The organism is Deinococcus sp. JMULE3 (genome assembly GCF_013337115.1).
Lineage (GTDB): Bacteria > Deinococcota > Deinococci > Deinococcales > Deinococcaceae > Deinococcus.
Genome location: NZ_SGWE01000004.1, coordinates 733,579 through 789,099, shown reverse-complemented (window position 1 = coordinate 789,099; position 55,521 = coordinate 733,579). Strand labels below are relative to the sequence as shown.

Sequence of the window (55,521 nt, the reverse complement as noted above, 5' to 3'; positions counted from 1 at the left end):
CCGCGCGCACCTGAGCGCCCTGCTGCCCGAACGGACCCCCGAGACGGTGCCCCTGGCGCAGGCGTACGGCCGCACCCTGGCCCACGACGTGCCCGCGCTGGTCAGTCACCCCAGCGCCACCGAGAGTGCCCTGGACGGCATCGCCGCCCGCGAGGCCGACACGCTGGGCGCGACGCCGGACGCCCCGGTGCGCCTGCGCGTGATCGGCGAGAGCCGCGCCGGGGCGGCGTTCACCGGGACGGTCGGCGCGGGCGAGTGCGTGCGGATCTACACCGGCGCGCCCCTCCCGGCGGGCGCGGACGCCATCTGCCCGGTCGAGCAGTTGACCGACGACGGCCCTGAAGGCGTGCTCCTGCGCCGCGCGGCCAGTCCCGCCGACGTTCGCCATGAAGGCGGGGACTTCCGTGCGGGCGAGGTCGTCCTGCACGCCGGGCAGGTCCTCACGGCGCCCCGGCTGGCACTCGCGGCGGCCCTGGGGCACGCGCAGCTGAGCGTGCAGCGCCGCCTGCGGGTCGCGCTGCTCTCCACCGGGGACGAGGTCGTCCCGCCCGGGCAGCCCCTGACCGCGGGGCAGGTGTACGACAGCAACAGCGTCGGCCTGCACGCCATGCTGCTGGAAGCCGGGTGCGAGGTCCTCCCGCTCGGGCACGCGCCCGACAGCCCCCTGGCCCTCCAGTCGGCCATTGACGCGGCAGGCGGCGCGGACGTCCTGCTGACCAGCGGCGGCGTCAGCATGGGCAAATACGACTTCATGCGCGACCTGCTGGTCGAGCAGGGCCGCGTGAGCTTCTGGAAGGTCCGCATGCGCCCCGGCGGACCCGCCATCCTGGGCGGCTGGAACGGCCTGCCCGTCTTCGGCCTGCCCGGTAACCCCGTCAGCAGCCTCGTGGTGTTCCACGTGATCGTCCGGCCCGCCCTGACCGGCCAGCCCCCGCAGACGCTGCGCCTGCGTGCCGCCACCCCATTCCGCGCCCTGCCGGACAAGACCGCCTTCTGGCGCGGCGTGATCGACGGCGGCACGGTCCACGACTACGGCCAGCAGGGCAGCGGCATCCTCCGGTCCCTGAGTGACGCGGGCGCCCTGGTCATCGTCCCCGAAGGTCAGGCCGTGCAGCCCGGCGACGACGTGGACGTGATTCTGCTGTAACGGTTGTGGGACGTGGGGTGTGGGTTGTGGGAACACCGGATGCATTCCCTACAACCCACAGCCGACAACCTACAACCCCAGGGGCACCAGCACCATCGCGCCGCGCGCGGGGACGCTGAGGGGCGTGTCGCCGGTCAGGTGCACGGTGCGGCCCGTGATGACGTCGCGGTAGTCGCCGGGCGTGACGCCCGTGAAGGGCAGGTGGGCGTCCTCGCGGCCCGCGTTCAGGCCGATCAGCGCCGTGCCGCTCGCGTGACGGCGGGCGTACACGAGCTGCTCGCCCTGCGCGTGCGTCACGTGGAAGTCCCCGCGCTGCAGGGCCGGGCTGGCGTGACGGGCCGCCGTGAGTTTGCGGGTCAGGGCCAGCGTCTCCTGATTCCAGGCCCCCTCGTCCCAGGGGAACGCGCGGCGGCAGTCGGGGTCCGGACCGCCGGGCAGGCCGACCTCGTCCCCGTAGTAGATGCAGGGCGTGCCCACGTACGTCATCTGGAACACCGTCGCCAGCCGGAACGCCGAGTGGTCGCCGCCCACGGCGGTCAGGAAGCGCGCGGTGTCGTGCGAGTCGAGCAGGTTGAGCTGCACGCGCACCACGTCCGGGTGGTACATCTGCGTGACCTCGGTCATGCGGTGCGCGAACGAGGCGGCGTCCATGGCGTCAATGCGCCCCGTGCCGCTGCGTTCGTTCATGGGGTGATCCAGCGTGTGCGCCCCGAAGAACGCCAGGCAGGGCCGCGTGAAGTGGTAGTTCATGACCGCATCGAACTGGTCGCCCTGCAACCAGCGGTGCGCGTCGCCCCAGATCTCCCCGACGATGTACGCGTCCGGGTTGATGGCCTTCACGCGCCGCCGGAACTCCTGCCAGAACGAATCGTCGTCGATCTCGTTCGGGACGTCCAGCCGCCAGCCGTCCACCCCGAAACGGATCCAGTGCTCCGCGACGTCCCACAGGAACGCCCGCACCGCGCGGTTGTCCGTGTTGAACTTCGGCAGCGCGCGGTTCCCCCACCACGCCGCGTAGTTCGCGGGCCGCGCGTCGTCGTACGGGTGCAGCGGCCAGCCGTCCACGTGGAACCAGTCCCGGTACGCGCTCGCCTCACCCTGCTCCAGCAGATCGTTGAACTGGAAGAACCCCCGGCTGGCGTGATTGAACACGCCGTCCAGCACCACGCGCATACCGCGCGCGTGCGCCTCGTCGATCAGGTGCCGCAGCGCCTCGTTCCCGCCCAGCATGGGGTCCACCTGGTAGTAGTCGTGCGTGTGGTAACGGTGGTTGCTGGCCGACTGGAACACCGGGCAGAAGTAGATGGCATTCACGCCCAGACTCTGGATGTAATCCAGTTTCGCCGCCACGCCCCACAGGTCCCCGCCCATGTAGCGGTTGAAGTGCGGCGTGTCCCCCCACTCCTGCAGGTTCAGGCCCCGCACGCGGCCCGACCGGGCGAAGCGGTCGGGGAAGATCTGGTAGAACACCGCGTCCGTCACCCACTGCGGCGTGACGGGGCGGGCATCGAGGGTACGGTCGGGGTGGAGCGCGTTCATGACCGGGCCAGGATAGCCCCCCCGGACTGTCGGAATGCTGACGGCCCCCGGACCCGGCTAGTTTGCGGCGTTCCAGGCGCGCAGGAACGCGCGGGCCTCGTCAGGGGTGGTCACCTCGCCCAGGGCTGCCGCCTCGGCCAGCGCGCGGGTCGCCTCGCCCACGCGGGGGCCCGGCGGCACGCCCAGCAGGGCCATGATCTCCTCGCCGCGCAGCAGCGGGGGCGGGGCGCTGGGTTGCTCCTCCAGCGCCGCCAGGACCCGCTCGATGCCGCGCGCGTACGCCCGGCGGGACGCCTCGCTGCTCAGCGGGCCGCGCGCCGCCTCGCGGTCCGCCAGCATGACCGCCAGCAGGTCCGGCAGCAGCGCGCGGCGGCGGTGTACGAAACGCCGCGCCTCCCGCTCGCTGGCGGGCAGCGGGACCATGTGCGCCCCGACCAGCGCCGCCGCGTGCCGCACCTCCTCGCCCGGAAGTTTCAGGCGCGTCAGCACCTGCGCCGTGAGGGCCGCCCCGACCTTGTCATGCCCGTGGAACGACGCCCGCCCGGTCAGCTCGTCCCGCGCCAGCGTGCGGGGTTTGCCCACGTCATGCAGCAGCGCCGCCCAGCGCAGCGGCACCGGGGCGTCCGGGAAGCGCCCGATCAGCTGATGCAGCGCCTCCACCCCATGCGCGAACACGTCCAGGTGATGAAAGCCACCCTGCGTCACGCCCAGCCCCTCGCGCAACTCCGGCACGGTCAGGGTCAGCAGGCCCAGCTCCTCCAGCCGCCCCACGCCCCGCGCCGCGTCCGCCGAGCGCAGCAGCGCGTGCACCTCATCCCGCACCCGCTCCCACGCGGGCAGCGGCAGGCGACCCGCCGCCAGATCCGACGCGACCTCCCGCACCGCCGCCTCCGTCAGTGGCTCCAGCCGGAACCCCAGCGTCAGCTCGAACCGCGCCGCCCGCCACGCCCGCAGCGGATCCGCGCGCAGATTCTCCCGCGACACCATCCGCAGCCTCCGCGCACGCAGGTCCGCCTGCCCGCCCACCACGTCCAGCACCCGCCCACCCGGCAGCACCCCCAGCGCATTCACCGTGAAATCCCGCCGCCGCAGGTCCTCCGCCACGTCCGCCGGGCGCGGCACCAGATCATGCTGCACCCCACCCGCCGCCGACACCCGCCAGTACCCCCGTTCGGCGTCTAGCTCGAACGCCGACCCACCCAGCGCGCCCGCCAGCCCCCGCGCCGCCCCGGCCGGGTCTGGCACCATCCAGTCGAAATCCTTCGCCGCCACCCCACGCAACCAATCACGCGCCGCGCCCCCCACCAGCACCCCACCCGGCGGAAACGGTGGCAGAGGAAGGCGGCGACGGAACATGCCCGCCACTCTATCCGCCCCCGATCCGGGCAGCCTCCGCCGCACGGCCTACGCCACCCCCCCTTGCCAGAACCGCACTCCTCTGATACATTGCCGGGCGCTGAGGGGGCTTAGCTCAGCGGGAGAGCATCCGCTTTGCAAGCGGAGGGTCTGGGGTTCGAATCCCCAAGCCTCCACCAAAAAAGAGTCGTCCCGGACGACTTGAACACGAAGAAGCCAGGGTCCAAAAACCCTGGCTTCTCGCGTTGTGTGTCATCCGGTGTGTAATGGGTGGCGAGAGGAAAAACCCCGCCGGAGGGGCGGGGTCGGGAATGGTGCGGTTACTTGCAGTGTTTGATCATCCGCATCCCGTCCTTGAAGCCCTTCGTGGAGAAGGTGTAGTCCAGGGCGCTGGCGCCGTTGCGGAGGATGCGGATCGTGATCTTCTGCTGGGCGTTCGTGAGGGCCGCGAGCATGATCTGCGTGCGGGCCTCGTCGAAGCCGAGGGTGGTGTAGTCGGGCTCGTCGTTGTTGGTGGTGACGACGGTGGGAATGGTCTTGGCCTGCTGGGCGTCCACGCGGTACATGATGTTCGGCGCGCGTTCCAGGTCGTAGTCGTCGGCGCTGAGCAGGTCGTTCTTGGTGTTCAGGTAGATTTCCACGTTGCCGCCCCGGCAGATGAGATCCAGGGTGGTTTCGGCGGTGGTGTCGTTGATCTCTGCGATGACGACGAAGCTCTGGTTGGCGTCCGTCATGGCGTCGGTCCTGTAGTTGTAGTAGGTGTCGGTGCCGGGGACTCTTTTGACCTCGGCAGCGGCGGTGGGCAGAAGAAGGGCGAGGGCCAGGGCAAGGGTGCGTTTCATGGGTACGACCCTAAGCGGGTGACTGTCGGCGCGTTGCCTCATGTGACCGCCGCAGCGGTTTGATTGGGGTTCGGTGAAGCGCCCACAGCTCCTCCGCTGGGGCTGACGGACAGTGCGGCTGAGGAGTGCTGGCAGGGGAGCGCTCGACTGATACGGACTCCGGTTGAAAGGCTGTACAGATCGTTCAATCGGTGTCCGTATGATACGGATTCCGTTTGTTTCGCCAACAATCCGGAACTTCACCGGATTGCCGGCTCCACGTCCGGAACCCGTGTTGCTCCCACTCGCTTCGCTCGGATTGAACGGGCTTTGCAGCCCATTCAATCCGAGTCCGTATGACTCGTTATTCGCCGCGCGCGGCCTGATTGAGTTTCTTGCTGGCCTGCAGGGCCATGCCCTTGGCTTTCTTGATTTCCAAGCCGAGTTCCGGCGCGACGTCCTCGACCTTGCGGCCCTCGCCGCGCGTGGCGGTCACGAGGCGGCGTTCAGGGTCGCTCAGGACGCCCAGGTGGGGTTGCAGGTCCGCCCAGGTGAAGGTGGCTTTGGCGGGTGCGGCCTTCGCGGCGGGCTTCTTCGCCGCAGGTTTCTTGGCGGTCGACTTGGCGGCTGGTTTCTTCGCCCCGGCCTTCGCGGTGGTCTTGGTCGCACCGGGCTTGGGCGCGGCCTTCTTCGTCGCCCCGGTCTTGCCAGGTTTCTTCTTGGGTTCCTTGCCGCGTTCCTCCAGGATTTCCAGGGCGCGTTCGGCGGTCAGGTTCTCCGGCGTTTCACCCTTGCGCAGGGTCGCGTTGCGTTCGCCGTCGGTCAGGTACGGTCCGAAACGGCCGTCCTTGAGCTGGATGGCGGCGCGGCCCGGGAACTCGAAGGTCCGCAGCGGTCCGGCGGCGGCGGCGCGTGCCCGGAAGCGCGGTTGCAGGAACAGCGCCTCCGCCTCGGGGAGCGTCACCGTGAACAGCTGCTCGTGCGTGGCGAGGCTGCGGCTGTCGTTCCCGCGTTTCAGGTACGGGCCGTACTTGCCGTTGAACGCCCACACTTCCTCGCCGTCGCTGCTGCCGACCAGTCGGGGCAGGGTCAGGAGTTGCAGGGCGCGCTCCAGGCTCAGGGTGCCCAGGTCGTCGCCGGGGAAGAGGCTGGCGCTGCGTGCCGGCGGGTTCGTGTCGCCCAGCGTCACGTAGGGCCCGTAGCGTCCGGCGCGGGCCACGACGGGCATCCCGGTGTCCGGGTCGGTGCCCAGGGGCCGGTCGCCGCTGGGCCGCGCGAGAATCTCCTCGGCCTTCTCGGCGGTCAGTTCGTCCGGCGCGAGGTCCTCGGGCAGGTTCGCCTTCTGCTCGCCGCGTTCCATGTACGGCCCGAAACGGCCCACGCGGACCTCCACGCCGCTGCCCTCCAGTTTCGGCACGCGGATGGTGGCGATGCCGCGCGCGTCAATCTCGCCCATCTGCCGCTCGATGGTGGGTTTCAGCGCCATGCCCTGCCCCTGGTCCCCCAGGTAGAAGCGTTTCAGGTACGGCACGCGGCTCTCGCGGCCCCCGGCGATCTCGTCGAGGTCCTCTTCCATCTTCGCGGTGAAGTCGTAGTCCACCAGCGTCCCGAAGTGGTGCTCCAGCAGGGCGCTCGTGGCGAACGCCGTCCAGGACGGAATCAGCGCCTGACCCTTCTTCGTGGCGTACCCGCGGTCCTGAATGGTGCCCAGGATGCTCGCGTACGTGCTGGGACGCCCGATCCCGGCGGCCTCCAGCGACTGCACCAGGCTGGCCTCCGTGAAGCGGGCGGGCGGCTGCGTCTCGTGCCCCTCGGGTTTGGCGCTGTCCGCCGTCACGCGCTGCCCCTCGCTCAGGGGGGGCAGGGGCGTCTCGCGGTCCTCCAGCGCGGCGCTGGGGTCGTCGCTGCCCTCCACGTACGCGCGCAGGAAACCGGGGAAGTCGATGGTGCGGCCCGACGCGCTCAGGGCCACCTCCTCACCCCCCTTCGCCCTGCCGCCCAGGCGAACGCGCAGGCCGCGACCACGCGCGTCCGCCATCTGGCAGGCGACCGTGCGCTTCCAGATCAGGTCGTACAGGCGCCACTCGTCCCCGGACAGTTCGGTCTTCAGGCTGTCGGGCGTGCGGAAGCTGCTCCCGGCGGGGCGGATCGCCTCGTGGGCCTCCTGCGCGTTCTTCGCCTTCTTCGTGTACACGCGCGGCTGCGGCGAGAGGTAGTTCGCGCCGTACATCTGCGCCACCTGCGACCGCGCCGCCTTCACGGCCTCCTCGGAGAGGTTCGTGGAGTCCGTGCGCATATAGGTGATGTACCCCTGCTCGTACAGGCGCTGCGCGGCGCGCATCGTGCGGGTCGCGGCGAAGCCCAGCTTGCGGCTCCCCTCCTGCTGCAGCGTGGACGTGATGAACGGCGGGTACGGCCGCTGCGTGAACGGCTTTTCCTCCGCGCTCGTGACGGTCAGCGGCTGCCCGGCCAGACCCTCGGCCAGCGCGCGCGCCTCGGCCTCGGTCAGCAGGCGGGCGGCCACGCCGTCCTTCAGTCGCCCGGTCAGCGGGTCGAAATCACGGCCCAGCGCCAGCTTCTGCCCCGCCAGATCGGTCAGGCGGGCCGGGAAGCTCTGCCCGTCCGCCGTCTTCGCCGTGACCAGCAGGTCCCACCACGTCGCGCTGACAAAGCGCATCCGCTCGCGTTCACGCTGCACCAGCATGCGCGTCGCCACCGACTGCACCCGCCCCGCCGACAGTTTCGGCGCGACCTTCTTCCACAGCACCGGACTGACCTCGTACCCGTACAGGCGGTCCAGCGCCCGGCGGGCCTCCTGCGCCTCCACGAGGTTCGTGTCGATCTGACGCGGCGCGGCAATCGCCGCCTGGATCGCTTCCTTGGTGATCTCGTGGAACACCATGCGCCGCACCGGCACCTTCGGCTTCAGTTCCTGGAACAGGTGCCACGCGATGCTCTCGCCCTCGCGGTCATCGTCGGTCGCGAGAATGATCTCGTCGGCGTCCTGCGCCAGTTTGCGCAGCTTCGCCACGTGCGCGCGCTTCTCGGGCGAGACCACGTACAGCGGCTGGAAGTCGTTCTCGACGTCCAGGCCCAGGCGCGCCCAGGCCTTGCCCTTGTACTTCTCGGGAATGTCCGCCGCACTTTTCGGCAGGTCGCGGATGTGCCCGATGGACGACTCCACCGTGTACCCCTTTCCGAGGTACTTCTCGATGGTGCGGGCCTTGGCAGGCGACTCGACGATAACCAGCGTGTGGGCAGAGGATCTGGGCATAAGCAAGGGTGCTCCCCTAAAGAAGTCAGGGGTGAGCGTAGCACGCCCCCGCAGAAGCTTCCGGAAGAAGCGGACCAAGACCCCCTCATGAACGGACCCCGACCCTCCCGACCCGGACGGCCCGGCCCCACGCGAGAAAGTCCTCAGGATTCAGATTTTCTTCATGCTACGCTGCCCGCATGCGAGCCCGGGGCGCCACGCTCTCCATCATTCCCCTCGCGGTCACCGCCCTCCTCCTGACGGGCTTCCTGACCGCGCCCCCCCTTCAACTCCCCAACTCCGCACCCAACCCCACCCTGATCGTCCTCGGCGCCGCGCAGTACGACGGACGACCCAGCCCCGCCTTCCAGCGCCGCCTCGACCACGCCCTCAGCCTCTACCGCCAGGGCCACGTCCAGCGCGTCGTCGTCACCGGCGGCCGCCAGCCCGGCGACCGCTTCACCGAAGGGCAGGTCGGTACCACCTACCTGCACGCCCGCGGCGTCCCCAGCGGCGCCCTGATCGCCGAGGAACGCAGCCGCACCACCGTCCAGAACCTCGAGAACGCCCGCGCCCAGCTGCCCGGCGGCACCCCCGTCACCCTCGTCACCGACGCCGCCCACGCCCCCCGCGCCCTCGCCCTGGCCCGCGCCATGAACATGAACGCCAACGTCAGCGCCAGCCCCCTGAGCCCCCACACCAGCCGCCAGTACGTCCTGCGCGAAAAATTCGCCCTACTGGGCTACGCGCTGCTGGGTATCCGGCTGTAGGGGGTTGTAGGACGTGGGGTGTGGGTTGTAGGGGTTTTCTCCCACGACCCACACCCCACTGCCCACAACCCGATTACCGCTTCAGTCGGCGGGTCACCGCCGCGACTTCCGGCAGGCGCAGGGCGAGTGCGCCGCCCAGGTACACGGCGAGGCCCGCCCCGCCCGCCAGGGCCAGTACGGGAATGCTGGTCAGGATGAAGCCCGGCTGGATCGGCAGCGCGCGGGCGATCAGCCACGCGGCGCCCCCCGAGACGGCTGCCAGCGGCACGACGCGCAGCAGGTGCCCCGTGACCTCGCGCGCGGGGAAGCCCACCGCGCGGCGGTACAGATAGGTCAGGGCCGCTGTCATCAGCAAGCCGCTGATGGTGGTGCTCAGCCCGAAGCCGATCAATCCCAGCGGTGGTACCAGCAGGCGGTACAGGCCGACCTCCAGCACGAAGCCGATGGCGCTGATCGTCACGGCCTCCCGCGTCCGTTCCCGCGCGTAGAAGGTGCGCAGCAGCACCGTCACGAGCGCCCACGGCACCAGGGCCAGGGACCAGCTGCTCAGGATGCCTGCCCCGGCCAGGAATTTCACGGTTTCCTCGGCGGTGCGGGGCGCGTGGGTGTTGATGATGCTGATCACGTAGGGAGCCAGCGCGATGATCAGGGCGCTCATGGGAGCCGCCAGGAACGTGGTCGTGCGGATGGTGCTGGCCGTCAGCGCGCGGAACTGCGCCCAGTTCTTCTCGGCGGCCGCCTGCGAGAAACGCGGGAAGACAGCCAGGACGGGCGACACGACGAACAGGCCGTTCACGGTAGTGAACAGCGCCTGCGCGTTGAAGTACCCGGCCTGCGTGCCGGAATCGAACAGCCGCGCGTCGGACAGCAGGCGCAGCACGTACACGTTCAGGAACTGCCGCGCCCCGGCGGTCAGCGTGAACGGCGCCATCTGACGCAGCACGCGGCGCACCGCCGGGTGGCCCATCAGGGCCGGGGTGGGCAGCAGCCCGAAACGGTTCAGGGCAGGGAGCTGCACCACGAGTTGCGCCACGCCCCCGAGCAGCCACCCGAACGCCAGCCATTCGGCCTGTTTGGGCAGCAGCACCAGCGCCGCGATGCTGGCGATGTTGAACGCCACGGGCGCGAAACTGCTCTCACGGAAGTGCTCGTCGGCGTTCAGCAGCCCCATGGCGATGGCGGACAGGCTGATCAGCATCAGGAACGGCATGACCATGCGCGTCATGAACAGCGCCAGCTCCCGGTCGATGTTCGACTGCCCGGCCAGCAGCAGGTCCACGAGGTACGGCGCGGCCAGGATGCCCGCCGCCATCAGCAGGAGGTTCACGGCAATCAGCACGCCGCTGAACGCCTGCGCCAGTCGCCGGCGCTCGGCGGCGTCCAGCGTCTTGTACACCGGGATGAACGAGTTCACCAGGGCGCCCTCGGCCAGCAGTTCCCGCAGCAGGTTCGGGATGGTGACGGCCGTGTTGAACGCTTCGACCAGCGTCACGCTGAACAGGTTGTTCAGGGCCATCTGGCGCAGGATGCCGCTCAGGCGGGAGCCGAGCGTGCCGAGCATCACGATGATCGTGTTCGCCCGCAGGGACTTCCTCGGGCGGGCGGGCGGGGGCGTTTCGGGCGGCCCGGCGTCCTCGAAGGTCATGTTCAGTTCGGGTGGGGCGGGCGGCTGGCCCAGCGGGGACTTGCTCACCGGGCCACTGTAGCGCCGCCCACGCTGCGGGGCGTGGGGCGGGTCAGTCCGTCAGGACTTCGGCGGTCCCGTCCGGCCGGATGAACAGCCGCGCGGCCCCCAGCGCCACCGGCAGGCGCAGCGTCCCCAGGTACGCCTGGAGGTGCGCCGGAAAGGCGTCCAGCGTGATGGGCGTGCGCGGCGCGGCCACCAGCCGGTATACGCCAGCCTCGCCGGGCACGTGGTCGTACACGAACGCCCCCCGGCGCTGTGGGGCGCACAGGTGCTCGTCGAACCCCCCGGCGGGCGCGCTGGTCTCCTCGGTCTCGGGGCGGGTATCCAGCCAGACGTGCGTGGCCTCCAGCAGTTCCTCGGACGCCAGCGCGGCGGCGGGCACGGTGTCGTCCCCGGCTGCGAGGAACTGCGCCACGAACCCGCTCGGGTCGGTGGCGAACCAGTCGAATTCCACGCCCGTGATCTCCTCACGGGTCAGGGGCGTGTGGGTGGGCGCCTTCATCAGTGGTTCAGCAGGGACTGGATGGCCGGGGTCTGCGCGGGGAACTTCACGGCGACGTTCACGGTCGTCCCGGCGGGCGTGGCGGGGTCCACGTTGATCCAGTGGCTGGCCAGCACCGGCGGGTTCGGCTGCGGGTCGATGGCGCGTACGAGCACGCGGCCCTGCGGCGGCACGAACGCGCACCAGCCCTCGGCGGTCGCGGGGAACGCGCGGACGGGCAGGACGCTCTGCAGGGTCAGGTCGTCCGGGGTCGCCCAGTACTCGATCAGGAGGCTGGCCTGATCACGGTGCAGGTCCTCGGCGGCCACGTCCAGCTGGATCTCGATCCCGTCGGGTTTGCCGGGCACGAGGTTCATCCAGCCGGGCACGACGAGGCGACCGCTGCGGGCACTCTTGAACTGCTGTGGGACGGGCTGAGTCATCCTGCCCAGCGTAGCGCACCGCTCTTCCCGGAATCTTTCAGCCTGCCGTCAGACGGATTCCGTTCGTCTCGTTGACAGATCGGGACACCACCGAGCTATCGACTTCACGCGCGGAACCCGCTTTTCTCCTGCTCGCTCTGCTCCGCAGCTCTCGGAGTCTGCTCGGGTTGAAGGTTTTGGCAATCCTTGCAACCGAAGTCCGGATCAGTTGCGGATGGTGCGCAGCAGCGCGCGGATCATCACGAAGCCCACGGCGAAGAACAGCAGCGGCGTGAGATTCACGGTCACTTCCGCGTCCTTCTCGGGTTCCAGGGGGTTCTGTTTGCGGTACTTGATCATGCGTCCCAGCCTACGCCGGGGCGCGCGCGGGGGCGCACACGTTTCATTAAGCCTGCCCGGGGCCCGGGTGGCGTCCAGTCCACGCGACCCGGCCCGTTGCGCCCCGGGCCGCGCGGGGGTAGAACTGCCCCCGTGACCCACGACCCCGCCACCCCGACCCCCGGCGCGACCCTGCCGGACACCATGCGCGCCCTGAGCAAACAACATGCCCAGGAAGGCATCTGGATGACCGAGGCGCCGGTGCCCACGCCCGGTCCGAACGACATCCTGATCAAGGTCCGCAAGGGCAGCATCTGCGGCACGGACGTGCACATCTACAAGTGGGACGCCTGGGCGCAGAAGACCATCCCGGTGCCCATGATCGTCGGGCACGAGTACGTGGGCACCGTCGCCGCGATCGGCAGCGAGGTCCGTGGCTTCCAGATCGGGGACCGTGTCAGCGGCGAGGGTCACGTCACCTGCGGCCACTGCCGCAACTGCCGCGCCGGGCGCCGCCACCTGTGCCGCAACACCCTGGGCGTCGGCGTGAACCGCCCCGGTTCCTTCGCGGAGTACCTCGTGCTGCCCGCCTTCAACGCCTTCAAACTCCCCGACGACATCCCGGACGACATCGCCGCGATCTTCGACCCCTTCGGGAACGCCGTCCACACCGCCCTGAGCTTCGATCTGGTCGGCGAGGACGTCCTGATCACCGGCGCCGGTCCCATCGGCGTGATGGCCGCCGCCGTCGCCAAACACGTCGGCGCGCGAAACGTCGTCATCACGGACATCAACGACTACCGCCTGGACCTCGCCCGGAAGATGGGCGTCACCCGCGCCGTGAACGTCGCCCACGAGGACCTCCGCACCATCATGACCGAACTCGGCATGACTGAGGGCTTCGACGTCGGCCTGGAAATGAGCGGCTCCGGCCCCGCCTTCGCGCAGATGGTCGACGTCATGAACAACGGCGGCAAGATCGCCCTGCTCGGCATCCCCGCCGGACGCGTCGACATCGACTGGAACGGCGTCATCTTCAAGATGCTGACCATCAAGGGCATCTACGGCCGCGAGATGTTTGAAACCTGGTACAAGATGGCCGCCCTCATCCAGTCCGGCCTCGACCTGACCCCCATCATCACCCACCACTACCCCATCAACGAGTACCAGCAGGGCTTCGACGCCATGCTCGGCGGTCAGAGCGGCAAGGTCATCCTGAACTGGGAATAAGAGGCGCGGAGCGCCGGAAGTGGGGAGCGCCGGAAGTGGGGAGTAGTGAGTGGAAAGTGGAGGTGCTCGACGACGGTACCGACGCTGGTGCCCTTCTCTTGTCCCACTTCCTACTGCCCACTCCCCACTTCCCCCCCTCGCCATCTGGCGGATGCCTTCCTTCGCTTCCCTGCGGCATGCTGCGGCGCATGAGCGTTCTCGTGCAGGTGTGGTGGCCCGGTGATCCGGGTGCCTTCGCCTGTTGACGTTCATCGTCGCGCCGCGCCCGGATTCAGTGTCCGGGCGCGGCTTTTTTCATGTCTTGGAGGTTAGATGATGTTGGAAACAGGAACTGGAATGGGGGAGAGGCCGCGCGTGCTGACGGGGGACCGCCCGACGGGCCGGTTGCACCTGGGGCACCTGGCGGGGTCGTTGCGGTCGCGGGTGGCGTTGCAGGACTCGCATGAGGTCTTCGTGCTGGTGGCGGACGTGCAGGGCCTAACCGATCATTTCGACCGGCCCGACGTGCTGCGCCGGAACGTCCCGGAGGTGATGCTGGACTACCTGGGCGTGGGCCTGGACCCGGCGCGGGTGACGTTCGTGCAGCAGTCGGGCGTGCCGGAACTGACCGAACTGACCGTGTACCTGCTGAACCTCGTGACCGTGTCGAAGCTGCGGCAGAACCCGACCGTGAAGACCGAGATCGCGCAGAAGGGCTTCGGGGACGCGGTCCCGGCAGGGTTCTTCATCTACCCGGCGGCGCAGGTGGCGGACATCACGGCGTTCGGCGCGCAGGTCGTCCCGGTCGGCGAGGATCAGCTGCCCATGCTGGAACTGACGCGCGAGGTCGTCCGGCGCTTCAACGGGCTGTACGGGCCAGCCGCCGACGGCACGGACGTGCTGCACGAACCGCAGGCGCTCCTGTCCGCGTCGCCGCGCCTGCCGGGCCTGGACGGGCACGCGAAGATGGGCAAGAGTCTCGGCAACGCCGCGTACCTGAGCGACCCGCCCGACGAACTGCGCCGCAAGGTGATGGGCATGTTCACCGACCCAGGCCACCTGCGCGCGGCGGACCCCGGACAGGTCGAGGGGAACCCGGTGTTCACGTATCTGGACGCCTTCGACCCGGACCCCGCCCGCGTGCAGGCCCTGAAGGACCACTACCGCGCCGGAGGCCTGGGCGACGTGACCGTCAAACGCCACCTGCTGGACGTCCTCGACGCCGAGTTGACCCCCATCCGCGAGCGCCGCGCCGCCCACGCGCAGGATCCGCAGGCGGTCATGACCCTCCTCCGCGATGGCACACAGCGGGGCCGCGAGATCGCCGCGCAGACGCTGGCACAGGTGCGGGCCGCGCTGTTCTGAACTGGGTGCGGAAGGCGGTGCGCGGGAAGCAGGGAGTGGGCAGTGGGTCGAATGCCGGAGGACCCCCGAGCTCAGATGAGGCGAGGTTGATCGCACAACCGACCTAATCTGAAGGCGATGCGATTCCTGGCAGTGTTGTTTACCCTCTGCGGCTCTGTGGCGTTGGCACAGGTCACTCCACCAACGGCTGTTTCCCCTGCCCAGTCGGGGGCCATCCCCGTCCCTACACTGACGGAAGGGCAGGTCTGGCACCTGACGGTCGTGCCCGCTTCCGGAACGGGCAAAGAACAGCCACTCGAAGCGGATATTGTCCTGTCCGCCATCGTGCAGATTGCCCCCAATGTTCAGGGCTCGCGGATTCAACTCTCCAGAACGGCACCGATCACCAATGAGATCTTCTCCTACACCCGGGAGGCGGGGCAGACGCCCTATTTCCTGCTGATGCGCATGGGAGCCAGGAACGGTACGGTCTACGCGCAGTTCTGCGCTGTCTCCAGTCCCCACGACCGACTGAATGAACCTCAGACGGGGGTCTGGGGTGAGGGTCTGGAACTCAGAGGCTACGAACCTATCGGGAAATTCCTAACGTCCAGAGTCATCGGTGAACAGCGAACCTGTACGTTGACCCGCACCCGGTGAGGCGCACCGCGCCTTGAGGGTGGCCTGCCGTCCACAACCCATGTCCCCCTCTGCCCACTTTTCCTGAGTGTGGTCGTGTTAACCTGTGGCCGGAGGTCGGGCCTCGCCCGGCGAGACACGACATATGGATTACTACGAACTGCTGGGCGTCGCGAAGACCGCGAGTGCCGATGAAATCAAGTCCGCTTACCGTAAACTCGCGCTGAAGTACCACCCGGACCGGAACAAGGAAGCCGGGGCGGCCGAGAAGTTCACGCAGATCAACGAGGCGTACGCCGTCCTCAGCGACGCCGAGAAACGCGCGCATTACGACCGCTTCGGCAGTGCGCCGGGCGCGGGCATGCCGGGCGGCGACCCGTTCGGTGGGATGGGCGGCGCGGGCTTCGACCCGATGGACATCTTCGAGCAGCTGTTCGGCGGCGCGATGGGTGGCCGTGGTGGGCGGCGCGGCCCGGCGCGCGGGGACGACCTGGAAACAGAGGCGTTCGTGACGCTCGCGCAGGCCCGCGCGGGCGAGGAGATCGAGGTCACGGTGGACCGCCTGACCACCTGCGAACACTGCGACGGCACGAAGACCGAACCCGGCGGCAAACCGCCCAAGACCTGCACGACCTGCGGCGGGGCGGGCGCGGTGCGTGCGCAAGCCCGCACGATCTTCGGCGTGGTGGAGACGCAGCAGGCCTGCCCCACCTGCCGCGGCGAGGGTCAGATCGTGCAGGACCCCTGCGTGGTGTGCAAGGGCCGGGGCCGCACCCTGAAGGCTGAGACCGTGAAGGTCAAGCTGCCCAAAGGGATCGACGAGGGGTACCGCATCCGCGTGAGCGGCGCGGGGAACGAGGGTCCGGGCGGGAACGGCGACCTGTACGTGCACATCGAGATGGAGAAGCACCCCGAACTGCGCCGCGAGCAGGAACACCTGATCCACACGGCGAAGATCGGCTTCGCGAAGGCGGCGCTGGGCGGGCAGATCACGGTGCCCACCCTGGACGGCCCGCAGACGGTCGAGGTGAAGGCCGGGACGCAGCACGGCGAACTGCACCGCCTGCGCGGGCAGGGCATGCCGCGCCTGCAGGGGTCCGGGAGTGGTGACCTGATCGTCGAGTACGACGTCATCGTGCCCAAACCGGGGCAGCTGAACCCCGAGGCGCGCGAGGCGCTGCTCGCCTACGCCCGCGCGGTGGGCGACGAGGTGAACGAGAAGCACGAGGGGTTCTTCGACCGGGTCGGCAAAATCTTCAGGGGCGAGTGATGCGCCGCGCTTCGCTGTGGACGGGGGCGGCCCTGCTGGGCGTCACGCTGACCGCGTGCGCCGCCGATCAGGTCGTCACGCCGGACGAGTACACGCGCCTGATGCCCGGCATGACGCTGGTGCAGGCGCAGCAGGTCGTGGGGGATCAGGGGCAGCCGGTGCAGGCCATTGCCGGGCAGGTTCACCGCTGGCAGAACGAGGACGGCAGCTTCGCGCAGGGGACGTTCCTGGCGGGCCGCGCCGTGGACTTCGATCAGGAGGGCCTGATGGGCAGCGTGTCCAAGTCGAAAAGCAAATCCAAGAAGTCCCGCCGCCGCTGAACCCGCTGGCTTTCGACGGCTCCCGGTGTGATCCTGGGGGCCGCCGGTCTGTCAGGGGGCGCGCAGCCTGAATTCGTCGTGCAGGGCGGCCTGCGCGGCGTGGTAGCCGCTCATGCCGTGGATGCCGCCGCCGGGCGGGGTGGCGCTGGAGCAGAGATACATGCCCTTCACCGGGGTGCGGTACGGGGTGGGGGTGGGCAGCGGGCGGGCCAGCAGGCCCCACAGGTCGCCGCGCCCACCGTTCACGTCCCCGCCCCGGAAGACCGGACTGAACGCCTGTAACTCGGGGGCGGTGGTGCGCCGCCGGGCGAGGATCAGGTCGCGCCAGCCGGGTGCGAAGCGGTCGATCTGCGCCCCCATCGGCCCGCTGGCGTCGCCCGCGAAGCCGCGCGGCACGTGCGAGTACGCCCAGAAGGTGTGCCCACCGGCAGGTGCGCGGCTGGGGTCGAAGAGGGTGTGCTGCGCAGCGAGCACGTAGGGCCGCGCGGGCACCTGCCGCCCCGCCACCCGTTCGGACAAGGTGACCTCCGCTGCGAGGCCGCCCAGGTGTACGGTCGCGGCGCGGGCCACGCGCGGGTCCGCCCAGGGCATGGGGCCGGACAGGGCGTAGTCGAGTTTCTGGAGGCCCGGCCCATAGCGGTAGCCCTCCAGCGCGGCGCGGTACCAGCCCGGCGCGCGGTCGCCCAGCAGCTCCAGCAGCACGCGGGGGCTGCTGTCCACCAGGGTCACGCGGGCGGGCGGCAGATCCCGCGCGGACCTCACCGTCACGCCGGTCAGGACCTCGCCGCCCAGGAATTCCAGGTACGCGCGCAGGGCGTCCGCCAGCGCCTGCGCCCCCCCGCGCGGGAACGGCCAGCCGACCGCGTGCGCCAGTAGCGCCAGCACCAGCGTTACGGCGGCCGTGCCGGGCGTGGACAGGGGCAGGTTGCTGTGCGCCGCCAGACCCGCCCACAGCGCGCGGCCCTCCGGCGTGCGGAAGAGGGTGTCGCCCAAGAGCTGCGCGCTCGGCAGGCCCCGCAGCCCGAACCTCACCAGGGACAGCGGATGACCGGGGAGGTGCGGCAGGGGCCGCAGCAGGTCGTCCAGCAGCCCCTCCCAGTCGTGCAGGAGGGGGCCCATCAGGCGCACCCAGGCGGGACCGTCCCGGCCCAGCGCGGCGGCGGTCGCGTGCAGGTCCCGCTCCAGCGTCACGCTCCGCCCGCCCGGCAGCGGGTGCGCGACCGGCGCGTCCGGCTGCACCCAGTCCAGCCCGAACGCATGCAGCGGCCACGCCCGGAACGCCGGACTGGCCACCGCCAGCGGATGAATCGCCGAGCCCACGTCATGCGTGAAGCCCGGCAGCGTCAGGGGGGCGCTGCCCAGACCCCCGCCCACCCGGTCATGCGCCTCGAGGACCTGCACGCGCAACCCGGCCCGGGCCAGCGTCACGGCCGCCGACAGGCCGTTCGGCCCGGCCCCCACCACCACGGCGTCCAGCGTCATGCCTCCCACCCTAGCGCCCCCGCCCCCGCGTCCCCCTTGAGCGGACATTCACCGGCCGTGTTCCCCGCCCGGGCACGCCCCCCCGGTATGACAGTCCCGTCACGAGACAGGTATGCTGCTGGGCGGTCAACAGTCGCGCCCCCCGGCGCGTATCAACCCCCGCCCCACCCTCACCTCCCGGAGGATTCCCCGTGTCCGTCCCCCACCGCGCCCCCGCCGAACTGCTCAACAGCCGCCGCTCACCCCTGCTGGTGTTCGCCGGGCAGAGCAACCGACCCCTCGCCCAGGCCATCTGCGACCACCTGGGGGTGCCGCTGGGCCGCAGCAAGACCGAGAAGTTCACGAACGACAACATCATCGTGCACTACGAGGAATCCTTACGCGAAGGGGACGTGTTCATCGTCCAGACCTTCAGCAACCCCGTCAGCGACTCGATCATGGAACTCATGCTCATGATCGACGCCGCCAAGAGCGCCAGCGCCGGACGCGTCACCGCCGTCATCCCGTACTACTCCTACGCCCGCAGCGATAAGAAGGACAGCCCCCGCATCAGCATCGCCGGGCGCCTGATCGCCGACCTGCTGCAGGAAGCCGGCGCCGACCGCATCCTGACCATGACCCTGCATGCCCCGCAGGTCCACGGCTTCTTCAAGGTCCCCGTCGACCACCTCTCCGCCGACCTCGTGCTCAGCGACCACTTCAAGAAGTGCGTCCCGAACGCCCACGAAGGCGTCGTCCTCGCCCCAGACGCGGGCAGCATCAAACGCGCCTCGCAGATCGCGCGCCGCCTCGACAGCGGCCTCGCCATGATCGACAAGGAACGCCTGTCGGACACCGAGGTGCGCCCCCGCGCCCTGATCGGCGACGTGGACGGCCGGACCGTGTTCATCGTCGACGACGAGATCAGCACCGCCGGGAGCCTCGTCGAGACCGTGAACATCGCCCGCAGCATGGGCGCCAAGGACGTGTACGTCGCCGTCACGCACGGCGTGTACTCCGGCCCCGCCATCCAGCGCATCGCGGCCCTGGACGTCACGCAGGTCGCCAGCACGAACACCGTGCTCGTGCCCGACTCGAAGATTCAGGCGTCCAACGGCAGGCTGGCCGTGCTGGACGTCGCGCCGCTGTTCGCGAACGCCATCACGAACATCCACACCGGCGCCAGCGTCAGCACCCTGTTCACCTGATCCGGACTCCGATCGAATGGTTTGTCCAAACCGTTCGATCCGAGCAGACTCGAAGAGCTGCGCAGCAGAGCGAGTAGGAGCCCAGAGGATTCCGGGCGTGGAGTTGGCCACCCAGCGGTGTCCTGGGTGGTCAACGCAACAGACGGAATCCGGCTGAGTGCGAACAAGAAGGTGGGGAGGTGATCGCGAGATCCCTCCCCATCTTCTTTGGGGGTGGGGAGGGATGACCGGTGGGGGGGCGGTTGTTCAGCGCAACAGACGGAAGCCGACTGGAGATGGGGGAGAGGTTGTGGGGGGTGTTGCTCCCCGGAGTACGCCACTCATGCATTTCGTGAAGCGTCCCTCTTTGGTTGCAGGGATCGGTGCGCGGCACGATGGAGCATGACGCTCCTCGACCTGCCCGTCCGGCCCCTGGCCCCGCTGCTGGAGATGCACCTGGGCGCGGGCATCCGCGCGGCGCAGCGGCTGCATGGCGGGGATATCAGCGACACGTTCCGGCTGGACACCACGCGCGGCCCGGTCGTCCTGAAGACCTCCCCGCAGAAGGCAGGTGGCCGCCTGCCGGACGGGTTCTACGCCGCCGAGGCGCACGGCCTGGGCCTGCTGCGCCCGGGGCCGCTGGTCACCCCGGACGTCATCGCGCATGGCAGCGGCCCCGCCGGGCAGCCGTACCTGCTGCTGTCGTGGCTGCCGCCCGGCGAGGACACGCCCGCCGCGCAGGACGCCCTGGGGCGCGGCCTCGCGGCGCTGCACGCCCGTCCGGCTCCGGGCTTCGGAGGGCTGCCGGACAATTACTTCGCTTCCCTGCCGCAGCGCAACCCGCCCGCCGCGAGTGCCGCCGGGTTCTTCTGGACGGCGCGGCTGGAGCCGCTGCTGACCCGCGAACGGCTGCACCTGACGCCCCGCGACCGGGCGGGCTTCGACACGCTGCGGGAGCGGCTGCCGGCCCTGATCCCGCCCGAACCGCCCGTGCTGGTGCATGGCGACCTGTGGCACGGGAACGTGCACTACACGCCGCGCGGTCCGGCCCTGATCGACCCGGCGGTGGGCCACAGTCACCGCGAGGTGGACGTGGCGGCCCTGCGGCTGTTCGGCGGCGTGCCCCGGCGGGTGTTCCAGGCGTACCACGAGGCGTACCCGCTGGCGGACGGCTGGGAGGCGCGAGTGCCCCTGTGGAATCTGTACCCGCTGCTGGCGCACCTGCTGCTGTTCGGGGAGGGGTACCTGGGCCGCACACGCGAGGCGCTGCAAGCGGCCCTCGACCCCCGATAGGTTGGTTTTGCAAACCGGTTGATTTATCAAAGTATAAGGGGCACACTGGATGCATGACCACCACCTCCGTCCTGCCCGCCAGCACCCACGTCGGCCCGGTCCACCTGAACGTCCGCGACCTGAACGGCACCGCCGCGTTCTACGCCACCCTGCTGGGCCTGAGTGCCACCACCCGCACCGAGACGGACGTCACCCTGGCCGCGCAGGGCACGCCGCTGCTGCACCTGCACGCTGCGCCGGACCTGCCCCGCGCGCCCGTCAGCCGACCCGGCCTGTACCACACCGCCTTCCTGCTCCCCACCCGCGCCGACCTGGGCCGCTGGCTGGCGCACGCCGCGCGGCTGGGCCACCGCATCGGCAGCGGCGACCACCTCGTCAGCGAGGCCTTCTACCTGAATGACCCCGAAGGAAATGGCATCGAGGTCTACGCCGACCGCCCGCGCGACACCTGGACGTGGCGCGGCGGACAGGTGCAGATGGACACCAAGGCCGTGGACGCCGCCGCTGTCCTCGAAGCCGCCGGGATCGACCCCGCCACGCTGGACGGCGCTGTGGCCTTCACCGCGCCGCAGGGCACCACCGTCGGGCACGTTCACCTGAAAGTCGGGAGCGCCGCGCAGGCCGCCCAGTGGTACCGGGACACCCTCGGTCTGGACGTTGTCGCCGACCTGGGCAGCGCCGCGTTCCTCTCGTGGGGCGGGTACCACCACCACGTCGGCCTGAACGAATGGCACAGCGCCGGGCACCCCGCCCCCACCACGCCCGCCGCCGGACTGGACGGCGTGACCTTCCACACCCCCGACCTCGGTCCCCTGCGCGCCCACCTGTCGGGCCGCGCGGACGTGCAGGACGCGGGCGACCACCTGACCCTGCGCGACCCCTGGGGCAACCGCGTGACCGTCGCCCAGCGCTGATTCTGTACGCTGGGGCATGCGCGCCCACCACCGAACCCTGCTCCTGGCTGGCCTGCTGACCCTGACCCCTGGCACGGCGCGGGCCGCCGCGCCCGCCGGACTGCACCCCGTCCTCGCCACGCTGCCCGGAAGCGGTGGCACGTACCTGCTGGGCGGCTGGCAGGACGGACGCTGGCTGACCGACGCCCAGGCCCGCACACGCTTGACCACCGGAGCGACCTACACCCGCCTCGCCCCCGGCGCGGCGCCCGTCCGCGTGCAGGGAGGCCGACCCGCCTCGCTGGGCGAACCGTGCGAGGCGACCTTCGAGGTGAAGGTCACGCCCGCCCGCGCGGGACTGGCCGTCCTCACCTCGGCCCGGCTGAACGCCCAGCCGCGCCCCGTCACCGCGCTGCCCACCCGCAACGCCACCTACGAGGCCGCCGTCCGGGCCGAACTGAAGCGACTGGGCCTGCCGAACTCACAGGTGACCCTCACCCGCCTGATCCGCACCGATCTGGACGGCAACGGCACGCAGGAAGTCATCATCGAGGCCAGCCGCTTTCAGGAACGCAACGGGGACTTCCCGCCGCCCACCGGGCAGCCCGGCGACTACAGCCTCCTGCTGCTGCGCGCCGTGGTGAACGGCAAGGTCGTGACCACCGTCCTCGGCGAACACATCGCGCCCCAGACCCCCTGGGACCCCGGCAGCAGCGACCCGATGCCCATGGCGACGTGGCACCGGCTGGCGGGCGTGGCCGACCTGAACGACGACGGGCGCATGGAACTCGTCCTGTACGGCGCGTACTACGAAGGCTCGGGCTTCAGCGTGCAGCAGTGGACGCCCGCCGGACTCAAGGGCACGCCGCTGGAAAGTGGCTGCGGCGTGTAACCAATGGTCCGGACACTGTTCAGGCACCAGCAGGGACAAGCATGGAAAACGTCTTCCGTGACGCCGTTCCTGCTCACCCCCTCCCAGCCTCCCCCCTCAAGGGGGAGGGGTCAACACGGCGTGTTCATCGTTGGTCTGCCCTGAAGTGATGAACCTGTCCGCACCATTGGCCATACGGATTCCATCTGTTTCGTTGACAACCCGGAACGGCACCGGATAGCCAGCTCCACGTTCGGAGGGGCGTCCCGCTCCCACTCGCTCTGCTCGGATTGAACGGGTTTTGCAACCCATTTAATCGGAGCCCGTACAAAGCCCGCGCGGGCAGGCGCTACACTCGCGCCTGATGAGCGACACGCCCGCCCGCACCCTCGTCGGCCCCACCGCCTCCCTGCCCGACGGCCAGCAGACCGCCGTGGACGTCGGTGGAATCAGCGTGGTCGTCGTGAACCATGAGGGGCAGTTCTACGCCCTGCGCAACAACTGCACCCACAAGGACTTCCCGCTGCTGGGCGGGGACGTCAGCATGGGCCGCATCACCTGCGAGAAACACGGCGCGAAATTCGAACTCGCGACTGGGAAGGCCAGGACGCTGCCCGCCGTGAAACCCGTGAAGCTCTACCGCACGCAGGTCGAGGACGGCCAGCTGTACGTCTCCGAGCTGTAACCACACAGCAGGAGGGGGACGCCGTGACGGTCACGGCGTCCCCCTCCGTATTCAGTTCAGAAGCCGCGTTCCGTGTCGCCGTGCACCTGACTCTGCAGTTCCGGCGTTTCACCCTCGGGCAGGTCACCGGGGCGCTGGCTGACGTGGGGCGGACCCTGCTCGCTGGGGGGCGTGTACCCGGGATTCGGGTCGACGGCCCGCTGGTGGGATTCCAGCGCCATCGTCGTGGACGCGTTGATGCCCACGCCCGCCGTCGGGATGATCGTGTCGAGGTTCTCGCCACCCAGCCCGGCGACCGTCTGCGCCCCGGCGAACTCGGCGTCCTGCGGCGCGTGCTCCATGGCGACCACGTCACGCGTGGCGAGGTGATCGAACACGCCGGTCACGTCCTTCGCGCCGTGCGGCTGGGCCGATGTGCCCAGGCCCTGATCGGCGGCCCCCACGCGGTCCCCGGCGGGCGTCGTCGTGTAGGCCTCCTGGTGGTCGTCCTTGCGGTCGGGCGTGTCGAAGCCCGTCTGCGCGCCGTGCTCGCCCGTCACGGGCGGGTTGCGGTCATCGTGATTGGTCATGCCGCCAGTCTGCCCCCACCCCACCTGCGCTGCCTTCCGGCTTTCTTCAGACGGCCGAACGGAACCGTTCAGGAAGGCTGAGCCGCAGCGCTGATCACGTCGGGAGCGGCCCCTCCAGCGAGTCGGCCAGCACTGCGTGACCCTCCTCGCGCGCGAAGTCCGCGGCGCGGCGACCGTCCGCCGTGCGGGCGTCCGCATCCGCGCCGCGCTGACGCAGGAACAGTACCAGTCCCGCGTCGCCGTTCTGCGCGGCGGCCATCAGCGGCGTGAACTCGTCCTGCTGCGTGGCGTTCACGTCCGCGCCCGCCATGACCAGCGCCCGCGCCAGCCCCCCGTGCCCGCCCGCCACCGCCGAGTGCAGCGGCTGCACCCGCATCGCATTGCGGCTGACCGCGTTCACGTCCGCGCCGCGCGACAGCAGCGCCTCCGCGACCCCCGCGTGCCCGAAGAACGCCGCGAGACCCAGCGGACTGAACCCGTCCCCACTCACGCCATGCACCAGCGCCGGGTCGGCGTCCAGTTCGCGCGTCAGGGCCGCCTCGTCGCCCAGGGCCGCCGCCTCGAACACGTTCAGCGGCGCGCCCAGCTCCACCAGCACGCGCGCCATGTCCGCCCGGCCGTAGTACACCGCGAACAGCACCGGACTCACACCCATCGGGCTGGGCAGGGTCAACAGCCCCGCGTCCCCGTTCACCAGGGCGCGCAGCAGCGCCTCGTCCCGCGTCTTGATCGCCAGGAAGAACGCCGCCTCGCGGTCCCCCACCACCTCACCAGCTCCGTCACTCATGCGCCCAGGGTAGAGGGTCGCGCACTCAGCGTGTGGCCCTCGCCGTAGTGCGGGGCGCACAACCCCACCGTCAGGGACGCGTCGGGCGCGGGCCAGCGCACCTCCCAGCGGGCACCGTCCTCGATCAGCAGCAGCGTCAGGGCCAGCGTCCCGTCGGCCTGCCAGCCCGCCCGGACGGTCAGGGCGACGGTGGTGCCCCAGGTGCCCAGCGTCTGCTCCTCCCAGGCGTTCAGCGTGAACCGGACCGTGTTCGGGGTCGGCCCGTCAAGGGCGAGTGTGCCGCGTTCGCCCATGACGGTCAGGGTCGCACTCTCCCAGCCCTCGTCGTTCGGGTCGAAGGTGAAGTGCGCCTGCACGTCCCGCAGCGGGGGCGGATCGAGGATCTCCGGCACGTCCAGCGTGAGGCCCGCACAGCGCACCCGCAGCGCCTCCGTGTCCGCACCGGGCGGCAGGGGAGACTCCTGCGCGTTCCCCAGCAGGTGCGTCCAGGTGTGATCCAGCACCCGCCCCATGTCCCTCACGCCCGCCGTGACGGCCAGCACCATGTCCTGCCCCGGCAGGACCACGCAGAACTGCCCGAATGCGCCGTCCGCCCGGTACGCGCCGTGACGGCAGCGCCACAGCTGGTACCCGTACCCCTGTGCCCAGTCGCTGTGCTCGTCGCCAGGGTTCGTGCCGGGCGGGACGTGCGTGGCAGTCATGGCGTCCACCCACGCCGGGGCCAGCAGCGTCCGTCCCTCCCACTCGCCGCGATCCAGCAGGAGCTGCCCGAACCTCGCCACGTCCCCCGTCCGCAGGTGCAGACCCCACCCGCCCAGATTCACGCCCCCCGCATTGCTGACCCAGCGTGCCCCCCGGAACCCCAGCGGCTCCAGCAGGCGCGGCGTCAGGAACGCCCGCAGCGTCTCCCCGGTCACGCGCTGCACCAGCGCCGACAGCAGGAACGACGCGCCGCTGTTGTACACGAAACGCGTCCCCGGCCTGAACGCCACCGGCTGCGCCAGGAACGCCGCCGCCCAGTCGCCGTCCCCCGTCGCCACCAGCGCGTCCGTCACGTCCGCCGCGTGCCCCGTCCGCATCGTCAGCAGGTCCTCGACCCGCATGGCCCGCAGGTGCTCACCTACCACCGGCGGCAGGGCGTCCGGGAAGAGGTCCACCACCCGGTCCTCCACGCTCAGACGACCCTCCTGCACCAGCAGCCCCACACCCGCCGCCGCGAACGCCTTGCTCAGCGAGTACACGTGATGCACCCGCTCCGGCCCGTACGGGAACCAGTGACCCCCGGCCACCACCCGACCCGAGCGCCGCAACGTGAACCCATGCAGCTCCAGCCCATCCGCCGCCAGCGCGTCCAGCCACGCCAGCACCGCCCCGGACGGCAGACCCAGCGACTCCGGCGAAGACAACTCCCATGAAACAGGCACGCCCCACGCTACGGGACGTGCCACTGCGGCGGCATCCGCCAGGTGGCGCACCTACCGGTGATCCACGATAGCCAGCGGCTGCTTTGGCGTCAGGGTAATCTGCCCGGGCACCGCCTCGAAGGTGAACAGCAGGCTGCCGAGCGGCACGGTCCCCAGGTGACGCGGGTTGAGGGACGTGGCGAGCGCCCGCAGCGGCCCAGCATCCCCGGAGAGCAGGATGCGCTGTACGGCACGGTCCGGGCCGACGAGGATGTTGACGAATCCGAAGTTGCTGGCCGGTGCAGTGACGCAGGAGTTCCTGAATTCCCGGGTGTACACGTAGATTATGGGGTGTCCCTGGCTGCCGGTTTTCCGCAGGGTCGTCACGTCCAGCGGCGCGTGCAGGGAGAACTGAAGCCAGTCCGCGAAGGCGTAGCAGTCGGGTGCAGGGCGGCGCTGGAGGTCGGCAGACTCCAGATCAGAACGCCCAGCAGGGGCAGCAGTGCGGGGCGCGGCATACCGGCACCTTACGACGCGCGTGATCCGCGGGCGCGCTCATCTGCGCATGAAGAGGGGCGGGAGGCTCCCTGTGGCCCCCGCCCCCGGTCTGGCGCAGTGTTAAGCCCGCGCGCGCACCACGACGGCGATGCCCATGCCGCCGCCGATGCACAGGCTGGCGACGCCGGTTTCCTTGCCCAGGCGGCGCAGCTGGTGGATCAGCGTGACGAGCACGCGCGCCCCGGAAGCGCCGATGGGGTGCCCGAGGGCGACGGCGCCGCCGGTGACGTTCACGCGGGCGGGGTCGGCGTTCAGGTCACGCACGACGGCGAGGGACTGCGCGGCGAACGCCTCGTTCAGTTCGAACAGGTCCACGTCCGCGACGCTCATTCCGGCGCGGGTCAGGGCGACGGGGACGGCCTTGGCGGGTCCGATGCCCATGATGGCGGGGTCCACGCCGATGGCGGCGTAACTGGCGATCTCGGCGAGGATGGGCAGGCCGTGCGCCTGGGCGTACTCCTCGCTGGCGACGAGCAGCATGGCGGCGCCGTCGTTGATGCCGCTGGCGTTCCCGGCGGTGACGGTCCCGTCCTTCTTGAACGCGGGTTTCAGCTTGGCGAGGGCCTCGGCGGTGGTGGCGCGCGGGTACTCGTCGGCGCTGAAGGTCGTGGGACCCTTGCGGCCGGGTACCTCGACGCTGACGAGTTCATCCGCGAAGAAGTTGCCTGCCAGCGCGGCGGCGGCGCGGGTCTGGCTTTCCAGCGCGAAGGCGTCCTGTTCCTCGCGCGTGAGGTTCCACTGGGCGGCGATGTTCTCGGCGGTGATGCCCATGTGGTAGTTGCCGAACACGTCGGTCAGGCCGTCCGAGAGGATGCTGTCCAGCGCCTGCGCGTGCCCCAGCCGGTACCCTTCGCGGGCGCGGGGGAGGAGGTACGGGGCGCGGCTCATGCTCTCGGTGCCGCCCGCGAGGTACAGCTGCCCGTCCCCGGCGCGGATGCCCTGCGCGGCGCTGATGACCGCCTGGAGGCCGCTGCCGCACACGCGGTTCACGGTCAGGCCGGGCACGTCACTTGGGAGGCCCGCGCCGATCCCGACCTGACGGCCCACGTTCATGCCGCTCCCGGCCTGAAGGACGTTCCCCACGATCACGTCCGCCACGTCCGCGCCGCTGACCCCGTCCAGTACGGCTTTCGCCGCCGTGACGCCTAGGTCGGCTGCCGAGACGTCCTTCAGGCTGCCCATGAAGCTTCCGATCGGCGTGCGCTTCGCCGCCACGATCACCAGTTTGCTCATGCCCGGAGAATAACGGGCGTTCGTTACACCGGCGGGTCACCGGGTCGGGAACGGGGGCGTGCAATTCTGCTTGACGCTTCACGGCCCAGCGATCATATTGAAAAACGATAATATCGAAGATCGATAAATCCCTGGAGGCTTCATGCTGACCCCCGCCCGCGCCCAGACCATCCTGTCCTTCACGCTCACCGCTCTGGCCGTCCTGACGGCCCTGATGCTGCTGGTCTTTCTGTGGGGTGTGTTCACGTCCGGTGACAGAACCCAGACCGTGTTCAGCGTGAACATTCCCCTCGACCTCACGCTCAGCCTGCCGGGCGGCCGGTACGACGTCTCCACCTTCCACCTGCCGCTGGGCGAGCTGTCAGGATGGGCCAGAAATGGCTGGCTCGCCGGCTTCACCCTGCTCATGGCGTGCGTGATCGGCCTGCTGTGGCGCGCCCGGCAGTTCACGCGCCGCCTGCTCCGCGACCCGTTCCATCCCGACAACGCCCGCGACCTGACCCTCGCCGCGCGACTGGCCCTGATCGGGCAGGTGGTGGCCGCGCTGCAACCTCTGCTGAACGGCTGGATGTTCGCCCGCATCCAACCGCTTGAAGCCCTGCGCCGCCAACTCCCGGAAGACGCCATCGTGCGGGGCATGAACACCGACAGCAGCCTGCCGTTCACGCTGTTCGGCGTGAACCTCACGCCCCTGCTGATCGCCGCGGTCTGCGTGCTGTTCGCCGCTGCCCTCACCCAGGCCGCACACATCCGCGAGCAGGAACGTCAGCTGCGCGCCGAACAGGAGCTGACGGTCTGACATGCCCATCCGCGTGCATCTCGACGACCTGCTGGCCCAGCGGGGCATGACCCTCTCGGAACTCTCCTCGCGGGTGGGGATCACCCTGGCGAACCTCAGCATCCTGAAGACCGGGAAGGCCCGCGCGGTGCGTTTCAGTACCCTGGACGCCCTGTGTCGCGCGCTGGACTGTCAGCCCGGCGACCTGCTGCGCTGGGAGGACGGCCCCCCGGAGACTGATGAGATGTAGGCCCCGGCGTGGGGGTCAGTGGACGTCGGCGACGCTCTCCAGCAGGTCGGCGAGCTGCTCCTTGGCGCGGAACACGCGGCTCTTGGCCGTGCCGACCGCCACGCCCTGGATCTGCGCGATCTCGTCGTAACTGAGGTCCTCGACGAAGCGCAGCACGACCGCCTCGCGGTACTCGTGCGGGAGCTGGGACAGAGCGCGCTGCACACGGTCCTGCGCGTCGGCGCTCTCGGCGGCCTGCACGGGCGAGCGGCGCTCGCTGGTCACCTCGAAGCCCACGTCCTCGCGCGCCTGTTCCAGCGAGAAGCGTTGCAGCTGCTTGCGGCGGTGCGATTCGATCTGCGTGTTGCGCGCCACCTGATACAGCCACGGCAGGACCCGCTCCCCGGCGCGGAACGTGCGGATGCTGCGCCACGCGCGGTAGAAGACCTCCTGCGTCAGGTCCAGCGCGTCCTCGCTGTTGCCCTCCAGGCGGTACAGGTAGCCGTACATGCGGCCCTCGTACTCCTGCACGAACTCGAACCACGTCTGCTCGTCACCCGCGCACAGGCGCCCATACAGGTCAGGTGAGATCACGTCGGGAAGGGAAGGCTCGGTCGGGAGGGTCACGGTCCCTACACCATACCGCGCCGCGCCGCCCGTGCCGTCCGCCTTTCAGCGCAGTGCGCCACGCGCCCACACGCTAGGATGCGCGCACCTTGAGCGCCACCGGTTCCACCATCCTCCTTCATGTCAGCGCGGCCGCGCCCGCCCCGGCGGGGTTCGCGGACGCCCTGAAACCCCTGCTGCCCGACCTGAGCGTCGGCGCGCTGCTGGGCTTCGCGACGGGCGTCGCCCTGAAACACATCGGCCGCTGGGCGCTGGTCGGCCTGGGGCTGCTGTTCATCACGTTGCAGGTCCTGGCGTACTTCGATCTGGTCAGCGTGAACTGGCTGCGCGTGCAGGCGCTGGCCGAACCGTGGCTGGCGCAGGGCCGCGAGAACGGCGGCGCGTGGCTGACCCGCATCCTGACCGCGAACCTGCCGTTCGCCGGGGCGTTCACCGCCGGGCTGCTGCTGGGCCTGCGCGCCCGCGTGTAGACACGAACAACCGCCCCGGACCGTGATGGACCGGGGCGGCGCTGCGTGAGGGCTTTACTTGTCGCTGGTGGGCGGGGTGGCGTCCGTCTTGGCCGCGTCGGTCTTCGCGCCGTCGGTCGCCGCACCGTCCTCGGCTGGGGTGGCGGGCGCTTTGGGTGCCTGGGCGGCCACGCGTTTCTCCTGCGCGGCCAGCACGTCCTTGAGCTTGTCGGTGGGTTTCAGGGTCTTGATCTGGGCGTCCAGGAACGTCTGGCCTTCGCTGCCCTTCTCCTGCGCCAGCACGACCGGTTCGATCTGATCGCGCACCTCGGCGAAGCTCCTGGTCTCGGCGGGTTTCAGGTCGGTCACGTACAGCACCGAGTAGCGCTCGCCGACCTTCACGACGTCGCTCAGGCTGCCGTCGGCGGCGTCCTTGAGGCTCCGGGCGCTGAACACGGCGGCGTTCAGTTCCTCGCTCAGTTTGCCGTCCCCGGCGGTCACGTCGCCGCGCTCGCTGACGGTACCGCCGGCCTTGCTGGCCGCCGACACGAAGTCCCCGCGGGTGTACGAGTTGCGGAACGCCACGGCTTTCGCCTGGTCCTTGAAGCTGGCCTCGCTGACGGTGGCGCTGGCGGGCGATTCGAACTGCGCCTTGTTCTCGGTGTAGTACGCCTGCAGGTCCGCGTCGGTGACCTTCGCGTTCCGCGCGCCGTACGCGGCGACGCCCTGCGCGATCTCCTGGCGGGTGCCGACGAGGTTCAATTTCAGGCGCTCGGCGATGGTGGGCGCGCCGTAACCCTGGATGAGCTGCTGCACGACCTGCGGTTTCAGCATGCCGTTCACGAGCTGCGCGGCCTGCTCGGCCGGAACCTGCTGCAGGAGGCTGGCGAACTGCTGGTTGCCGACGACCTGCTCGATCACCTGCGAGTACCGGATGTCCTTCCCGGCGACGGTCGCGACGGTGGGGTCCTGCACGGTCCAGTTCAGGTCCTTGAACTCGACCTTGGCGTCCTTGCGCAGACCCTCGATCCAGGCTTCCACGGCGGCGTTCTTCTTGCTCTCGTTCACGGCGGTCGCCACGTCACTCTTCGCCTCGGCGAAGGGCTTGGCGCTGGGGGCGAGGTACTTCTCGACCTTCACGATGTAGAACTTCCCGCCGCTCTCCACGACGTCCGTCAGGCCGCCGTCCTTCAGGGCGAACGCGGCCGCGCCGACCTCGCTGGGCAGCGCCACCTGAGCCACGGGGCGCGGCGCGCCGTTCTCGATGGGGCCCAGGGCACCGCCCCGGTCCTTGAATTCCGTGCTGTTCGCGCCCGCCAGTTGCGCGAAGTCCGCGCCGCCCCTGAGCTGCTTGAGGAGGTCGGCTGCTTTGGCCTTGTCGGCCACGACGATCTGACGGCCCTGGATGCGCGCGTCGGTCTGGTACTTGTCGGTGTTCAGGTCGTAGTACGCCTGCAGTTCCGCGTCGGTCGCGGCGGGCACGGCCTTCTTGATCTCGTCCACCTTGCGTTCGATGGCGAGGCTCTGGCGGACCTGCTTGCGGTACTCGCTGTCGGTCAGGCCGACGCCCTGCAGCGCGTCCGTCCAGGCCTTGTTGTCGGTCAGGTTGTTCTGCGCGCGGACTTCCTTGACCTTGGCGTCCACGTCGCCGCGGCTGACCTTGATGTCCTTCACGGCGTTCGACACGAGCGTCTGGTCGATCTGCTGCGCGACCACGTACGTCTTGAAGTCGTCACCCATGACGCCGGTGTCGGTGCTGCTCAGCACCGGGTTCTGCCGCCTGGCGGCCTCGAGCTGCTCGACGGTGACGGTCGTGCCGTTCACGGTCAGGGCGGGCGTGCCGGTCTGCTTGTTGAACAGGTCGCCCAGGTTCGGGGTGAACTGGTAGGCCATGCCGACCACGAGCAGCAGGGCCAGGACGCCCATCAGGACGTTCACGAGTTTCTTCTTGTTCACTTGATCTCCTTCATGCGAGGTGCTAGGGTACCGGAGCTCTGCACTCGTAGCTCAGGTGGATAGAGCGTTGGCCTCCGGAGCCAAAGGCCACTGGTTCGAGTCCAGTCGAGTGCACCACCCACTGAACGCCACCCCTCGGGGTGGTGTTTTCCGTTCAGGGCGTTGACGTCCCCGGCAGTTGTCTTGAAGCGCACGCGCCGGATTCTAGCACGCAGAATTAAGCGGACGTGAAGAAAAAGAACGCGTGCCTGACGCACTTTTTGCCCCCTCCGGCCGCTGCGCGTCACCCTGCCCCCCACCCGGAGCCTGTACCCTGAAGCGCATGAGCACCCACCTCCTGACCCTGCTTGAAACGCTGCCCGGCAGCTACAGCGGCCCCACCCGCCCCGAAGACGCCCCCTACGGCCTCGTCGGCAGTGGCGAGGGCCAGCTGGCGGCGCACCTCGCGCAGACCCTGGTCGCCAGCAGCCTCACCCGCAGCGGCACACAGTTCGTCCTGAGCAGCCCCGACGCCGCCGCCCTCGCCACCGACTACGCCGACCTCGCCAGCGTCGCCGGCGCGCAGGTGCGCCGCGTCGCCACCGGCGGCACCCCCGAGGAGATCGACACCCTGGTCCCCGGCGGGCCGCTCGCCACGTACCACTTCGCGCAATACGTCGCCCACGCGACCGGCCACAGCGAGGACGCCCAGGCCGCCGACGCCCTGATCGCCGACCTCGCCGCCCGCTGCGCCCCGCACGTCACGGAAAACAACCCCGCCCGCGACCTCGCCTGGAGCCTGTGGGGCCGCCTCCCGCTGCTGCTCGCCGCGCCCGACGCGGACGCCCTGCCGCACGCGTGGCAGCAGCTGCTGGCCCGCACCGGCAAGACCCTCAGCGTCCCCCTGATCGGCGACCCCCTGCCCCTCGTGACCGGCGCGTTCGAGGCGCAGCACGAAAAAGGGGACGCCAAGGTCGCCGTGATCCTCGGGGACGCCGACGACACCCTCCTGCTCGCGCGCGAGGTCCTGGAATCCCGCATCGACGAGATCATCCACGTCCCCTACCCGGACGGCGCCGTCGGCTACCCGGCGCAGCTGGCCCTGTGGTACTTCGGCGCGTGGGTCGCCGCGTACCTCGCCGAACGCTACGGCGCGTCCGCCGCCGACCAGCCCGTCCTGGGCCGCGCGCAGGGCGTCATGAGCGGCGAGGACCGCGAACAGGCCCGCCTCGCCGCGCCCCGCGACGACCTGCGCCGCACGAACGTCGTCAAGGACTGGGCCGACGACCAGGACGTCGCCGACGTGGAACTCGACGAGGACGACCACGACGAGGAGTGAACGGGGGCAGTGGGTTGTGGGGAGTGGGGAGTGGGTCGGTTGCCTGACCCGCCCCCGCTGAAGCCCCCAGACAGAGAAGCAGGGAGCGAAGGCCAGTGCCGACGCTCCCTGTTTGTGCTGTTCCCACTCCCCACTCCCTACTTCCCACAACCCAGAATTCAGTGCAGAGGCACGTGCCCGGGGAAGCCGATCACCCAGTCGAGCAGGTCGCCGACCATGGCGCTCGCGGTGACCATGCCGCCCGCGCCGCCCCCGGCGAAGATCAGGGTGCCGCATTCCTCGCCCTCGTACACCATGGCGTTGCGGCTGGCTCCGGCGTTGCACAGCGGGTGGTCCTCCGGGAGGGACTGCGGGGAGACGCGGGCCTGCCACTCGCCGTTCACGCTTTCGAGTTCCGCGACGAGTTTGATGCGTTCGCCGCGCGAGCGGGCGCCCTGCACGTCCGCCAGGGTCAGGTGCTCGATGCCCTGCACCTGCACCCGGTCGTACGGGAAGTTCCCGTCCGCGCAGAAGCGCGCCAGGACCGTCAGCTTGTGCGCCGTGTCGAAGCCCCCGACGTCGAGGGTGGGCGGGTCCTCGGCGTACCCGAGCGCCTGCGCTTCCGCGAGGGCCTGCGCGTACTCCTTGCCCTGTTCCATCTGCGTGATGATGTACAGGCACGTGCCGTTCAGGACCGCCTGGAGGCGCTGGAAGGTGCTGGCGCGCAGCACGGTGCTCATCGGGCCGATCACGGGCGTCCCGGCCATCACGGACGCCTCGTAGTACAGCTTGCCGTCCAGCGCGTAGTCGCGCAGCTCGTCCCACTTCTCGGCCAGCAGCGCCTTGTTCGCCGTGATCACCGGGCGGCCCGAGCGCAGGTACGGGCGCAGCAGGTCCATGGGGCGCTCCACGCCGCCCATCGCCTCGATCACCACGCCGCACTCCTGCAGGAACCCCGGGTCGGTCGTCAGGGGCGTGCCGGGCGGGCAGGCGCGCTGGCGGGAGGTGTCACGCACCAGCACGCCCGCCACCTCGATCCGTACGCCCAGATCCGCGAAGATCGCCTCGCGTTTCTGGATCAGGTTCAGGACGTCCTGCCCCACGGTCCCACAGCCCAGCACGCCGACGGTCACGGTTCTCATGCGCCCGACTGTAGCGCCCCCGCCCCCCCCCCGGACCCCTGGATTAGACGCATTCCCGGTGGGGGAGAGGCTGCCGGGTGTCAGGCTGGAGCGGGCCGACACCTGACACCCGGCAGGCCCACTGTGAGCGCCGCGTCAGGGGAACGTGTCCGCAGCCGCTCGCGGGCGGGCGCTAGACTGCGCTCATGATTCCCGTGTCCACCCTGTCTGCCCACAGCCGTCCGCCGTGCCGAGCACGCGGGCGCTCCCCCGCCCCGTGAGCCGCCTCGACGAACTCGCGGCGGAATTCGGGAAGGTCGAGCGGGCGCTGGGCGACCCGGCCGCGCTGGCCGACCCGCGCGAGTACGCCCGCCTGACCCGCCGCCACCGCGAACTCCTGCCGCTCGTGACCCTGCTGCGCGAACGCGACGGGCTGCAGGGCGACCTGACCGGCGCGCGCGAACTCCTGACCGACCCCGACATGCGCGAACTGGCCGCCGGGGAAGTGCAGGCGCTTGAGGCGCGACTGGCCGAGATCGAATCGGACCTCGTCGTGCTGCTGCTGCCCACAGACCCGGACGACCCGAAGGACGTCATCCTGGAACTGCGGGCCGGGGCGGGCGGCGCGGAAGCCGGGCTGTTCGTGATGGACCTGCTGCGCATGTACACCCGCTACGCCGAGGGGCTGGGCCTGAAGGTGACCGTGCTGGACGCCAGCGAGAGCGACCTGGGTGGCGCGAGCAAGGTCGTCGCCGAGATCACGGGCGACGGCGCGTTCCGCGCGTTCAAGTGGGAGCGCGGCGTGCACCGCGTGCAGCGCGTCCCCGCCACCGAGAGCCAGGGCCGCATCCACACGAGCACCGTCACGGTGGCCGTGCTGCCCGAGGCGGACACCGCAGAGGTGCAGCTGGACCTGTCCGAGGTCCGCATCGACGTGTTCCGCTCTCAGGGTGCGGGCGGGCAGGGGGTGAACACCACCGACTCCGCCGTGCGCGCCGTGTACCGCGCGGGCACCCCCGACGAGATCATGGTCGTGTGCCAGGACGGCCGCTCGCAGATCAAGAACCGCGAGAAGGCCCTGCAGGTGCTCGCCGCGCGCCTCGCGGAACGCGAACGGATCGCGCGGGAGGAACGCGAACGCAGCGACCGCGCCGCGCAGGTCGGCAGCGGCGACCGCAGCGAGAAGATCCGCACGTACAACTACCCCCAGAACCGCGTGACCGACCACCGCCTGGAAGGCGAGGGCAAGAACCACCCCCTCGACAGCGTCATCGCGGGCGCGCTGGGGCCGGTCGTGGCGAACCTCGCCCGCGCGCAGCGCGAACTGCAACTCCTCCAGATGGGCGAGGAGGGCCAGCATGGCGCGGCGTGACCTGCTCGTCGCCGCCGGGATCCTCCGCGACCGCTTCGGCCGCGTGCTGCTCGTCGGCAACGACTGGCAGGGCCACGGCCGCGTGCGCCACACCCTGCCGGGCGGCGTCGTCGAACCCGGCGAGACCCTCCCCGAGGCGCTGTACCGCGAGATCTACGAGGAAACCGGCCTGAAACTGACGGGCATCAAGCACATGGCGTACACCGTGCACATCGAGGACGAACGCCGCGGCGAACGCGCCATCGCCGTGGCGTTCGAGGCCACCTGGGACGGCCTGCTGAACCCTGCCGACCCCGACGGGTTCATCGTGGAGGCGCGCTTCTGCACCGTCGAGGAAGCCCTGCAGAAGATCGAGGCGCCCCCCATGCGCGAACCGCTCAGCGACTACCTGCTGACCGGCGAGCCCGGCCGCTTCTACGCCTTCAAGGGCTGGGACGGTCGCGGCGGCCTGCGCATCCCCGCGCTGAAACCCCGCAGCTAACGTGGGAACGGCGCGCGGCCCCAGGCGACAGGAGCCCTGGGGCCGCGCTGCTGGCGGGTCAGTCTGTCCCCCCCGGCAGGGTCACCGTGAAGTGCGCGCCGCCCAGCCCCTTGGAGGCGGCCAGCGCCGCCTGCCCCCCGTGCGCGGCGGCCAGCGCCCGCACGATCGCCAGTCCCAGGCCACTGCCGCCCGTGTCGCGGGAGCGGCTGGCGTCCAGACGCGTGAAACGCGTGAACACCGCCTCGCGGCTGCCCTCGGGGATGCCGGGGCCGTCGTCCTCGACGTGCAGCACGACCTGCTCGCCGCGCGTTTCCACGCGCACGTGCACGCGGCTGCGGGCGTGCCTCAGGGCGTTGTCCACGAGGTTCGTGGTGATCTGCCGCACGCGGTCCCGGTCGGCGTGCGTGAGGGCCGGTTCGGCCTGCACGCCCAGCGTCAGGCCCAGTGCGGTGGCGCGGTCCTGCAGCGCCTGCACGACCTCGCGGCCCAGGGCGCCCAGGTCCAGCGGGCGCGGGTCCAGCGCCAGACGCCCGGCGTCCGCCAGGGTCAGGGTGCGCAGGTCCCCGACCAGCCGCGTGAGCAGCTGCGTCTGCGTGCTCAGCAGCGTGATCTGCTCAGGATGCAGCGGGTACACGCCGTCCTCCAGCGCGTCCAGGCGGGCCTGGATCACGGCGATCGGGGTGCGCAGTTCATGCGCGATGTCCGCCACCGCCTGCTGCCGCTCGCGTTCCAGCGCCTGGAGGTTCTCGGCCATGTCGTTGAAGGCGTGCGCCAGCGCCGCGATCTCCCGCTCGCCGCCCAGTACGGGCGCCCGGGCACTCAGGTCGCCGCTGGCCAGCCGCGCCGCCGCGCCCGACACCGCCGAGACGGGGCGTGCCACCCGGCGCGAGATCAGGAACGCCAGCAGCGCCGACACCGCCGCCGCGACCAGTCCCACCTGCAGGAGGCTGCGCTGCACGTCCCGCAGGAAGTCCTGCGCGCGGCTGCGGGGCGGCGGTTTGCCGTCACTGACCCACAGGTTGCGGGGCCGCTTGCCGTTCGTGACGACCGCGTCCTCCCCGCTGGCCTGCTTCACGACGCCGCCCACGTCCGGACTGCTGTCGAAGGGGTCCAGATATGCGTCGGCGGCGCTGCCGGTGCGGATCACGGGCAGGGGCGGCGTGGGGGTCAGCACCTCGCCGCGCAGGGCGGCTGCGTGCTGATCGCGCAGCATCTGCCGCACGCCGCTGGGCAGCCGCTCGAACTCGCGCTTCACCACTAGGTTCGAGAAGTAGAAGGTGCTGCCCACCGCCACGAGCACCACCAGCAGCATCGCCAGCAGCAGCGTCACCGCCAGCGGCTGCGTGCGCTGCGGCTTCCCGGCGGGCGGCGTCATCCGGCGGCCTCCAGGCGGTACCCGACGCCCCGCACGGTGTGCAGCAGCCCCCCGGCCTGCGCGGCGTCCAGTTTGCGGCGCACGCTGGCGAGGTGCGCGTCCACGACGCGTTCCAGCGCGTCACTGTCCGGCAGGGCCGCCGCGAGCAGTTCCTCGCGGGTGTACGCGCGGCCCGGCGCCTCGGCCAGCTGCGACAGCAGGCGGAACTCGGCTGGGGTGAGGCTCAGGGTCTCGCCGTGTACGCGCGCCACGACCGCGCGGCGGTCCACCTCCAGCGGACCCACCCTCAGCGGGCGGTCCGCATCGTCGAGCAGGGCGGTCGCGCGGCGCAGCACGGCCTTCACGCGCGCCATCACCTCGCGCGGGCGGAACGGTTTGACCACGTAGTCGTCCGCGCCGAGTTCCAGCCCCACGATCTGGTCGGTCTCCTCGGCGCGGGCCGTCACGAGGATCACGGGCGTGCCGCCCTCGGCCCGCACGGTCTTCAGGACGTCCAGGCCGCTGCGGCCCGGCAGCATCACGTCCAGCAGGATCAGGTCCGGGCTGGCGGCGCGGTACACGCTCAGGGCGGCGTTGCCGTCGGCGGCGCGTTCGGTGCGGTAGCCCTCCTGGCGGGCGTAGGCCTCCAGCACCTCCGCCAGCTGGGGTTCGTCCTCGACGATCAGGATCAGGGCACTCATGCCATGAGCGTACGTGAACTCCGTGAAGGACGCGCGAAGACCCCTCAGGTCCCGGCGCGCCGCTGTCACCGGGCACAAACCCCTGCTGGCGGTCTACCCGGACCCTTCGACAAATCTTCACAGAGGCTGCGCGGAGTCTTGACCCCCGCCCCGCACGCTGAGCGACATGACCCGCCCCCCCCCGCCTTGCCTGCTCACGCTGGCCCTGCTGCTCGGCGCCGCGCACGCCCAGACCACCGCGCCGTCCGCCGCGCCCCCCGACCTCACCCTGGAGCAGGCCTACGCGCAGCTGGCCCAGGCCCCCAGCGTCACCCGCGCCGCGCTGAGCGTGCAGGTCGCGCAGCAGAACCTCCAGGCGGCCCGCGCCGCGCTGGGCCTGACTGTCAGTGTCAGCGGCAGCGCCAGCTACGCCGGGCCGACGACCACCACCGCCACCGACGGCACCACCACCGCCGTCGGCAGCAGCCTGTCGGGCACGGCGGGTGCGAACGTCAGCCTGGGCCTGCTGCCCTGGTCGAGCGCGCAGAGCAGCCTGCGGGCGTCCGAACGCAGCCTCGCGCTGGCCCAGGCGAATCTGCGCGACGCGACCCTGAGTACGCAGCTGAACGTCGCGCAGGCGTACTTCTCGGCCGCGCTCGCCACGCAGGACATCACCCTGGCCACGCGTACGCTGGAGCTGCGGCAGCGGCAGCTGACCGTCGCGCAGACCCAGCAGGCCGCCGGGAACGCCACCGCCGAGACGGTCCTGAACGCCCAGAACGCCGTGCAGACCGCGCAGAGCAGCCTGACGCAGGCGCAGGCCAGCCTGGACAGCGCCCGCCGCACCCTGGACGCCACGCTGGGCACCACCCTGGGCGGCGTGACCTTCAGCACCCGGCCGGACGACACCCTGACCCTCCCGGACCTGAGCGCCCTGGTCGCCCGCGCCCGCACGGGCAGCAGCGACGTGATCAGCGCGCAGAACGCCCTGGCGAGCGCGCAGGAGACCCTGGAGGCCGACCAGCGGGACGCCCGCCTGCCCGACCTGACCGCCAGCGTCGGCTACGGCGGCGGCGCCGCCGGGACGGTCAGCGCCACGCTGAACGTCAGGCAGGGTACCCTGGGCGGCAGTTACAGCCTGCCGCTGGGCGACCGCGCGGGGGGCAGTGCGAGCCGCCTGACCGCCAGCGTCAGCGGCTCGTACGTCGTGTACTCACCCGCCCAGCAGGCCGCGCTGAGCGCCGCGCAGGCCAGCGTCACCCAGGCGGGGCTTGCCCTGACGGTCGCGCAGCAGAACGCCGAACTGGACGTCCGCAGCCGCTTCGTGACCGTGCAGACCAACCTGAACGCCGTGCAGACCCGCGCCGCGCAGGTGCAGGCCGCGGGGCTGGCCGTGCAGACCGCCCAGGCCCGCCTGGATGCCGGGACTGGCACTGCCGACGACCTCGCCGCCGCCACGCTCAGTCTCGCGCAGGCGGAGCGGGACCTGCTGTCCGCCCGCATCACCGCCCAGCTGAGCCTGACCCAGCTTCTCAACGCCGCCGGAGGCCCCCAATGACCCACGCCCGCACCCGATTCCTTACCCTCAGCCTGGGCCTCGCCCTGGCCGCGCCCGCCGCACACGCCCAGAGCACCCCCCAGACTGTCCTCAGCGCCGGGAGTGCCGTCAGCGCCGCGCTGAACACCAGCAGCGACGTCAAGACCTCCCAGGCGAACCTCGACAAGGCCCAGGCCGCCAGCCGCGCCGCGCAGGCCGACCCCAGCACCCTCGTCGCCGCGAAACTGAACGCCACGAACGCCGAGAAGCTCGCGCAGGCGCAGGTCCGCGCCGCGAAACTCGGCGCGCTGCAAAGCGCCGTCGGTGCGTACGCGGCGCTGCTGGAAGCGCAGGAGAACGTCGAACTCCAGACGCTCCAGGTGCAGGTGGACACCAGGGGCGTGCAGGTCGCGCAGGTGAAACTCGGCATCGGGAACGCCACCACCCTGGACGTCACGAACGCACAGAACACCCTGGCCGCCAGCACCCAGACCCTCGCCGACGCCCGCGCGCAGCTGAACCTCGCCGCCGCGAAACTCGGCACCCTGACCGGCCTGGGGAGCAGCGTCCGCGCGGGCAGCGCCATCACCGCGCCCAAACTGAGCGTCACGCTCGCCAGCCTCCAGGGCGGGCTGGACCGGCTGACCAGCCTGGTCGGCGCCGCGAACGACGTCGCCAGCGCCGCGCTGAACGTGAAACTCGCCGACAACGACTTCACGCCCGCCCGGACCCTCCAGGACGCCAAAACGGCCCTGGCGAACGCGCAACGCAGCCAGGACAGCGCCGAGAAGACGGCCGGGCAGACCCTCGCCAGCGCGTACCAGGCGGCGCAGAACGCCTACGAACTCCAGCAGGTCGCCCTGAACCGCGAGGCCGCCGCGCAGAAGACCTACACGCAGGACAGCGCCCGCCTGAAAAGCGGCACGATCAGCGCCGTCGAACTCCAGAACACCCAGCTGAGCCTCAAGAAAGCGCAGTACAGCCGCCTGCAGGCGCAGAACAACGTCACCGAGGCCCTCGCGGCGCTGTCGGTCGCCGCCGGGCAGAATCTCACCGGCATCGGGGGCGCGCTGTGACCACCACTTCCATTCCCCGGCCCGCCGCGCCGCGCCGCCGCTGGCCGTGGGTCATCGGCGCCCTGCTGCTGGTCGGCGCCGCCACCGGAGGCGTCCTGTACACCCGCAGCCGCAGCGCGCAGACCGCGACCGTCACCGCCACGACCACCACCAGCCGCGCGCAGCAGGGCGTCGTCCGGGTGTCCGTCAGCGGCCCCGGCACGCTGGAAGCCGCGCAGACCCGCACGGTCGGCGCGGACCTGACCGCCACCGTCGGCGCCGTGCCCGCCGTGGGCGAACGCGTCACGAAGGGGCAGCTGATCACCACCCTGAGCAGCGACACCGTCGAGCAGAACGTCCAGGCGGCCCAGCTGAACCTCGACAAGGCCCGCGCCAGCCTGGACGCTGCGCGCGCTTCTCAGGCCAGCAGTGCCGCGCAGCGCGCCAGCAGCGTCGTCAGCGCGCGGGGCAGCGTGACGCAGGCCGAGCAGACCCTCGCCGACGCGCAGCGCACCCTCAGCGGGCAGCGGCAGCTCGCGGCCATCGGCGCGCTGAGCGCCTCCGCGCTGGCCGACGCGCAGTCCGCCGTCACCAAGGCCCAGCAGAGCGTGGACAGCGCCCGCGCCAGCCTGAGCAGCGCCCTGACCCAGCAGCAGACCGGCGCGAGCACCGACGCGCAGAACCTCCGCAGTCAGGCGCTCGCCGTGCAGCAGGCGCAGGACAGCCTGGACGCCGCCGCGCAGGACCGCACCGACCTGAAGGTGTACGCCCCGATGAGCGGCGTGGTCAGCACCGTCACCGCCACCGAGGGCACCGTCGTGAACAGCGGCGCGAGCATCCTGACCCTGATCGACGACACCACCCTGAATCTCCCCGTGCAGATCGACGAGACCGAGATCGCCGGCGTGAAGGTCGGCCAGCGCGCCGACGTGACCCTCGACGCCTTCGACGGGCAGACCTTCAGCGGGAAGGTCGTGCGCGTCTCGCCCGGCGCGACCCAGAGCAGCGGCATCAGCGTGTTCACCGCCACCGTGCAATTGAGTAACACAGGCGGGCAGCTGCGCGCCGGGATGACCGCCGAGGCGGAGATCGTCCAGAGCGAGGACCGCGGCCTTCTGGTGCCCAGCAAGGCCGTGCAGACCGTGCGGAGCCGCAGCTACGTGCAGATCCCCACCGCAGCGGGCGCCGAACCCGAACGGGTCCGCGTGGAGACCGGCGCGACCGACGGCACGAACACCATCGTCACGGACGGCCTGACCCCCGGCCAGGAAGTCGTCGTGCCCGGCGCGGCCCGCAGCGCCGCCAGCGCCAGCGGCCAGGGCAGCGGCGCCCGCAGCCAGAACAGCCGCCAGAGCGGCGGATTCGGCGTGCCCGGCGGCGGCTTCCCCGGTGGTGCCCCGTGACCGCCCCGCAGGTCACCCCGGCCGTCCCCGCGCCCAGCCTCGCCCCGGCGGTCGTGGACCTGCGCGCCGTGCGCAAGGTGTACGCGCAGGGCGACGTGATCTTCGAGGCCCTGCGTGGCGTGGACGTGCAGATCCTGCCGGGCGAGATGGTCGCCCTGATGGGACCGTCGGGCAGCGGCAAGACCACCCTGATGCAGATCATCGGCCTGCTCGACCGGCCCAGCGAGGGCGGCTACCGGCTGGGCGGCCGCGACGTCACCACCCTCAGCGAGAACGAACGCGCCGCGGCCCGCAACACAGAGATCGGCTTCGTGTTCCAGGCGTTCCACCTGCTGCCCCGCCTGAACCTCGTGGAGAACGTCGAGGTGCCCCTCACGTACGCCGGGGTGCCCCCCCGCGAGCGGCGCGACCGGGCCATGCAGGTCCTGGACCGCGTCGGGCTGGCCGACAAGGCCCGCAACCTCCCCAGCCAGATCAGCGGCGGGCAGAAGCAACGCGTCGCCATCGCCCGCGCGCTGGCCGGACGCCCCCGCCTGCTGCTGGCCGACGAACCCACCGGGAACCTCGACACCCGCACCAGCGAGGAAGTCATGGGCCTGTTCAGCGACCTGCACGCCGAGGGCACCACCGTCGTCATCGTCACGCACGAGGACGACATCGGCGCGTACGCCGGGCGGGTCATCCGCGTCCGTGACGGCCTGATCGAGAGCGACCGCCGCCAGACGCCCCGCAGCGGGAGGCTCGCATGACCACCCACCCCGCCGCGGCCGCGACCGCCCCCACCAGCCCCGCCCCCCGGCGGCGCGGCGGAATCGGCCTGGGCGGCGCGTTCACCATCGCGTGGCGCGCCATCGTCGGCACGCCGCTGCGCTCGGTCCTGACCGCGCTGGGCGTCATCATCGGCGTGGCCGCCGTCGTCGCCCTGACCGCCATCGGGCAGGGCAGCACCGCCGGCGTCACGAAGAACCTCGAGAGCCTCGGCACGAACCTGCTAACCGTGCAGAGCGCGCGGGGCGGGGGCGGCGGGAGCCTCGTGCGCGCCGGACCCCGCCAGACCATCACCGTCGAGGACGCCGAGGCGCTGGCAGGTGCGTTCCCGGACCGCGTGGCGGGCGTCGCGCCCAGCGTGAACAGCAACCTGCAGGCCAAGGTCGGCACGAACAACGCCCAGGTCAGCGTCGTCGGCACCTGGCCCGCCTATGAAACCGTGCGCAACAGCCCCGTCGAGACCGGCGCGTACTTCACGGACGCGGACGTCAGCGGCAGGAAACGCGTCGCCGTGATCGGCCACCAGACCCTGCTCGACCTGTTCGGCGACGGCACCGAGGGCAGCGCCACCCCGGAGCAGGCCACCGGGCAGAAGATCCGGCTGGGCAGCGTCACCTTCACCGTCACGGGCGTCCTGCCCGACAAGGGCAACAGCGGCTTCGGGAACGCCAACAGCCAGGTCCTCATTCCCCTCAGCACGTACCTGCAACGCTTCGCCCGCACGAACAGCGCCGGAGGGCAACCCACCGTCAGCAGCGTGTACCTGCAGGCCACCGACGCGAAGGACCTCACGGGGCTTCAGAGCGACGTGACCGACCTGCTCATGACCCGCCACGACCTCACCGACCCGGACAGCCTGGACTTCCAGGTGCAGAACCAGGCGGACAGCCTCGCCAGCCTGAACTCCATCACGAACACCCTCACCCTGTTCGTCGGCGCCATCGCGGGCATCAGCCTGCTCGTCGGCGGCATCGGGATCATGAACATCATGCTCGTCTCGGTCACCGAACGCACCCGCGAGATCGGCGTGCGCAAGGCCCTCGGCGCGCGGCCCCGCGACATCCTCACGCAGTTCCTGGTGGAAGCCAGCCTGCTGTCCATCGGCGGCGGCGTGATCGGCATGCTGCTCGGCGTCGCCCTCGCCTTCGGCGGGAAGGCCCTGAACATCACGCCCGTCTTCAGCCTGCCGCCCATGCTGATCGCCTTCGCGTTCAGCGCCCTCGTCGGCGTGTTCTTCGGGTACTACCCCGCCGCCCGCGCCGCGAAACTCGACCCCGTCGATTCCCTCAGATACGAGTAACTCAGATACGAATAGGAGCACCCCCATGACCAAGACCACCCGCACCACCCTGATCCTCACCGCCCTCACCCTCGGCGCCGCCAGCGCCCAGACCGGCACCCAGGGCCAGCGCCAGATGACGCCCGAGATGCAGGCCCGCATGAAAGCCATGCAGCCCGTCAACGACCTCGCGCAGACCGTCCGCCTCCTGCCCGACCTGGAAAAGAACAAGGCGACCGCCCTGACCAAGGCGCAGGCCAAACTCCTGCTGCCGATCCTGACCACCATCCAGAAAGCCACCAGCGTGCAGCCCAACGACGCCAAGAAATACCTCACGCAGATCGAGGACAAGATCCTGACCGCCAAACAACTCACGGCCCTCGACAGCCTCATGCTGAAAGCCGAACAGGACCGCGAAGCCCGCCGCACCCAGGCGCAACGCAGCGGCGGCCAGGGAGGTCAGGGAGGCAACGGTCAGGGCGGCCCCGGCGGCGACCGCCCCGGCGCACCTGCCGGTCAGGGCCAGCCCGGCCAGTTCAACCCCTTCAAGCAGGGCCGCACGGCCGAGCAGCTGGGCGCGTACATCAAGGTCCTCCAGAAGAAGTAACGGACAGGGGAGAGGCGCGCCGGATGATCGAACTCCGGCGCGCCTCTCCCGTTCAGTCGTCCAGCAGGCCGTCCTCGCGCAGCACCTGCAGGAACGCCTCCACGACTGCCGGGTCGAACTGCCGTCCCGCCTGTTCCCGCAGCGAGTCGGCGGCCGCCTGCACCGACCACGCCAGCTTGTACGGCCGGGCGCTGATCAGCGCGTCGAACACGTCCGCGACACTGAAGATCCGCGCCAGCAGCGGAATGTCCGGCCCCGCGAGCCGGTCCGGGTACCCGGTCCCGTCCCAGCGTTCATGGTGGTGCCGCACGACCTCGCGGACCTCGCGTGGGACGAACACCTCCTCGCGCAGCAGCTGATCCCCGACCTCCACGTGCCACTGCATCGCCTCACGTTCGACCGGGGTCAGCGGTCCGGCCTTGCGCAGCACCCGGTCGTCCACCGCGACCTTGCCGATGTCGTGCAGGTACGCGCCCCAGCGCAGGTGCCGCAGGTGCGCGTCAGGCAGGCCCAGCCGCTCGCCCAGCCGCAGCGCCAGCGTCGTCACGCGGTCGGTGTGCCCGAACGTGTCCCCGTCGCGGCTTTCGAGCATGCGGCCCAGGGTACGCAGCGCCGCCTCACGCGTGGCGTGCAGGTGCTCGACGCTGTCGGCCCGGTCCAGCGCCTGACTGATCCGCAGCGCGACCGTGTCCAGCAGCGTGACCAGCGACCCCGGCACCGGTACGCGCCGCACGAGGTGCATGAGCATCACCACGCCCACCACGCGGCCATCCACGCGCAGCGGCGCGGCCAGCCCGGTGAACACGTGCGTCGCGTCCGCCCGGCGGGCCGACCAGGACTGGTAATCCGGGGCGACCTGCGTGCGACCGGTCCGCAGCACCTCGCCGATCAGGCCGGTCGGGGACGGACGGGCGGCCAGCACGCGTCGGGTCGCGTCCTGACCCTCGGGGTGCCCGGCCAGTACGGACAGCTGCACCTGCCCCAGGCCGTCCAGCACCACGACCGCCCCCACCGTGAAGCCCGAGAGGTCCACCAGGGTCTGCACGGCCCGCTGCCCGATGTCCTCCGGGCTGCCCAGTTCGGCCAGTTCGGCGGACAGCTGCGCCAGCTGCTCGAAATGCCGGGCGGCCAGCTGGGCCTCTTCCAGCGCCCGCATGCGCGAGTACGCCACGCTGGCCGCCTGCCCCAGCAGCGTCAGCGCCTGCGCTTCGCCGCTGCCGAACTGCGTGTCCTGCGCCAGCCGGTTCACGGACAGCACGCCCAGCACCCGTCCGTCCGGGTCCAGCAGCGGCACGCCCAGGTACGTGTGCGGCATGGGCTGCCCCGACACGTATACCGTCTGCGGGTCCTGGTCGGTGCGGGGAATCAGGGTCGCCCGGCCGGACTGCACGACCCGCCACGCCAGCCCCTGCCCGCGCGGCAGGTGACGGCCCAGCGCGACCTGCCGGTGCTCCCCGGCCGCCGCGACGATCTCCAGTTCGTCGGTGTCCTGGCGGTACAGCAGCGCCAGCGCCGATCCCGCCCCGGTGATCTCCAGGGCGAGGGTCACGCACTGCTCGAACATGTCGCGGCTGGACTGCGCGAGCAGCACCAGCGCCTGCGCCTCCAGCGCGGGCCGCAGCGTCTCGGGCAGATCAGGACGCAGCGGATCACCGGTCAAGTGGACCGCCGCGGGGGGACAATCGCCGGGTCGGGCTCCGGCGACGCAACTGAGACATGCCCCCACGCTAGCGCGACTGACCCGCCGCGCACCACTCCCCCCCGGCAGACGTACACCCGGCGCAGCACAACCCCCGGCGCGGTGGCCGGGGGCAGAGGGTGGTGTTCAGCGCCGCAGGGTCATTCCCACTCGATGGTGGCCGGCGGCTTGCCCGTGATGTCGTACACGACGCGGTTGATCTCGTGCACCTGGTTCACGATGCGGTTGCTCATGGTCGCCAGGAAGTCGTACGGGAGCCGGGCCCACTCGGCGGTCATGAAATCGTCGGTCGTCACGGCCCGCAGCGCCGCCGTGTACGAGTACGTGCGCTCGTCGCCCATCACGCCGACCGACTGGATGGGCGTGAGGATCGCCAGCGCCTGCGAGCAGCCGTCGTACAGCCCGAACTCGCGCAGGCCGCTGATGAAGATGTCGTCCACGCGGCGCAGGATGTCCAGCTTCTCCTCGCTGATCGCGCCCAGGCAGCGGATCGCCAGGCCCGGACCGGGGAAGGGGTGACGCATGCGGATGTGGTCCGGCAGGCCCAGCAGGCGCGCGATTTCACGGACCTCGTCCTTGAACAGCGTCCGGAACGGCTCGACCAGCTTGAACGCGAGGTCGTCCGGCAGGCCGCCCACGTTGTGGTGGCTCTTGATGTTCGCGGCGCCCTCGCCCCCGGCGGACTCGATCACGTCCGGGTACAGGGTGCCCTGCGCCAGGAAGTCGAAGGGACCGTACGCGCGGGCCTCGCGTTCGAAGGCGCGGATGAATTCCCGGCCGATGATCTTGCGCTTCTGCTCGGGGTCGGACACGCCGTCCAGCGCCGCCATGAATTCCGCGCGGGCGTCCACGGTCACGAGGTTCACGCCCAGCGGTTTCAGGGCCGCCTCGACCTGCTCGCGCTCGCCGAGGCGCAGCAGGCCGTGGTCGATGAACACCGCCGTGAGCTTCTCCCCGACCGCCTTCGCCAGCAGCAGGCCCAGCGTGCTGGAGTCCACGCCGCCGCTGATCGCCAGCAGCACCCGGCCGTCCCCGACCTGCGCCTGCACGTCCGCGATCAGCTCGTCGATGATGTGCTCGGCGGTCCAGTCGCGCGTCACGCCGCAGATGCCCAGGAAGTTCGCCAGCAGCTGCCCGCCCTTGGGCGTGTGCACGACCTCCGGGTGGAACTGCACGCCGTAGCGGCGCGTCTCGCGGTTCTCGATCGCCGTGACCGGGGTGTCCTCGGTCTGCGCGACCACCTCGTAGCCCTCGGGCAGCTGCGTGACCGAGTCGCTGTGGCTCATCCACGCGACGAACTCGCCCTGGATGCCTTCGAACAGCTGCCCGCCGTACTGCGTCAGGTCCGCCTTGCCGTACTCGCGCTTCCCGGCGCGTTTCACGTCCCCGCCCGCCTGCTGCGCGAGGTACTGCATGCCGTAACACACGCCCAGCACCGGGATGTCCAGGTCCAGCACGCCCGGCGCGGGCTTCGGGGCCGCCTCGTCGTAGACGCTGCTCGGTCCACCCGACAGCACGATCCCCTGCGGGTTTTCCCGCAGGATGCGGTCCAGGGGCGCGCTGCCGGGCAGGATCACGCTGTACGCCCCGAGTTCACGGAAGCGGCGCGCGATCAGGCGCGTGAACTGACTGCCGAAATCCAGAATGACGACGCTCATCACCCCGATTGTCTCACGCACTATGGCCGCAGGCGTCCCGCCGGGGCAGACGAGCCGGGCAGACGAGCCCCCGGCCCGACCCGGCCTCAGCGGTCCAGGTCGATGGTCACCGGCTGCGCGCGCGGCACCGTGACCGTCATGCTGCCCGGCGCGAAGCCGTCCACGACCACCCGCAGGCGATACGTGCCGGGCGCCGGGAACGTCACGCGGCCCGGCGCGGTCCCCAGTGACGCCCCCGGCGTCAGGTTCGCCTCCTTCGGGGACTGCTCGACGGACAGGCGCGCCGTGGCGCCCGCCACGCCCCGCACCGTGAACGGCACCGTCTGCGGCTGCGGCGCGGCGGCCACCGCCGCTGCCTCGCCCGACCCGGACGCCCGCGGCACGCTCTGGGCGGGCGCGGTCTGACCCTGTCCACGCGCCTGCACGACCCTGACCAGCACCAGCGCCATGCCCACGAACGCGACGGCCAGCAGCGCCCAGAACGCCACGCGCCACAGCAGCGGACGGCGCGAACGGACCGGTGCCGGGGCCTCGCGCACCACCCGCCAGGAATCGTCCTCGTCCCAGCCGATTCGGATCGGGTCACCCGCGCGCCGCCGCGCCGGGAGCGTCCCGACCGGCGCCTCTGCGGCGGAGCCGTCTCCAGGCCGTTCACCCTCGACCGCCTCGTCGCCAGTCTCGGCCCCCGGTTCTTCGGGCAGCGGCGCGCGGCGCAGCGATTCCGGCAGGCGCGGCACCTCGCGGATCTGCACCTGCGGGCGCGGCGCGGGCGCGTCCACCTCCCACTCGGGCAGGTCGTCGAAGCCGATCTGGATGGGCGCGGGCGCTACCGCCTGCGCGGGAGCCTGTGCCCGTTGCTGCTCCAGCCGTTGCAGGCGGCGGTCGGCGGCAGCGCGGGCGTCCCGTTCGGTCTGCTCGCGCCGAGCCTCGTGCTCCCGTCGGCGGCGTTCCTGCGGGGACAGCCGCGCCGGACCCGCCGGGACCACCTGGGCGTCCGGGCCGATCGGCGCGGCCTGCGCCACAGGCGCCGCAGTGAGCACGGGCGCGGTGGGAGTCACCGACGCGCTGGGAATCACGGCGGCGTCCGGTTCAGCGACGGCAGGTGCATCCTCGGCGGCTGGGCTCTCGACGGCGGTGCTCTCGATGGCGGCGCTCCCGGTGGATGCGGGGTCGCCCAGCACGATCGGCGTGCCGTCATGCGCGGGCGCGGCTGAACGGTCCGGCGCGGACGGCGCGGGTTCGGGCAGGACAGGAGCAGGCCCGACCGGTGAGATGTCTCCCGTGACCACCTGAGCCTCGACCGGGGGCAGGGTTGGCGTCGCCTGCGGGTCCACGACGGTCGGGGCGTCCGGCGTCGCCACGTCACGCGGGGCGCTCAGGCCCGGCAGGCGGAAGCGGCTGCCCCGCCCCCGGCGTCCCCGTGACCCGCTGGTCTCCGCGCGGACCGGAACGTCCGGCGCCGACAGGACGGGCAGAGGTGGGTTCGCTGCGGGCTGCGCCGCTTCGGCCTGCACCGCTCTGGCCGGGATCGCTTCGGCAGGAATCGGTTCAGCGGGGACCGGGGCGGTCGGTAGGGGGGAGGACGGAAGCTCGGGCGCCGGGGCGGGCGGGGCGGAAAACTGAACCTCCGGCAAAACGCTGTCCGGCGCGGGTGGTTCGGTGTCCACCGGTGCTGGCGCAGTCGGTTCCGGTTCGCTGCTGGCGGGCGCCGTCGCTTCCGGCGCCGCTGGCACGGGTGCAGCAGGGGCCGCGTCACGCTGCGGCGGGGTGCCGCGCAGCAGGCGCAGGGCCGCGTGGGCGTCCAGGCGTCCCGGTTCGTCCAGCAGGGGACGCAGCGGGGCGGGCACGCCGCCCATCTCGTGCAGGATGACCGCCAGGGCGTACAGGTCGTCACCGGGCCGCGCGTCGCCGCCCCAGGGCAGGCCCGCCCCGGCCAGGCGGACCTCGCCGTCCACGCTCCACAACTGCGAGACACTCAGGCCGCCGTGCACCACGCCCCGCCCGTGCAGGGCCGCCAGGGCCGCCAGCGCGCCGCGCGCCGTCAGGTCCGGGTCCTGCGCCGGGCGCGCCTGCAGGGGCAGCTCGGTCACCATGAACGCCTCCCCGGCGACCTGCACGCACTCGGACGGCAGCAGGACGCTGGGATGCTCGGGCAGGTCGGGGACGGGCTGCGGGGCGGGCAGGCCGTGCAGCAGCACCGGCATGCCGGTCAGGCGGTCCGTGGCACGCAGGGTCCGCACCGGACTGTTCATCCGGCCCGGCAGGTCACGCGCGGCCACATAGGGGCCAAGGGGCTTCACGGCCCGCAGTATAGGCTGGTGTCCGCCCCGCGCGGCGCGCACAGGCGGCGGCGCAGTGTGACCGCGTGGCTTGCCGCGCCCCGCGATCTGCGCTACTAATTGCGGGATATGCGTGACGCCCTGATGGCCGCCCTGAGCACCGTGAACGACCCGGAACTCCACCGGGATCTCGTCTCGCTGGGCATGATCGAGCACGCCAGCGTGGACGCGGGTGTGGCGCACGTGAAGGTGAACCTCACGACGCCCGCCTGCCCCCTGAAAGGCCAGATCGAACGTGACGTGCGCGCCGCCGCACTGACCGTCCCCGGCGTGCAAGGCGCCGTGATCACCTTCGGCGCGATGGTCCGCGCCGCCGCGCAGCCCGCCCTGCCCGGCGTGAAGCACGTCCTGCTGGTCGGCAGCGGCAAGGGCGGCGTGGGCAAGAGCAGCGTCGCCGTGAACCTCGCCGCGAGCCTCGCGCTGGACGGCGCGCGCGTCGGGCTGCTCGACGCGGACGTGTACGGCCCCAGCGTGGCGCACATGCTGGGCCAGAGCGGCGCGAAGGTCACCGCGAACGAGGACCGCAAGATGCGTCCCCTGGACGCGCACGGCGTGCGGTTCATCTCCATGGCGAACCTGTCCCCGGCCGGGCAGGCGCTCGTGTGGCGCGGACCGATGCTGCACTCCGCCATCCAGCAGTTCCTCAAGGACGCCGCGTGGGGTGAACTGGACTACCTGATCGTGGACCTGCCCCCGGGCACCGGCGACGTGCAGTTGTCCCTGACGCAGACCGTGCAGGTCACGGGCGCCGTGATCGTCACCACCCCGCAGGACGTCGCGCTGATCGACGCGACCCGCGCGCTGGACATGTTCCGCAAGGCCAGCGTGCCGGTGCTGGGCGTCATCGAGAACATGAGCTACTTCGTGGCGCCCGACACCGGCATCACGTACGACCTCTTCGGGCGGGGCGGCAGCCGCAAACTGGGCGACCACACGCCCCTGGGTGAGATCCCGCTGGAGGTCAGTGTCCGCCAGGACGCCGACGCGGGCACCCCGGCCGTCATCGCCCACCCGGACAGCCCGGCCGCGCTGGCGCTGCGGCAGGCGGCCCGCGCGCTGGCCGGGCAGGTCAGCGTCCGCACCCTCGCGCACCTGCCGGACCAGCTGACCGTCGTATGACCGCCGCGCGTCTCCACGGTGCGGGGGGCAGGCCGTGAGCGCCGCGACCCTCGCCCCGGCCGGTGCCGAACGCACGAAGACCCGCCTGCTGGAACTCGTCAAACGGCACGGCGCGCAGACCGCGCAGGACCTCGCGCAGCGGCTGGACGTCAGCGTGCCCGCCGCGCGGCGCCACCTGAGCGACCTGCAGGAGCAGGGCCTGCTGGAGGTCCGCACCGAACGCCCCGGCGGGCGCGGGCGGCCCCAGCACGTGTTCGTCCTGACCGACCGGGGCGAGGCGGCCTTCCCCAAGACGTACTCCAGCCTGTGCGTGGACGTCCTGCGGCACATCGAGGGTCTGTTCGGCGGGGACGCCCTGCTGCAGGTCCTCGACGCGCGTAACGCCGAGATCGCCGCGCGGCTGCGGGACGACCTGCCCGAAGATCTGCCGCTGGGCGAGCGGGTGCAGGTGCTCGTGCGCCGACTGAACGAACACGGCTTCGACGCCACCGCCGAGCAGGACGAACAGGGCGGGTGGGTGTTCACGCAGCGCAACTGCCCGAACCTGACGGTCGCGCGGCAGTACGCGCAGCTGTGCAGCGCCGAGATCACGCTGTACACCGACCTGCTGGGCGTGCCCGTCGCCCGCGACACCCGCATCGCCTGCGGGCAGGCCTGCTGCCGCTACCGGGTCGGGTAAGGGCCGTGACCGAGTTCCTGCCCACGCTGGACGACGCGCCCAGCCCGCTGTACTCCATCGTGGCGTGGCCCCCGGAGGCGCTCGACAGCTGGCTGCGCCGCCTGCAAGGCCGCCTGAACGTGCGCGGCTTCGGCCTGCCGCACCTGAACGTCCGCGCGCCGTTCCAGACCAGCCTGCGCAGCGCGGAACTGGTCGGCGCGTGCCGCGACGTGCTGCGCGGCCAGCCCGCGTTCGACGTGCAGGTGCGAGGCTGGAAGCAGCTGCCCGGCGTGATCTTCCTGGAATGCGAACTCAGTCCGGCCCTGGGCGCGCTGCACCGCCGCAGCCTGGCCATCGGGCCGTCCAGTCAGGCGCGCCACGACGGCCCGGACTACCGCCCGCACCTGACGCTGGCGCTGGGCGTGCTGCCCTGGGCCGAACCGATCCTCTGGGAGGAGATCCGCGACCTGAAGCCGCCCGTCACGCACTTCCGGGTGGAAGCCCTGAGCCTCACGCGGGAACACCGGGGCGAGGTGCAGGAACTGCACACCTACCCGCTGCTGACCCCCGACGACGCGCTCCTGGCCGACCCGCGCGCCGAGGTGGCCCCCAGCTGACGGGCACGCCACCGGGCGCAGTCACTCGCGGGTGATGACGTACACGTCCACGTTGCGGGTCTGCCGCAGCACCGAGCGGATGATGTCCCCCCGCAGGAATTCCTCCCAGCGGGAACGGCTGCTCTCGCCCAGCACGACCTGCGTGGCCTGCGTGGCCTGCACGTGCCGGATCAGCGTGGCCGCCACGCCGCCCGCCGGGTCGAGCACGATGAACTCCCCACCCAGCGCGACCGTGACCGCGCGGAACGTGTCGAGCAGCCGCGCCCGTTCGGCACTGATGCGCTCGGCGCGCACGGTCACGACCTGAAGGTCGGCGTGCAGGCGCTGCGCGAGCTGACCTCCGCGGCGGATCAGGCGCGCGCCGGTCTCCTCGGCGGCCACGGCGACCACCACGCGCTCCTGCACGACCGGGCCTGGACTCTGGCCTGCCGACAGACCGGCCGCGCCCTGCTCGACGACGTGCGCCACCTGTCGCAGTGCCAGTTCCCGCAGCGCCGTCAGGTTCGGCAGCGTGAAGAAGTTCGACAGGGCGTGCTCGGCCCGCTCCACGCCGTACACCGCGCCGGACCGCACCCGCTCGCGCAGGTCCGCGGGCGTCAGGTCCACCAGCACCAGTTCGTCCGCGCCGCCCAGCACGGCGTCCGGGATGCGCTCGCGGACGCGCACGCCGGTCAGGCGCGCCACCGTGTCGTGCAGGGACTCCAGGTGCTGCACGTTCACGGTGGACAGCACGTTCACGCCCGCGTCCAGCAGGGCCTCGACGTCCATCCAGCGTTTCTCCCGCGAGCTGCCCGGCGCGTTCGAGTGCGCCAGTTCATCCACGAGCACCACGTCCGGACGGCGCGCGATCAGGCCCGCTACGTCCAGTTCACCCAGCGTGACGCCGCCCCGCATCACGTCCAGCCGCGGGAAGACCGGCAGGCCCTCGGCGGCGGCCTGCGTGAACGCCCGCCCGTGCGTTTCCAGCACGCCGATCAGGGCGTCCTCGCCGCGCTCCAGACGGTCGCGCAGTTCGCTGAGCGCGCGGGTGGTCTTCCCGACCCCCGCCGCCATGCCCACGAACACCCGGTGCCGACCCCGCGTCAGGCGGGCGGCGCCGGGCATCGCCAGCCGCTCGGGTTCAGGCGGCGTGACGGCTCACCGTCCCAGCCGGTCCAGGGCGAGGTTCAGTTCCAGCACGTTCACGCCGGGTTGCCCCAGGCCCAGCACGCCCCGCTCGGTGTGCTCCCGCACCAGCGACTGCACCTGCGCGTCCGTCAGGCCGCGCGCGCGCGCCACCCGCGCCACCTGCACCGCCGCGCCCGCCGGGGACACGTGCGGGTCGAGGCCGCTGCCGCTCGCGGTGAGCAGATCCACCGGAATCCGCGTGACGGGGATGTTCTCCCGCGCCGCGATCGCCTGCGCCTGGGCCTGCACGCGCTCCCGCAGCGCGGGGTTGCTCACGGCGAGGTTGCTGCCCGACGCGTTCACCGGGTCGTACCCGCTCCCGGCGGCGCTGGGCCGCCCGATGAAGTACCGGTCCCCCGTGAAGGGCTGCCCGACCAGCGCCGAGCCGACCACCCGGCTCCCGTCGCGGATCAGGGAACCGGTGGCCTGCGCGGGAAACAACGCGCCGCCCAGCGCGGTCGTCACCGCCGGGTACGCGAGGCCGCCCAGCACCAGCCACAGCGCCGAGAAGCGCAGCCATGCACTCCACCCGGGCTGAGGCGCGTCAGGAAGGGTCGGTTGGGGAAGGGCCGATTCGGGAAGGGCAGGGGAGGGCATGGCGTTCAGAGTCATGATGAAACCTCTTTATGGGGGGGCGAGGTGGGGGCTATCCCCCGGACCTCGCCGGGAAGGAGTGCTTAGGCGCCGATCAGTCCGAGCAGCACGTCGATGAGCTTGATGCCCACGAACGGCACGAGCACGCCGCCCAGCCCGTAGATCAGCAGGTTGCGCGCCAGCAGCGCGTCGGCACTGCCGGGCGAGTAGCGCACGCCTCGCAACGCCACCGGAATCAGCGCCGGGATCACCAGGGCGTTGAAGATCACGGCGGACAGGATCGCGCTCTGCGGGCTGCGCAGATCCATCACGTTCAGCGGGGCCAGCGCGGGAATCTGCGTGGCGAACAGCGCGGGCAGGATCGCGAAGTACTTCGCGACGTCGTTCGCGATCGAGAAGGTCGTCAGCGCGCCGCGCGTCATCAGCAGGCCCTTGCCGATCTCCACGACCTCGATCAGCTTGGTGGGGTCGGAGTCCAGGTCGATCATGTTCGCCGCTTCCTTGGCCGCCTGCGTGCCGCTCTGCATGGCGAGGCCCACGTCCGCCTGCGCCAGGGCCGGGGCGTCGTTCGTGCCGTCGCCCATCATGGCGACCAGCTTCCCGCCGCGCTGCTCCTCGCGGATCATGGCGAGTTTGTCCTCGGGTGTCGCCTCGGCCAGGAAGCCGTCCACGCCGGCCTCGCGGGCGATCGCCTCGGCGGTCAGGGGGTTGTCCCCGGTGATCATCACGGTGCGCAGCCCCATGCGGCGCAACTGCTCGAAGCGTTCGCGCATGCCGGGCTTCACCACGTCCGACAGGGCCACCACGCCCAGCACCCGTTCGTCACGGAGCACCACGAGGGGCGTGCCGCCCGCGCGGGCCACCTCGTCCACCAGCGGGGACAGTTCAGTGGGCACGTTGCCGCCCCGCTCGCGGGCCAGGCGGGTGATGCGGTCGGCGGCGCCCTTGCGGATGCTCACGCCGCCCGCGTCCACGCCGCTCATGCGGGTCTGAGCGGTGAACTCGATGAACTCCGCGTCCGCCGGGGTGGCGGGCGTCACGCCCTGCGCGCGGGCCAGCGTCACGATGCTCTTGCCTTCCGGCGTGGGGTCCGCTGCCGAGGCCAGCGCCGCCGCGCCCGCCAGCTCCTCACCGCTCACG

General features: G+C 71.2%; 52 protein-coding genes and 2 tRNA genes (2 of these 54 cut by a window edge). 29 read left to right on the top strand and 25 right to left on the bottom strand.

What is annotated here, in order from left to right; translation table 11 throughout:
• Nucleotides 1–1,147 carry the 3' portion of a gephyrin-like molybdotransferase Glp gene (glp, locus tag EXW95_RS06625; RefSeq protein ID WP_174366796.1) on the top strand. Its footprint begins 44 nt before the window's first position, so 1,147 of the gene's 1,191 nt are visible here — the last part of the coding sequence; the start codon falls outside the window, past its left edge; it ends in the stop codon at nt 1,145–1,147.
• Nucleotides 1,148–1,216: 69 nt separating this feature from the next.
• On the opposite strand, the gene EXW95_RS06620 is transcribed toward glp, so the two are convergent.
• Both EXW95_RS06620 and EXW95_RS06615 read right to left on the bottom strand, forming a co-directional pair.
• Nucleotides 1,217–2,686, bottom strand: a complete 1,470-nt coding sequence (locus EXW95_RS06620) for a glycoside hydrolase family 13 protein (RefSeq protein WP_174366795.1) — start codon at nt 2,684–2,686, stop codon at nt 1,217–1,219.
• Between the two features lie 57 nt (nt 2,687–2,743).
• Nucleotides 2,744–4,042, bottom strand: a complete 1,299-nt coding sequence (locus tag EXW95_RS06615; protein ID WP_174366794.1) for an HD domain-containing protein — start codon at nt 4,040–4,042, stop codon at nt 2,744–2,746.
• Between the two features lie 104 nt (nt 4,043–4,146).
• Between EXW95_RS06615 and EXW95_RS06610 the strand changes: the two genes are divergently transcribed.
• Nucleotides 4,147–4,221, top strand: a tRNA-Ala gene (locus tag EXW95_RS06610).
• Nucleotides 4,222–4,362: 141 nt separating this feature from the next.
• Here EXW95_RS06610 and EXW95_RS06605 read toward each other — a convergent pair.
• Nucleotides 4,363–4,884: a hypothetical protein gene (locus EXW95_RS06605; protein WP_174366793.1), complete on the bottom strand. Its 522-nt coding sequence runs from the start codon at nt 4,882–4,884 to the stop codon at nt 4,363–4,365.
• 343 nt (nt 4,885–5,227) lie between these two features.
• On the bottom strand, nt 5,228–8,137 hold the full coding sequence (gene topA / locus EXW95_RS06600) for a type I DNA topoisomerase (protein WP_174366792.1): 2,910 nt from the start codon (nt 8,135–8,137) through the stop codon (nt 5,228–5,230).
• Nucleotides 8,138–8,316: 179 nt separating this feature from the next.
• Between topA and EXW95_RS06595 the strand changes: the two genes are divergently transcribed.
• Nucleotides 8,317–8,886: a YdcF family protein gene (locus tag EXW95_RS06595; RefSeq protein WP_174366791.1), complete on the top strand. Its 570-nt coding sequence runs from the start codon at nt 8,317–8,319 to the stop codon at nt 8,884–8,886.
• A 73-nt stretch (nt 8,887–8,959) separates the two neighbouring features.
• Here EXW95_RS06595 and murJ read toward each other — a convergent pair whose 3' ends face one another.
• The 4 genes from murJ to EXW95_RS20990 form a co-directional block, all read right to left on the bottom strand.
• The gene (murJ, locus tag EXW95_RS06590) at nt 8,960–10,531 is read right to left on the bottom strand and encodes a murein biosynthesis integral membrane protein MurJ (protein WP_174368865.1); all 1,572 of its coding nucleotides are present in this window, start codon (nt 10,529–10,531) and stop codon (nt 8,960–8,962) included.
• Nucleotides 10,532–10,622: 91 nt separating this feature from the next.
• Nucleotides 10,623–11,075, bottom strand: a complete 453-nt coding sequence (locus EXW95_RS06585; RefSeq protein WP_174366790.1) for a hypothetical protein — start codon at nt 11,073–11,075, stop codon at nt 10,623–10,625.
• Nucleotides 11,075–11,497: a uracil-DNA glycosylase gene (locus EXW95_RS06580; protein ID WP_174366789.1), complete on the bottom strand. Its 423-nt coding sequence runs from the start codon at nt 11,495–11,497 to the stop codon at nt 11,075–11,077. The genes EXW95_RS06585 and EXW95_RS06580 overlap by 1 nt, the downstream gene beginning before the upstream one ends.
• Nucleotides 11,498–11,701: 204 nt before the next feature.
• Nucleotides 11,702–11,836 carry a hypothetical protein gene (locus tag EXW95_RS20990; RefSeq protein ID WP_256435002.1) on the bottom strand — a complete coding sequence of 45 codons (135 nt, stop codon included), beginning with the start codon at nt 11,834–11,836 and terminating at the stop codon, nt 11,702–11,704.
• A gap of 183 nt (nt 11,837–12,019) precedes the next feature.
• On the opposite strand from EXW95_RS20990, the gene tdh reads away from it, so the two are divergent.
• The 5 genes from tdh (at nt 12,020) to EXW95_RS06555 (ending at nt 16,597) form a co-directional block, all read left to right on the top strand.
• Nucleotides 12,020–13,045 carry an L-threonine 3-dehydrogenase gene (gene tdh / locus EXW95_RS06575; protein ID WP_174368864.1) on the top strand — a complete coding sequence of 342 codons (1,026 nt, stop codon included), beginning with the start codon at nt 12,020–12,022 and terminating at the stop codon, nt 13,043–13,045.
• A 312-nt stretch (nt 13,046–13,357) separates the two neighbouring features.
• The gene (trpS, locus tag EXW95_RS06570; protein WP_371809950.1) at nt 13,358–14,389 is read left to right on the top strand and encodes a tryptophan--tRNA ligase; all 1,032 of its coding nucleotides are present in this window, start codon (nt 13,358–13,360) and stop codon (nt 14,387–14,389) included.
• A gap of 117 nt (nt 14,390–14,506) precedes the next feature.
• Nucleotides 14,507–15,028: a hypothetical protein gene (locus tag EXW95_RS06565; RefSeq protein ID WP_174366787.1), complete on the top strand. Its 522-nt coding sequence runs from the start codon at nt 14,507–14,509 to the stop codon at nt 15,026–15,028.
• A gap of 124 nt (nt 15,029–15,152) precedes the next feature.
• Nucleotides 15,153–16,277, top strand: coding sequence for a molecular chaperone DnaJ (dnaJ, locus tag EXW95_RS06560; protein WP_174366786.1), 1,125 nt, complete (start codon nt 15,153–15,155; stop codon nt 16,275–16,277).
• Complete coding sequence (locus EXW95_RS06555) at nt 16,277–16,597, top strand: hypothetical protein (protein ID WP_174366785.1); 321 nt, start codon at nt 16,277–16,279, stop codon at nt 16,595–16,597. Before dnaJ ends, EXW95_RS06555 begins: the two co-directional genes overlap by 1 nt.
• A 51-nt stretch (nt 16,598–16,648) precedes the next feature.
• Here the strand turns inward: EXW95_RS06555 and EXW95_RS06550 are convergent, their stop codons facing one another.
• A complete protein-coding gene (locus EXW95_RS06550) occupies nt 16,649–18,079 on the bottom strand; it encodes an NAD(P)/FAD-dependent oxidoreductase (protein ID WP_174366784.1) in 1,431 nt (476 codons plus the stop codon).
• Between the two features lie 191 nt (nt 18,080–18,270).
• Between EXW95_RS06550 and EXW95_RS06545 the strand changes: the two genes are divergently transcribed.
• From EXW95_RS06545 to EXW95_RS06525, 5 genes are all read left to right on the top strand, one after another.
• Nucleotides 18,271–19,266, top strand: coding sequence for a ribose-phosphate pyrophosphokinase (locus EXW95_RS06545; RefSeq protein ID WP_174366783.1), 996 nt, complete (start codon nt 18,271–18,273; stop codon nt 19,264–19,266).
• A 381-nt stretch (nt 19,267–19,647) separates the two neighbouring features.
• A complete protein-coding gene (locus EXW95_RS06540) occupies nt 19,648–20,538 on the top strand; it encodes a fructosamine kinase family protein (protein WP_174366782.1) in 891 nt (296 codons plus the stop codon).
• A 53-nt stretch (nt 20,539–20,591) separates the two neighbouring features.
• Entirely contained in the window at nt 20,592–21,452 is an 861-nt protein-coding gene (locus EXW95_RS06535) for a VOC family protein (protein ID WP_174366781.1), read from the top strand.
• A gap of 16 nt (nt 21,453–21,468) precedes the next feature.
• A complete protein-coding gene (locus EXW95_RS06530) occupies nt 21,469–22,323 on the top strand; it encodes a hypothetical protein (protein ID WP_174366780.1) in 855 nt (284 codons plus the stop codon).
• A 343-nt stretch (nt 22,324–22,666) separates the two neighbouring features.
• Complete coding sequence (locus tag EXW95_RS06525) at nt 22,667–22,987, top strand: non-heme iron oxygenase ferredoxin subunit (protein ID WP_174366779.1); 321 nt, start codon at nt 22,667–22,669, stop codon at nt 22,985–22,987.
• Nucleotides 22,988–23,043: 56 nt separating this feature from the next.
• Here EXW95_RS06525 and EXW95_RS06520 read toward each other — a convergent pair whose 3' ends face one another.
• The 5 genes from EXW95_RS06520 to EXW95_RS06500 all read right to left on the bottom strand — a co-directional run bounded on the left by EXW95_RS06520 (nt 23,044) and on the right by EXW95_RS06500 (nt 27,537).
• Nucleotides 23,044–23,556 (bottom strand): hypothetical protein, encoded by a 513-nt coding sequence (locus EXW95_RS06520; protein WP_174366778.1) that lies wholly within the window; start codon nt 23,554–23,556, stop codon nt 23,044–23,046.
• A gap of 94 nt (nt 23,557–23,650) precedes the next feature.
• The gene (locus EXW95_RS06515; protein ID WP_174366777.1) at nt 23,651–24,343 is read right to left on the bottom strand and encodes an ankyrin repeat domain-containing protein; all 693 of its coding nucleotides are present in this window, start codon (nt 24,341–24,343) and stop codon (nt 23,651–23,653) included.
• Nucleotides 24,340–25,767, bottom strand: coding sequence for a serine hydrolase (locus tag EXW95_RS06510; protein WP_174366776.1), 1,428 nt, complete (start codon nt 25,765–25,767; stop codon nt 24,340–24,342). Before EXW95_RS06510 ends, EXW95_RS06515 begins: the two co-directional genes overlap by 4 nt.
• Before the next feature lie 51 nt (nt 25,768–25,818).
• Nucleotides 25,819–26,133: a hypothetical protein gene (locus EXW95_RS06505; protein ID WP_174366775.1), complete on the bottom strand. Its 315-nt coding sequence runs from the start codon at nt 26,131–26,133 to the stop codon at nt 25,819–25,821.
• A gap of 231 nt (nt 26,134–26,364) precedes the next feature.
• A complete protein-coding gene (locus EXW95_RS06500; RefSeq protein ID WP_174366774.1) occupies nt 26,365–27,537 on the bottom strand; it encodes an acetyl-CoA C-acetyltransferase in 1,173 nt (390 codons plus the stop codon).
• 142 nt (nt 27,538–27,679) lie between these two features.
• Here EXW95_RS06500 and EXW95_RS06495 point away from each other — a divergent pair, with 142 nt between their 5' ends.
• Nucleotides 27,680–28,336: a DUF2975 domain-containing protein gene (locus tag EXW95_RS06495; protein ID WP_174366773.1), complete on the top strand. Its 657-nt coding sequence runs from the start codon at nt 27,680–27,682 to the stop codon at nt 28,334–28,336.
• A 1-nt stretch (nt 28,337) separates the two neighbouring features.
• A complete protein-coding gene (locus EXW95_RS06490) occupies nt 28,338–28,565 on the top strand; it encodes a helix-turn-helix transcriptional regulator (protein ID WP_174366772.1) in 228 nt (75 codons plus the stop codon).
• A 15-nt stretch (nt 28,566–28,580) separates the two neighbouring features.
• Here the strand turns inward: EXW95_RS06490 and EXW95_RS06485 are convergent, their stop codons facing one another.
• Nucleotides 28,581–29,171 (bottom strand): RNA polymerase sigma factor, encoded by a 591-nt coding sequence (locus EXW95_RS06485; RefSeq protein ID WP_371809949.1) that lies wholly within the window; start codon nt 29,169–29,171, stop codon nt 28,581–28,583.
• 89 nt (nt 29,172–29,260) lie between these two features.
• Between EXW95_RS06485 and EXW95_RS06480 the strand changes: the two genes are divergently transcribed.
• A complete protein-coding gene (locus EXW95_RS06480; protein ID WP_217449171.1) occupies nt 29,261–29,641 on the top strand; it encodes an FUN14 domain-containing protein in 381 nt (126 codons plus the stop codon).
• Between the two features lie 54 nt (nt 29,642–29,695).
• Here the strand turns inward: EXW95_RS06480 and EXW95_RS21295 are convergent, their stop codons facing one another.
• Nucleotides 29,696–31,576 carry a peptidylprolyl isomerase gene (locus tag EXW95_RS21295; RefSeq protein ID WP_174366771.1) on the bottom strand — a complete coding sequence of 627 codons (1,881 nt, stop codon included), beginning with the start codon at nt 31,574–31,576 and terminating at the stop codon, nt 29,696–29,698.
• 40 nt (nt 31,577–31,616) lie between these two features.
• Between EXW95_RS21295 and EXW95_RS06470 the strand changes: the two genes are divergently transcribed.
• Both EXW95_RS06470 and EXW95_RS06465 read left to right on the top strand, forming a co-directional pair.
• A tRNA-Arg gene (locus EXW95_RS06470) sits at nt 31,617–31,693 on the top strand.
• A gap of 205 nt (nt 31,694–31,898) precedes the next feature.
• Nucleotides 31,899–32,894, top strand: a complete 996-nt coding sequence (locus tag EXW95_RS06465; protein WP_174366770.1) for an SIS domain-containing protein — start codon at nt 31,899–31,901, stop codon at nt 32,892–32,894.
• A 158-nt stretch (nt 32,895–33,052) separates the two neighbouring features.
• Here the strand turns inward: EXW95_RS06465 and EXW95_RS06460 are convergent, their stop codons facing one another.
• Entirely contained in the window at nt 33,053–34,015 is a 963-nt protein-coding gene (locus tag EXW95_RS06460; RefSeq protein ID WP_174366769.1) for a homoserine dehydrogenase, read from the bottom strand.
• A gap of 256 nt (nt 34,016–34,271) precedes the next feature.
• Between EXW95_RS06460 and prfA the strand changes: the two genes are divergently transcribed.
• Together prfA and EXW95_RS06450 are read left to right on the top strand one after the other, a co-directional pair.
• Nucleotides 34,272–35,366, top strand: a complete 1,095-nt coding sequence (gene prfA / locus EXW95_RS06455; protein WP_174366768.1) for a peptide chain release factor 1 — start codon at nt 34,272–34,274, stop codon at nt 35,364–35,366.
• Nucleotides 35,353–35,847: an NUDIX hydrolase gene (locus EXW95_RS06450; protein ID WP_174366767.1), complete on the top strand. Its 495-nt coding sequence runs from the start codon at nt 35,353–35,355 to the stop codon at nt 35,845–35,847. Before prfA ends, EXW95_RS06450 begins: the two co-directional genes overlap by 14 nt.
• 58 nt (nt 35,848–35,905) lie before the next feature.
• Here the strand turns inward: EXW95_RS06450 and EXW95_RS06445 are convergent, their stop codons facing one another.
• Together EXW95_RS06445 and EXW95_RS06440 are read right to left on the bottom strand one after the other, a co-directional pair.
• Nucleotides 35,906–37,222: a cell wall metabolism sensor histidine kinase WalK gene (locus tag EXW95_RS06445; RefSeq protein ID WP_254605528.1), complete on the bottom strand. Its 1,317-nt coding sequence runs from the start codon at nt 37,220–37,222 to the stop codon at nt 35,906–35,908.
• Nucleotides 37,219–37,902, bottom strand: coding sequence for a response regulator transcription factor (locus EXW95_RS06440; RefSeq protein WP_174366766.1), 684 nt, complete (start codon nt 37,900–37,902; stop codon nt 37,219–37,221). Before EXW95_RS06440 ends, EXW95_RS06445 begins: the two co-directional genes overlap by 4 nt.
• A gap of 166 nt (nt 37,903–38,068) precedes the next feature.
• On the opposite strand from EXW95_RS06440, the gene EXW95_RS06435 reads away from it, so the two are divergent.
• The 6 genes from EXW95_RS06435 to EXW95_RS06410 are packed head-to-tail and all read left to right on the top strand — an operon-like array spanning nt 38,069 to nt 44,530.
• Nucleotides 38,069–39,439, top strand: a complete 1,371-nt coding sequence (locus EXW95_RS06435; protein WP_174366765.1) for a TolC family protein — start codon at nt 38,069–38,071, stop codon at nt 39,437–39,439.
• Nucleotides 39,436–40,494, top strand: coding sequence for a TolC family protein (locus EXW95_RS06430; RefSeq protein WP_174366764.1), 1,059 nt, complete (start codon nt 39,436–39,438; stop codon nt 40,492–40,494). The genes EXW95_RS06435 and EXW95_RS06430 overlap by 4 nt, the downstream gene beginning before the upstream one ends.
• Complete coding sequence (locus EXW95_RS06425) at nt 40,491–41,876, top strand: efflux RND transporter periplasmic adaptor subunit (protein WP_174366763.1); 1,386 nt, start codon at nt 40,491–40,493, stop codon at nt 41,874–41,876. Before EXW95_RS06430 ends, EXW95_RS06425 begins: the two co-directional genes overlap by 4 nt.
• On the top strand, nt 41,873–42,625 hold the full coding sequence (locus EXW95_RS06420; protein WP_174366762.1) for an ABC transporter ATP-binding protein: 753 nt from the start codon (nt 41,873–41,875) through the stop codon (nt 42,623–42,625). Before EXW95_RS06425 ends, EXW95_RS06420 begins: the two co-directional genes overlap by 4 nt.
• Nucleotides 42,622–43,944: an ABC transporter permease gene (locus EXW95_RS06415; RefSeq protein WP_174366761.1), complete on the top strand. Its 1,323-nt coding sequence runs from the start codon at nt 42,622–42,624 to the stop codon at nt 43,942–43,944. Before EXW95_RS06420 ends, EXW95_RS06415 begins: the two co-directional genes overlap by 4 nt.
• Before the next feature lie 25 nt (nt 43,945–43,969).
• Nucleotides 43,970–44,530: a hypothetical protein gene (locus EXW95_RS06410; protein WP_174366760.1), complete on the top strand. Its 561-nt coding sequence runs from the start codon at nt 43,970–43,972 to the stop codon at nt 44,528–44,530.
• 52 nt (nt 44,531–44,582) lie between these two features.
• Here EXW95_RS06410 and EXW95_RS06405 read toward each other — a convergent pair whose 3' ends face one another.
• The 3 genes from EXW95_RS06405 to EXW95_RS21290 form a co-directional block, all read right to left on the bottom strand.
• Nucleotides 44,583–46,190, bottom strand: coding sequence for an HD domain-containing phosphohydrolase (locus EXW95_RS06405; RefSeq protein ID WP_174366759.1), 1,608 nt, complete (start codon nt 46,188–46,190; stop codon nt 44,583–44,585).
• Between the two features lie 179 nt (nt 46,191–46,369).
• Nucleotides 46,370–47,887, bottom strand: coding sequence for a glutamine-hydrolyzing GMP synthase (gene guaA, locus EXW95_RS06400; RefSeq protein WP_174366758.1), 1,518 nt, complete (start codon nt 47,885–47,887; stop codon nt 46,370–46,372).
• 86 nt (nt 47,888–47,973) lie between these two features.
• Nucleotides 47,974–50,187 carry a PEGA domain-containing protein gene (locus EXW95_RS21290; RefSeq protein ID WP_174366757.1) on the bottom strand — a complete coding sequence of 738 codons (2,214 nt, stop codon included), beginning with the start codon at nt 50,185–50,187 and terminating at the stop codon, nt 47,974–47,976.
• 108 nt (nt 50,188–50,295) lie between these two features.
• On the opposite strand from EXW95_RS21290, the gene EXW95_RS06390 reads away from it, so the two are divergent.
• From EXW95_RS06390 to EXW95_RS06380, 3 genes are read left to right on the top strand one after another with little or no spacing between them, the layout of a single operon-like run.
• Nucleotides 50,296–51,345 (top strand): Mrp/NBP35 family ATP-binding protein, encoded by a 1,050-nt coding sequence (locus EXW95_RS06390; protein WP_174366756.1) that lies wholly within the window; start codon nt 50,296–50,298, stop codon nt 51,343–51,345.
• Between the two features lie 34 nt (nt 51,346–51,379).
• The gene (locus tag EXW95_RS06385; protein ID WP_174366755.1) at nt 51,380–52,024 is read left to right on the top strand and encodes a metalloregulator ArsR/SmtB family transcription factor; all 645 of its coding nucleotides are present in this window, start codon (nt 51,380–51,382) and stop codon (nt 52,022–52,024) included.
• A 5-nt stretch (nt 52,025–52,029) separates the two neighbouring features.
• Nucleotides 52,030–52,620 carry a 2'-5' RNA ligase family protein gene (locus tag EXW95_RS06380; RefSeq protein WP_371809948.1) on the top strand — a complete coding sequence of 197 codons (591 nt, stop codon included), beginning with the start codon at nt 52,030–52,032 and terminating at the stop codon, nt 52,618–52,620.
• A 21-nt stretch (nt 52,621–52,641) separates the two neighbouring features.
• Here EXW95_RS06380 and EXW95_RS06375 read toward each other — a convergent pair whose 3' ends face one another.
• The 3 genes from EXW95_RS06375 to kdpB all read right to left on the bottom strand — a co-directional run.
• Nucleotides 52,642–53,724, bottom strand: coding sequence for a sensor histidine kinase KdpD (locus tag EXW95_RS06375; RefSeq protein WP_174366754.1), 1,083 nt, complete (start codon nt 53,722–53,724; stop codon nt 52,642–52,644).
• Between the two features lie 33 nt (nt 53,725–53,757).
• Nucleotides 53,758–54,399 carry a potassium-transporting ATPase subunit KdpC gene (gene kdpC, locus EXW95_RS06370; protein ID WP_254605527.1) on the bottom strand — a complete coding sequence of 214 codons (642 nt, stop codon included), beginning with the start codon at nt 54,397–54,399 and terminating at the stop codon, nt 53,758–53,760.
• A 65-nt stretch (nt 54,400–54,464) separates the two neighbouring features.
• Nucleotides 54,465–55,521 carry the 3' portion of a potassium-transporting ATPase subunit KdpB gene (gene kdpB / locus EXW95_RS06365; protein ID WP_174366753.1) on the bottom strand. 977 nt of this gene lie beyond the right edge of the window, so only the last 1,057 of its 2,034 coding nucleotides appear in the window; its start codon lies beyond the right edge, outside the window; it ends in the stop codon at nt 54,465–54,467.

Bases quoted from the DNA above. Each gene is read 5' to 3' on its own strand.
- EXW95_RS06535 (WP_174366781.1), top strand. From the start codon at position 20,592: ATGACCACCACCTCCGTCCTGCCCGCCAGCACCCACGTCGGCCCGGTC.
- EXW95_RS06445 (WP_254605528.1), bottom strand. From the start codon at position 37,222: ATGACGCCGCCCGCCGGGAAGCCGCAGCGCACGCAGCCGCTGGCGGTG.
- EXW95_RS06440 (WP_174366766.1), bottom strand. From the start codon at position 37,902: ATGAGTGCCCTGATCCTGATCGTCGAGGACGAACCCCAGCTGGCGGAG.
- EXW95_RS06620 (WP_174366795.1), bottom strand. From the start codon at position 2,686: ATGAACGCGCTCCACCCCGACCGTACCCTCGATGCCCGCCCCGTCACG.
- EXW95_RS06495 (WP_174366773.1), top strand. From the start codon at position 27,680: ATGCTGACCCCCGCCCGCGCCCAGACCATCCTGTCCTTCACGCTCACC.
- EXW95_RS06615 (WP_174366794.1), bottom strand. From the start codon at position 4,042: ATGTTCCGTCGCCGCCTTCCTCTGCCACCGTTTCCGCCGGGTGGGGTG.
- EXW95_RS06375 (WP_174366754.1), bottom strand. From the start codon at position 53,724: ATGCCCGGCGCCGCCCGCCTGACGCGGGGTCGGCACCGGGTGTTCGTG.
- murJ (WP_174368865.1), bottom strand. From the start codon at position 10,531: ATGACCTTCGAGGACGCCGGGCCGCCCGAAACGCCCCCGCCCGCCCGC.
- EXW95_RS06415 (WP_174366761.1), top strand. From the start codon at position 42,622: ATGACCACCCACCCCGCCGCGGCCGCGACCGCCCCCACCAGCCCCGCC.
- trpS (WP_371809950.1), top strand. From the start codon at position 13,358: ATGATGTTGGAAACAGGAACTGGAATGGGGGAGAGGCCGCGCGTGCTG.
- EXW95_RS06530 (WP_174366780.1), top strand. From the start codon at position 21,469: ATGCGCGCCCACCACCGAACCCTGCTCCTGGCTGGCCTGCTGACCCTG.
- EXW95_RS06540 (WP_174366782.1), top strand. From the start codon at position 19,648: ATGACGCTCCTCGACCTGCCCGTCCGGCCCCTGGCCCCGCTGCTGGAG.
- EXW95_RS06550 (WP_174366784.1), bottom strand. From the start codon at position 18,079: ATGACGCTGGACGCCGTGGTGGTGGGGGCCGGGCCGAACGGCCTGTCG.
- EXW95_RS06435 (WP_174366765.1), top strand. From the start codon at position 38,069: ATGACCCGCCCCCCCCCGCCTTGCCTGCTCACGCTGGCCCTGCTGCTC.
- EXW95_RS06605 (WP_174366793.1), bottom strand. From the start codon at position 4,884: ATGAAACGCACCCTTGCCCTGGCCCTCGCCCTTCTTCTGCCCACCGCC.
- EXW95_RS06450 (WP_174366767.1), top strand. From the start codon at position 35,353: ATGGCGCGGCGTGACCTGCTCGTCGCCGCCGGGATCCTCCGCGACCGC.
- dnaJ (WP_174366786.1), top strand. From the start codon at position 15,153: ATGGATTACTACGAACTGCTGGGCGTCGCGAAGACCGCGAGTGCCGAT.
- EXW95_RS06525 (WP_174366779.1), top strand. From the start codon at position 22,667: ATGAGCGACACGCCCGCCCGCACCCTCGTCGGCCCCACCGCCTCCCTG.
- EXW95_RS06460 (WP_174366769.1), bottom strand. From the start codon at position 34,015: ATGAGAACCGTGACCGTCGGCGTGCTGGGCTGTGGGACCGTGGGGCAG.
- EXW95_RS06410 (WP_174366760.1), top strand. From the start codon at position 43,970: ATGACCAAGACCACCCGCACCACCCTGATCCTCACCGCCCTCACCCTC.
- tdh (WP_174368864.1), top strand. From the start codon at position 12,020: ATGCGCGCCCTGAGCAAACAACATGCCCAGGAAGGCATCTGGATGACC.
- EXW95_RS06520 (WP_174366778.1), bottom strand. From the start codon at position 23,556: ATGACCAATCACGATGACCGCAACCCGCCCGTGACGGGCGAGCACGGC.
- EXW95_RS06515 (WP_174366777.1), bottom strand. From the start codon at position 24,343: ATGAGTGACGGAGCTGGTGAGGTGGTGGGGGACCGCGAGGCGGCGTTC.
- EXW95_RS06490 (WP_174366772.1), top strand. From the start codon at position 28,338: ATGCCCATCCGCGTGCATCTCGACGACCTGCTGGCCCAGCGGGGCATG.
- EXW95_RS20990 (WP_256435002.1), bottom strand. From the start codon at position 11,836: ATGATCAAGTACCGCAAACAGAACCCCCTGGAACCCGAGAAGGACGCG.
- EXW95_RS06430 (WP_174366764.1), top strand. From the start codon at position 39,436: ATGACCCACGCCCGCACCCGATTCCTTACCCTCAGCCTGGGCCTCGCC.
- topA (WP_174366792.1), bottom strand. From the start codon at position 8,137: ATGCCCAGATCCTCTGCCCACACGCTGGTTATCGTCGAGTCGCCTGCC.
- EXW95_RS06555 (WP_174366785.1), top strand. From the start codon at position 16,277: ATGCGCCGCGCTTCGCTGTGGACGGGGGCGGCCCTGCTGGGCGTCACG.
- guaA (WP_174366758.1), bottom strand. From the start codon at position 47,887: ATGAGCGTCGTCATTCTGGATTTCGGCAGTCAGTTCACGCGCCTGATC.
- kdpC (WP_254605527.1), bottom strand. From the start codon at position 54,399: ATGACTCTGAACGCCATGCCCTCCCCTGCCCTTCCCGAATCGGCCCTT.
- EXW95_RS06580 (WP_174366789.1), bottom strand. From the start codon at position 11,497: ATGACTCAGCCCGTCCCACAGCAGTTCAAGAGTGCCCGCAGCGGTCGC.
- EXW95_RS06500 (WP_174366774.1), bottom strand. From the start codon at position 27,537: ATGAGCAAACTGGTGATCGTGGCGGCGAAGCGCACGCCGATCGGAAGC.
- EXW95_RS06390 (WP_174366756.1), top strand. From the start codon at position 50,296: ATGCGTGACGCCCTGATGGCCGCCCTGAGCACCGTGAACGACCCGGAA.
- EXW95_RS06585 (WP_174366790.1), bottom strand. From the start codon at position 11,075: ATGAAGGCGCCCACCCACACGCCCCTGACCCGTGAGGAGATCACGGGC.
- EXW95_RS06565 (WP_174366787.1), top strand. From the start codon at position 14,507: ATGCGATTCCTGGCAGTGTTGTTTACCCTCTGCGGCTCTGTGGCGTTG.
- EXW95_RS06465 (WP_174366770.1), top strand. From the start codon at position 31,899: ATGAGCACCCACCTCCTGACCCTGCTTGAAACGCTGCCCGGCAGCTAC.
- EXW95_RS06595 (WP_174366791.1), top strand. From the start codon at position 8,317: ATGCGAGCCCGGGGCGCCACGCTCTCCATCATTCCCCTCGCGGTCACC.